This is a genomic window from Paenibacillus jamilae (assembly GCF_050482105.1).
Classification (GTDB): Bacteria; Bacillota; Bacilli; order Paenibacillales; family Paenibacillaceae; genus Paenibacillus; species Paenibacillus jamilae_B.
In genome coordinates, this window is record NZ_JBCNHI010000018.1 from 691,034 (window position 1) to 736,812 (window position 45,779).

32 protein-coding genes and 1 pseudogene are annotated in these 45,779 nt (G+C 44.1%); 28 read left to right on the top strand and 5 right to left on the bottom strand.

What is annotated here, in order from left to right:
* Positions 1–35: 35 nt before the first annotated feature.
* Positions 36–413, bottom strand: coding sequence for a TetR-like C-terminal domain-containing protein (locus ABEW32_RS18425; protein ID WP_430190294.1), 378 nt, complete (start codon positions 411–413; stop codon positions 36–38).
* 1 nt (position 414) lies between these two features.
* The gene (locus ABEW32_RS18430) at positions 415–1,326 is read right to left on the bottom strand and encodes an AraC family transcriptional regulator (RefSeq protein WP_430190297.1); all 912 of its coding nucleotides are present in this window, start codon (positions 1,324–1,326) and stop codon (positions 415–417) included.
* A gap of 406 nt (positions 1,327–1,732) precedes the next feature.
* On the opposite strand from ABEW32_RS18430, the gene ABEW32_RS18435 reads away from it, so the two are divergent.
* Positions 1,733–2,719 carry an aldo/keto reductase gene (locus ABEW32_RS18435; RefSeq protein ID WP_430190446.1) on the top strand — a complete coding sequence of 329 codons (987 nt, stop codon included), beginning with the start codon at positions 1,733–1,735 and terminating at the stop codon, positions 2,717–2,719.
* A gap of 123 nt (positions 2,720–2,842) precedes the next feature.
* On the opposite strand, the gene ABEW32_RS18440 is transcribed toward ABEW32_RS18435, so the two are convergent.
* Positions 2,843–5,077, bottom strand: a complete 2,235-nt coding sequence (locus ABEW32_RS18440; protein ID WP_430190300.1) for an alpha-galactosidase — start codon at positions 5,075–5,077, stop codon at positions 2,843–2,845.
* Between the two features lie 533 nt (positions 5,078–5,610).
* Between ABEW32_RS18440 and ABEW32_RS18445 the strand changes: the two genes are divergently transcribed.
* The 7 genes from ABEW32_RS18445 to ABEW32_RS18475 all read left to right on the top strand — a co-directional run bounded on the left by ABEW32_RS18445 (position 5,611) and on the right by ABEW32_RS18475 (position 12,868).
* Positions 5,611–6,468 (top strand): GRP family sugar transporter, encoded by an 858-nt coding sequence (locus ABEW32_RS18445; protein ID WP_430190303.1) that lies wholly within the window; start codon positions 5,611–5,613, stop codon positions 6,466–6,468.
* A gap of 186 nt (positions 6,469–6,654) precedes the next feature.
* Positions 6,655–7,710, top strand: a complete 1,056-nt coding sequence (locus tag ABEW32_RS18450; protein WP_430190305.1) for a LacI family DNA-binding transcriptional regulator — start codon at positions 6,655–6,657, stop codon at positions 7,708–7,710.
* A gap of 52 nt (positions 7,711–7,762) precedes the next feature.
* Positions 7,763–8,935, top strand: a complete 1,173-nt coding sequence (locus ABEW32_RS18455) for a Gfo/Idh/MocA family protein (RefSeq protein ID WP_430190308.1) — start codon at positions 7,763–7,765, stop codon at positions 8,933–8,935.
* Positions 8,936–8,971: 36 nt separating this feature from the next.
* A complete protein-coding gene (locus tag ABEW32_RS18460) occupies positions 8,972–9,700 on the top strand; it encodes a ThuA domain-containing protein (protein ID WP_430190311.1) in 729 nt (242 codons plus the stop codon).
* A 71-nt stretch (positions 9,701–9,771) separates the two neighbouring features.
* A complete protein-coding gene (locus ABEW32_RS18465) occupies positions 9,772–10,878 on the top strand; it encodes a Gfo/Idh/MocA family protein (protein WP_430190314.1) in 1,107 nt (368 codons plus the stop codon).
* Positions 10,879–11,254: 376 nt separating this feature from the next.
* The gene (locus ABEW32_RS18470) at positions 11,255–11,626 is read left to right on the top strand and encodes a hypothetical protein (RefSeq protein ID WP_430190317.1); all 372 of its coding nucleotides are present in this window, start codon (positions 11,255–11,257) and stop codon (positions 11,624–11,626) included.
* A 60-nt stretch (positions 11,627–11,686) separates the two neighbouring features.
* A complete protein-coding gene (locus ABEW32_RS18475) occupies positions 11,687–12,868 on the top strand; it encodes a DUF4272 domain-containing protein (RefSeq protein ID WP_430190320.1) in 1,182 nt (393 codons plus the stop codon).
* Between the two features lie 80 nt (positions 12,869–12,948).
* On the opposite strand, the gene ABEW32_RS18480 is transcribed toward ABEW32_RS18475, so the two are convergent.
* Positions 12,949–15,705, bottom strand: a complete 2,757-nt coding sequence (locus ABEW32_RS18480; protein WP_430190322.1) for a putative Ig domain-containing protein — start codon at positions 15,703–15,705, stop codon at positions 12,949–12,951.
* A 334-nt stretch (positions 15,706–16,039) separates the two neighbouring features.
* Between ABEW32_RS18480 and ABEW32_RS18485 the strand changes: the two genes are divergently transcribed.
* The 19 genes and pseudogenes from ABEW32_RS18485 to ppsA all read left to right on the top strand — a co-directional run bounded on the left by ABEW32_RS18485 (position 16,040) and on the right by ppsA (position 40,645).
* Positions 16,040–17,650, top strand: coding sequence for a response regulator (locus ABEW32_RS18485; RefSeq protein ID WP_430190325.1), 1,611 nt, complete (start codon positions 16,040–16,042; stop codon positions 17,648–17,650).
* Between the two features lie 18 nt (positions 17,651–17,668).
* The gene (locus ABEW32_RS18490) at positions 17,669–19,420 is read left to right on the top strand and encodes a cache domain-containing sensor histidine kinase (protein ID WP_430190328.1); all 1,752 of its coding nucleotides are present in this window, start codon (positions 17,669–17,671) and stop codon (positions 19,418–19,420) included.
* A 187-nt stretch (positions 19,421–19,607) separates the two neighbouring features.
* Complete coding sequence (locus ABEW32_RS18495; RefSeq protein ID WP_430190330.1) at positions 19,608–20,921, top strand: ABC transporter substrate-binding protein; 1,314 nt, start codon at positions 19,608–19,610, stop codon at positions 20,919–20,921.
* 335 nt (positions 20,922–21,256) lie between these two features.
* Complete coding sequence (locus tag ABEW32_RS18500) at positions 21,257–21,919, top strand: carbohydrate ABC transporter permease (protein ID WP_430190332.1); 663 nt, start codon at positions 21,257–21,259, stop codon at positions 21,917–21,919.
* Positions 21,920–21,926: 7 nt separating this feature from the next.
* Positions 21,927–22,757: a carbohydrate ABC transporter permease gene (locus ABEW32_RS18505; RefSeq protein ID WP_430190449.1), complete on the top strand. Its 831-nt coding sequence runs from the start codon at positions 21,927–21,929 to the stop codon at positions 22,755–22,757.
* Positions 22,758–22,812: 55 nt separating this feature from the next.
* The gene (locus ABEW32_RS18510; RefSeq protein ID WP_430190335.1) at positions 22,813–24,432 is read left to right on the top strand and encodes a glycoside hydrolase family 43 protein; all 1,620 of its coding nucleotides are present in this window, start codon (positions 22,813–22,815) and stop codon (positions 24,430–24,432) included.
* A 102-nt stretch (positions 24,433–24,534) separates the two neighbouring features.
* Positions 24,535–25,683 (top strand): glycoside hydrolase family 88 protein, encoded by a 1,149-nt coding sequence (locus ABEW32_RS18515; RefSeq protein ID WP_430190338.1) that lies wholly within the window; start codon positions 24,535–24,537, stop codon positions 25,681–25,683.
* A gap of 430 nt (positions 25,684–26,113) precedes the next feature.
* Positions 26,114–28,492, top strand: coding sequence for a cellulase family glycosylhydrolase (locus ABEW32_RS18520; protein WP_430190341.1), 2,379 nt, complete (start codon positions 26,114–26,116; stop codon positions 28,490–28,492).
* Between the two features lie 222 nt (positions 28,493–28,714).
* Positions 28,715–29,917, top strand: coding sequence for a macrolide family glycosyltransferase (locus tag ABEW32_RS18525; protein ID WP_430190452.1), 1,203 nt, complete (start codon positions 28,715–28,717; stop codon positions 29,915–29,917).
* 101 nt (positions 29,918–30,018) lie between these two features.
* Positions 30,019–30,468 carry an RrF2 family transcriptional regulator gene (locus ABEW32_RS18530; protein WP_430190344.1) on the top strand — a complete coding sequence of 150 codons (450 nt, stop codon included), beginning with the start codon at positions 30,019–30,021 and terminating at the stop codon, positions 30,466–30,468.
* A gap of 262 nt (positions 30,469–30,730) precedes the next feature.
* Complete coding sequence (locus ABEW32_RS18535) at positions 30,731–31,390, top strand: nitroreductase family protein (RefSeq protein WP_430190348.1); 660 nt, start codon at positions 30,731–30,733, stop codon at positions 31,388–31,390.
* 101 nt (positions 31,391–31,491) lie between these two features.
* Complete coding sequence (locus ABEW32_RS18540) at positions 31,492–31,602, top strand: DUF6254 family protein (protein WP_430190351.1); 111 nt, start codon at positions 31,492–31,494, stop codon at positions 31,600–31,602.
* Between the two features lie 299 nt (positions 31,603–31,901).
* A complete protein-coding gene (locus ABEW32_RS18545; RefSeq protein WP_430190354.1) occupies positions 31,902–33,431 on the top strand; it encodes a right-handed parallel beta-helix repeat-containing protein in 1,530 nt (509 codons plus the stop codon).
* Between the two features lie 286 nt (positions 33,432–33,717).
* Positions 33,718–34,191 carry a MarR family transcriptional regulator gene (locus ABEW32_RS18550; RefSeq protein ID WP_430190357.1) on the top strand — a complete coding sequence of 158 codons (474 nt, stop codon included), beginning with the start codon at positions 33,718–33,720 and terminating at the stop codon, positions 34,189–34,191.
* Between the two features lie 155 nt (positions 34,192–34,346).
* Positions 34,347–35,582, top strand: a complete 1,236-nt coding sequence (locus ABEW32_RS18555; protein WP_430190455.1) for an MFS transporter — start codon at positions 34,347–34,349, stop codon at positions 35,580–35,582.
* A 123-nt stretch (positions 35,583–35,705) separates the two neighbouring features.
* A complete protein-coding gene (locus ABEW32_RS18560; RefSeq protein WP_430190359.1) occupies positions 35,706–36,476 on the top strand; it encodes an IclR family transcriptional regulator in 771 nt (256 codons plus the stop codon).
* A gap of 395 nt (positions 36,477–36,871) precedes the next feature.
* A complete protein-coding gene (locus tag ABEW32_RS18565) occupies positions 36,872–37,564 on the top strand; it encodes a type 1 glutamine amidotransferase (protein WP_430190362.1) in 693 nt (230 codons plus the stop codon).
* 84 nt (positions 37,565–37,648) lie between these two features.
* Positions 37,649–37,782: pseudogene (locus ABEW32_RS18570) on the top strand (ammonium transporter); the annotation flags it as partial.
* Between the two features lie 244 nt (positions 37,783–38,026).
* Positions 38,027–40,645 (top strand): phosphoenolpyruvate synthase, encoded by a 2,619-nt coding sequence (gene ppsA / locus ABEW32_RS18575; RefSeq protein ID WP_430190365.1) that lies wholly within the window; start codon positions 38,027–38,029, stop codon positions 40,643–40,645.
* Positions 40,646–41,736: 1,091 nt separating this feature from the next.
* Here the strand turns inward: ppsA and ABEW32_RS18580 are convergent.
* Positions 41,737–41,886, bottom strand: coding sequence for a hypothetical protein (locus ABEW32_RS18580; protein ID WP_430190367.1), 150 nt, complete (start codon positions 41,884–41,886; stop codon positions 41,737–41,739).
* A 364-nt stretch (positions 41,887–42,250) separates the two neighbouring features.
* Here ABEW32_RS18580 and ABEW32_RS18585 point away from each other — a divergent pair.
* On the top strand, positions 42,251–45,779 hold a 3,529-nt coding region (locus ABEW32_RS18585), incomplete at its 3' end, for a non-ribosomal peptide synthetase (protein ID WP_430190369.1).

Genomic DNA, 45,779 nt, shown 5'->3' on the forward strand with positions numbered 1-45,779 from the left:
GATAGATACGTCTGCTACTCTTTTTTCGCCCAGATTCACAATTTTCGGTCTAAAAGCATGCCAATTTGCTCGGCCATCTCGACCGGTGGGAGAGGTTTTTCGTTCATAAACCACCACTCTATGATCCCCACTACAGCGGACACTGCATAACGGACAACTACTTCTTTGTTTAATCCTCGATTTCTCTCTTCATTCATGTCGACCTCTTCCCGAAGTTCATCCATCATAAATTCAAGGAATCGAGTGCGGAAGTAAGGAGCGCCCTTACTCACCAGCATTGTGGAGAAAAATAAATAGTTAGCCTCAAAATATTCAAACCAGATCATTTCGGCTTCTGTAAAGCTCAAATGGGCCGATTCATTGCACAATCTTCGGAGTTCATCAATATGTGTGGCGATCAGCTTATCCAGCAAATCATAGGACCTGGTCGTATTTTTCCCTCAATCGCTTGATGTCCGCTCTTGGGGGAGCACCGAACATGCGAGAGTATTCACGGTTAAATTGGGAAGAACTCCCGTAACCGATCCTGTAAGCAACGTCCGCCGCGTCCGCCGATTCAGCTAATAAGATGCGACGGGCTTCCTGAAGTCTCAGCTGTTTCTGAAACTGGATCGGGCTCATGGAGGTTACTTCTTTAAAATGCCGATGGAATGAGGAAATGCTCATACTGGCGGTCTCTGCAAGATCTTCGATCCGAAAAGACTGATCCCAATGTTGAACAATATAGTCGATAGCTTCCCGGATTCGATAGGTGCTGCTTCCTTCGACCGCAATCTGAGCCAATTCGGCTCCATAGGGGCCCTGAAGGAGTCTATACAGAATCTCTTTTGTGTAGAGTGGGGCGAGAAACGGGATTTCTTCTGGAGTATCCAGCAGGCGGGCAAGTCTAAGCACAGCATCCTGAATAGACGGTTCCATTCGGCCGACGAATAAGGCACGTTTGGCGTTTTCTTTTAATTTGACCTGGATTTTAGAATCGTTCAGTACCTCAAGGATCTGATTATGGGTAAATTCGAGCTTGAGACTTAGGTAAGGAGATCCTGGAGAAGCTTTTATAATTTGACCGATCACTGGCAGATTCATAGACGCGATCAGATAATCGGAAGGTCCATATTTGAAATTTTCCTGTGCCAGCAAAATTTCTTTCAAACCTTGAACAACAAAACAAAAGGAAGGTTTGTAAACCCGGTAAACAGGCTCGGTTTTGCTGGAATGCTGATAGAAAAAAAGGGAAGGAATTGCTGTTTCCCTCGGCCTATTTTGAAGTGAATGACGCTCGATCAAACTGGTGAGCTCTTTTTGTTGTTCAAGAATGTTCTCCGACATTCAAATCCTCCTTGCGAGTTTGTCTGGCTCCATTATAAAACGCAACTGCCTGTAACAAAAGTAGTGGTGATAGGATCAGGCAATCAATTAAGACAAATGAGATACCGCTTTGCTTCTTCTGTTTGGCATAATAAAACTAAACTCACAGAATCAAGCAAGGAGGTGGATAACGGAATAGGAAGTGGGTTCAAGATAACGGCATTTAACAAGAACAATTTTCAACAGAGGGAGAAGATGAATCATTTGAATCGTTGGTTTAGGAACTTATTGGTTCAAAGGCTTATCACATTAATAGAGTTTGAAGAGCATGAAGGTTTCAAACAATTATATAATAGTTCTCTTGACAGAATCGTAAGCCAATTAACTAAAGAAAGATAATTAACGTCTTAAGGAAGGATGAATTATGATGCAAAAGCGTAAATTGGGAAATAGCGGTCTGGAAGTTTCTGCGATGGGGCTTGGATGCATGGGAATGAGCTACGGTTATGGCCCAGCTTCTGATCCAAAGAAAATGATCTCAGTCATTCGGGAAGCAGTCGAGCGCGGCGTAACTTTCTTTGATACCGCCGAAGTATACGGACCTTATACGAATGAGGAACTTTTAGGCGAAGCGCTTCTTCCTGTTCGCGACCAAGTCGTGATTGCCACGAAATTCGGCTTTCATATTCAGGATGGCAAGCAGTTCGGTATGAACAGTCGCCCTGAGCTTATCAAGAAAGTTGCCGAAGCATCGCTTAAACGTCTCAAGATTGAAGCCATCGATCTGTATTATCAGCACCGGGTCGATCCAGATGTGCCAATTGAAGAGGTAGCGGGAGCCGTGCAAGATCTGATCCGAGAAGGAAAGGTGAAGCACTGGGGATTATCTGAAGCAGGAGTGCAGACGATCCGTCGAGCACACGTCGTTCAGCCGCTTACTGCAATTCAGAGTGAATATTCTCTGTGGTGGAGACGTCCCGAAGAGGAACTCCTTCCTGCGCTTGAAGAGCTCGGCATTGGCTTCGTTCCGTTCAGTCCTTTGGGCAAGGGTTACCTAACGGGGAGTTTTACCGCAGACACGACATTCAGTCATGGTGATTTGCGCAATATTCTTCCGCGTTTTACTTCAGAAGCGCTAGAGACCAATCAGGTGCTGGTGGACCTGCTTAAAGAGATGGCTGAGCAGTTAAAGGCAACACCAGCCCAAGTTGCACTCGCCTGGCTGCTTGCCCAAAAGCCGTGGATCGTTCCGATTCCGGGCACGCGGAAATTGAGTCGTTTGGAAGAAAATCTAGGTGCCGTGACCCTTCAGCTTACGTCTGAAGATGTGCGGAACATTAGCAACGCAGCCTCACAAATCACATTGATGGGCGCGAGATATACAGAGGAGTTGGAGAGAAGAACGGGTCTGTGATTTAATAGTTCAAATCTTTCGTAGCTATGCAGAATGGATTGAAGGAAACCCTTATTTTCAGAGAGTTGTACCGGGTAAAATCATCAGATTTACACGAAAATGATTTCACCCGGTACGATATGTTTAAGAGGAAGTCTCTTTAGTTAAAGTGAATAATTGAGATGAAAAATCACATTTCTCCGCAATATTAAAATCCTGGTCAGCCTGATAAGGCGGGGTGAGTATAAGTCCGATGTTCATTAACTCGCTGCCTGTAAAACGTCGGTCCAGTTCTTCCACGAAATATACTGCCTTTTCGTCCAGTCCGATGAGCTTTAACCGCGCATAAGCTGCGTTGGGTCGTGAGAGTGTCTGGTACCAGCCGATGAGAGCATGCTCTCGTTCTGTATCAATGGTCATCCAAGCTGTCTCATTTTTTTCAAAGGGACTTAGCAGACGATAAAACGTTCCCTGGGTAACTAAACGTTGGTGACGTTTATACACTTGTATTTGCTTTTTGATTATACTGCACTCATCCTCGGTCAAGGCCAAGGGATCAAGCTCATAACCGAATACACCGAAGTAGGCGACATTCGATCTGGTTTGCAGCGGTGCGGTTCTGCCTACCTGGTGGTTTGGAATGGTTGACACATGAGCACCCATGCTGCTAAGCGGGTAGGCCATGGAAGTACCATACTGAATCTTAAGACGTTCAATAGCTTCGCTATCGTCGCTTGTCCATGTTTGCGGAGCATAATAAAGCATTCCTGGATCAAAGCGTCCCCCACCGGAAGCACAGGACTCAAATAAAATCTCAGGGTGCTTGGTAATGAGCTTCTCATATAAAGCATATACGCCTAGAACGTAACGGTGAAAAAACTCGCCCTGTCTTTCCTTGCCAAGAGATAATGAATAGGCTTCTGAAATGCAGCGATTCATATCCCATTTTACATATTCGATGTGAGCAGAAGAAAGTACGTCATCCATTAACTTAAACAAGTAGTCCACAACAGGCGGTTGGGAATAATCAAGGACAAACTGGTGCCGTCCATGCTTGCGTTTACGCCCAGGTGCTCCCACAACCCAGTCCGGATGTTCCCTCATAATATGAGAGTCGGAGTTAACCATTTCCGGCTCGAACCAAAGACCGAATTTCATACCGAGCTCATTAATTTTATTTGCCAAATTCGAGATTCCGTTCGGTAGTTTTTCACGGTTTTCAAACCAGTCACCGAGCGAGGAGGTATCATTGTTTCTTTGACCGAACCAACCATCATCCAGGACAAAGAGCTCAATCCCTAGTTCACTTGCTTTTTTAGCCATATCCACTATTTTCTTCTCGGTAAAATCAAAGTAGGTTCCCTCCCAATTATTGATCAATACAGGCCGTTCCCGGTCAGCCCAGCTACTGCGAATTAAGTGTTTATTGTACAGGCGATGGAACGCCTGACTCATGCCGTTCAAACCGCTCTGTGAATAGACCATAACTGCTTCAGGCGAATAAAAACATTCTCCTGGCTTCAGAGTCCAGCAGAATTTTTCAGGATGAATACCGAGGCTCAGTCGGGTAGTTGAATAACTGTCCACTTCTGCTTGGGCAAGAAAGTTTCCGCTGTAGACGAGATTCACTGCATATACTTCTCCTTGGTGTTCCTGAGCTCCCGGTTTGGCAAGCGCCATGAATGGATTGTGAATATGACTACTAATTCCTCGTGTGCTTCCAATGGACTGAACACCTGGTCTGAGGGGTGTACGCTCCACATGTCGTTCCCTACCCCATGCCCCCGATAAATGAATAAATTCATATTCGGAGTCAGGAAGATCAAGGCTCATGCTCATTAGACGGTTGACTCTCAGAGTACTATTTCCAGAATTCGTTATGGATACGGATCTCGTGATTACAGGCAGTTCACTGAAGATGGTGTAAGCTAGTACGGCAACCGCCCCTGTAAGGGAATCGGTCAGCGTGATCAGGAGTGTCTCTGCTTCATCTGCTTCCTTACAAAACGTAGCAGGGAGATGGGGGATTTTAGGTTTCCCTGTGATAACCTCGTAACGATCAAAGATGAACTCCATGACATGAGAACCATCCTCCTGTATGATCTCAACTGCTGGTTCTCTAAAGTCACCACTTCCCGAAGAAGGAAATTCCTGTTTAATGCTTTCCAATGATGTTACCAAGTCGCCATCAAACTCACCGACAGACACAGAGCGGTAGCTTCGTTCAATAAAACGGTCATATTGTCCCAGGTACTCTATTTTTTTGCCATAATATAAATGCTCTAATTGCCCGTTCTCCATGACGCGGAAAAGATAACTGCAGTATTTGTTCGTTAAGTAAAATGTAAGTTCCTTTGGGTTAACTTGTATATTAGCCATGTACATAGCCCCTTTCAAAATATAACAGACCTGTTGAAAGCGTTATTATTGAACATAGCATAACAAAGCCAGTGATAGAAAATACATTACTTTTTTTAAGCGAATTATGGGGAAAACAAAGAATTTTTCAAAAAAGTTATAGTTAGGTTCAACCTATTTCCTGAAAATTATCATTCTTAGCTTATACAATACTAATTTGATTAATTAACAATCCCTAACATATCACTTCTGCGGCAGAACTATATGTAACTGACACTGAAGACAACACGCTTTGCAAACTATTTCATCCAGCTTATATAGGAATTCGGTTGGTTATAATGATCAGTTGATTTTTTGCGCGAGCCTTTAAAAAATGTGATGGGCCTATTTCTTAGCATACCTAGGTGAAATTTATTTGTTTTTGCTATATTAATCTATAAAAATCTTTGTTTTTGAAAGCGGTTTTTTTTGCTATTGTAAAATTGTTGGTTTTTTCTTGCATGGTATTTTTAACGAATGTAGGAAGACTACCTTTACGGGAGGAGAAACCGCACGTGGATATAATAATTGCTTATATTCCAGCCATCGGCTGGGGAGTCATGCCGATATTGGCGTATATGACTAAAGCCAGTCTCCAAGAACGGCTGACAGGGACCGCTATAGGTGCTGTGCTGTTTGCCCTGGGCTTGTATATCATTCATCCAGCCTCAATTGCACTGCTTCCTTTTGTGGTAAGTTTTATATCCGGCATTTTCTGGGCAGCTGGACAATTGCTCTATTTTTATTCTTTTCAAAAGATAAGTGCATCTATAGCTATTCCTGTCATTTGCAGTTTACAGTTGATAGGGACGACGCTATTTGCAACACTTATCTTGAGTGAATGGATAACAGGCTACCAATATGTGATGGGCGTTGGATCTCTTCTGTGTATTCTGGCGGGAGTTCTATTAACCAGCTATCAGGTCAAGTCTGCTGAGCTGTCTATGTCTTTTCCAGTACCCATTATCTTGATGCTGGTTTGCTCCGGGTTAGCGTTAAGCAGTTATATAGTTATCAATCAGCACTTTCATATATCTGCATTGTCTGTCATTTTGCCGCAATCGCTCGGAATGTTATGCTCGGCCTTGGCTATGAATCTGAAAGGCAAGCATCGGCTGGGGTTCATTCCGGTGCTTCGCAATTTGTCTACAGGATTGGTTTGGAGCATTGCTAGTCTAGCACTATTTATGTTCAGCGGTCTGAACGGCATGGCGGCTAGTTTACCGATCTCTCAAGCGAGCATCGCGATTGCTTGTGTCGGTAGCATTATAATATTTAAGGAAAAGAAAAGCCCTCAGGAATGGATAGCTATACTTGTGGGAATTACGGTGCTGATGATAGGAGTAGGAATGATCAGCCTGCTTAAGCCCTAGAGAGAATTCGAAAACAGTGGCAGTCATGGACGAGAAAGTAATGTCCAAGGACTGCCGTTGTTTTATTGAACTATCGTAACTAATGTTTTTTCAGTAGAAAAAAAGCTGATAATCCTATAAAGCACGCTTTTCGGGATTGACAGAGGTATGGTAGCATGAGAAAATGTACGCGCGTACATAAAATGATTGGAGGTGGGCAATATCGTTTCGCGCAAGGAAGTAGCAGAACTCGCTGGCGTGTCTGAAGCGACGGTGTCTCGGGTATTGAACGCGACCGGTCCTATCAAGGAAGATACGCGAAAAAGGGTCCTGGACGTTGCCAATCAACTTGGATATGTTCCCAGTGCATTGGCCCGCAACTTTGCCCGAAGCAAGAGCGGCCATCTTGGTGTGGTTATGCCTTATGTCCCGAAGGCGCACCTGTTCTCTGCCTATTTTTTTTCCGAGATGCTCAGCGGCATCGGCAACAAGGCCAGAGACAGCGGGCTCGATCTGCTATTATTGTTTCGAAAGCCGGGGGAGCGGATGGACTACAGCAGTCTTTTCCGCCAGCAAAAGGTCGACAGCTGTATCATCCTTGGAGCAAGAGATGACCACGATGAGGTGGAGGCTCTGATGAGACTTCAGGAAGAGGGACGACCATTTTGTGTCATGAATCACCATTTTGAAGGACAGTCGTTCTGTGAAGTGGATGCAGACCATGTAGAAGGAAGCCGAGCAGCTGTAACTCACCTGATTGAGCAAGGGTGCAAGCGGATAGCCTTTCTCAACGGTCCAGATATCTACTCTAACAGCAATGAGCGATTAAAGGGTTATCTCGTCGCGCTCCAGGAGGCTGGTATTGAATATGACCACGAACTGATTCTGGAAGGCAATTATAGTCGTCGAAGTGGGCTTGAAGCGTCGGCTACAATTGTAGATCAATTAGATGATATTGATGCCGTATTTGCGGCGAACGACCGGATGGCCCTCGGTGTAATGCAGGGTCTCCGTGAGCGCGGGCTGGCAGTTGACCGATTTCCAGCGTTTGTAGGCTATGACGATTCGGATGCAGCTGAGATGGCTGTTCCGCCGTTAAGCAGTGTCCGCGTTCCTTTTTATGAGATGGGGGAGCTTGCAGCCTCGAAGCTTATACCCGATTCTCAGAATCTCATTCCGGCTCTGGAACTGACGAGGGGTGACTCAATCAGAGAACTCCTGTCCACTGCACTGATTATCAGGGCGTCATCCATTCGTCAATAACACCAGTCATCAATAATTCGTTGAAACTCATACCCATAAGGAGGATAACGGCATGTCTAATCGTCTTCGTATTGGAATGGTTGGCTACAAATTTATGGGCAAGGCTCACAGCAATGCTTATCGTAGTCTGCCCATGTTCTTCCCAGACGCCCCGCTACAGCCAGAGATGTCCGTTATTTGTGGACGTAATGCGCAAGGGGTTCAAGCGGCAGCCCGCCAATTCGGCTGGAGCGAGAGTGTTACGGATTGGCGTGATCTAGTGAAACGTAACGATATTGATCTCATTGACATTAACGCCCCGAGTAATGCCCATAAGGAAATTGTCATTGAAGCTGCCCTTCACGGCAAGCATCTGTTTTGTGAGAAGCCGCTTGCGCTTACACTGGCAGATTCCCGTGACATGCTGCAGGCAGCAAAGGAAGCAGGAGTCAGCCATATGATTGGCTTCAATTATCGCTTTTCACCGGCTGTCCAACTGGCGAAACAGCTAGTCGAAAGCGGTCGTCTAGGCAAGATTTATCATTTTCGTGCCTTTTTCCTTCAGGACTGGATCATGCACCCGTCATTCCCGCTGGTATGGCGGCTGCAAAAAGAAGTGGCTGGTTCTGGCTCTCATGGCGATCTTGGCGCCCATTTAATTGATCTCGCTCGGTTTTTGGTCGGCGAGTTTCACGAAGTCATCGGCATGAGCGAGACGTTTATTAAGCAACGCCCGCTGGCTTTGGAAATGAGCGGATTAAGCTCCAAAAGGAGTACCGAGGCCAATGCACCGATGGGAGAAGTGACGGTCGATGATGCCACGCTGTTCTTAGCACGTTTCGCTGGAGGTGCGCTGGGCAGCTTCGAGGCCACACGCTTTGCTGCTGGACACCGGAGCACAAATTCATTCGAAATCAACGGGAGTCTAGGCAGTGTACGGTTTGACTTTGAGCGGATGAATGAACTGGAAGTGTATTTCACACAGGATGAGGAAGACGTTCAGGGCTTCCGCCGCGTGCTTGCCACCGATCCTGCACACAAGTATTCCGAAGCCTGGTGGCCTGCAGGACATACAATTGGATTCGAGCACACCTTTACTCATGAGGTGCTTGAGATGTTGAGTGCTATCTCCGAAGGGCGGCAGCCTTCACCGAATTTTTACGACGGGGTCGCTTGCCAGGCCGTGCTAGAAGCAGTAGAACGATCTATACAGGAACGTCGCTGGGTATCCATTGAAGAAATGTAGTATAACAACACATTCCGAAAGGTGAGTGGATTACAGATGCGCAAGGCACTGATAGTATGGGGCGGATGGAACGGACATGAGCCGGAGCAGGTGGCGACCATTTTTGAACGCATTTTAAAGGAAGAGCAGTTCGAGGTGGGGGTGTCTAATACCCTTGATGCCTACCAGGATGCGGAGAAACTGCTTGGCCTTGACCTGATCATTCCAATGTGGACTATGGGCCAGATCGAGCAGGACTTGGTCAATAATGTTTCAGCAGCAGTTCAAAGCGGCGTAGGTCTGGCAGGCTGTCACGGTGGCATGTGCGATGCCTTTCGGAACAACGTAGACTGGCAATTCATGACAGGTGGGCAATGGGTTGCACATCCCGGTAATGATGGGGTGGAATATATGGTGAACATCAAGCGTGGCTCCAGCCCGTTGCTGGACCATATTGAGGATTTTCATGTCAAAAGCGAGCAGTACTACCTCCATGTAGACCCTGCGGTTGAGGTGCTGGCAACCACGCGCTTCCCGGTCGTTCCGGGACCTCATTCGGCCAATGGGGCAGTGGATATGCCCGTTGTATGGACAAAACGGTGGGGAAACGGCCGCGTGTTCTACAATTCGCTAGGTCACCACGCAGACATCATAGATATGCCTCAAGTGACCGAGATGATGCGCAGTGGGTTCCTGTGGACTGCGGCAGGCAAACAGGCGGCGACCAGCCGCGCCAGCTCCATGGCGGACATATATACGGGTATGGCAGACAGCCAACAGCAGTAACGTGAACAGGGGTTCGAAGTAATAAAAGAATGCCGTTATCCATTTTTTCTGAAGGGGAAGGGAGTCCAGGCATGAAAAAAATGAAAGTGGGCATTATCGGTTGTGGCAAAATTAGCGGAATTTACATGGAAAATTGCCATCGTTTCGGCATTCTGGAGCTGTTCGCAGTAGCGGATTTGGATCAAGGTCGGGCAGAGGAGCAGGCGGCAGCGTTCAATGTTCCGAACGTATATTCAGTAGATGAGATTTTGGCTGATCCGCAGATCGAACTCATCATTAATTTGACCATTCCGGCTGTTCACGCCGATGTGTGTCTCAGAGCCCTTGCGGCAGGCAAGCATGTCTATGTGGAGAAGCCACTTGCCGTCACCCGTGAGCAGGGCCAGGCAGTCTTGAAGCTTGCTCATCGCAAGGGACTGCTTGTCGGATGCGCACCGGAGACCTTCTTCGGCTCCGGCATACAGACATCATTGAAGCTGATCGAAGATGGAGTCATTGGAAGTCCGGTAGCTGCAACGGCCTTCATGATGAGCCGTGGACATGAACATTGGCATCCTGATCCTGAATTTTATTATGCAGCCGGCGGTGGCCCGATGTTTGATATGGGCCCTTATTATTTGACGGCTTTGGTGCAATTACTGGGACCGATTGCCACCATTTCGGGTATGACCAGCAAGGCGATGGATCAGCGAACGATTACGAGCGAGAAAAAGAGAGGCCAGACTATCCCGGTCGATATTCCGACTCATGTAGCTGGATTGTTGCGCTTCAAGCAGGGAGCTGTCGGTTCGCTGATTACCAGCTTTGACATCTTTGGTGGAAGCACTCTGCCACCAATCGAGGTTTATGGTACGCATGGCACATTGCAGGTGCCTGACCCGAACACATTCGGAGGGCCAGTTCGCTATAGACTGTTAGGCGAGCAAGAATGGACAGAGGCACCGCTGCTGCCGGGCTACCAAGAGAATACACGGGGTATCGGTGTTGCTGATATGGCCTATGCTATCCGTGGCGGACGCCCTCACCGCGCCAGCGGGGAACTGGCCTACCATGTGCTGGAAGCGATGTGGGCGTTTCATGATTCTTCCGATCAGCAGACCTTTTATCAGATGCAGAGCACATGTCAGCCCCCGGCCGCTTTACCGGAAAACCTGCCCTTATATACGCTAGATGTGTAAACGAGTACTAACCTGAAGCTGATCCGCAGCTACAAGAATTACAAGACTGGAGGGGCTGTCCCAATAGTCGGTCTGGGATTTGCGCATTCTGCTTTGAATATTTATTACTATAAAAAAGAAGGCTCCGGATTCGCTTTGACAGCGGCTTTGGAGTCTTCTTAGTTAACTAAGGAATGCGCTTTGAATAGGCCTTTTAGCTTGATTAGTTCTATAAAGTCGTTCTAATATAAAAGAAACATCAGCTGACATCAACGTACTCTTCATACTGTGGCGCTGTGAATGTATTCTTGATAATTCATGAGAAATAGATTTATAGATTGATACAATGTGAGCGAAAAATATCAGACCAATTTCAATTTTTGAAGAGGGTGAAAATATGTGTAGATATGCAATGTATGGTCCGTACAAAGATATCTTTGCCTGCTTTGCTTGTAGAAAGGTATATAAGCAAACATCCCGCTTTGAGCTGCCAAAGGACGAATATGAAGGGATTGTCCATGTCTGTCCGCAATGCCAGACGCCCATGCATGACATGGGGCATGATTTTCAGGCCCCGAAGCACACAGATATCAAGCAATGGAAAAAGGTAGAGCTTCTGTATCGTAGTGGATACTCTTATCATTCCTGCGGTTGTGATGGTCCCGGATACAGACCTTCCCGGCTGCAAGATGTTCCAGAATTTCTGAAGGAACAGCGAAGGTTTAAGAATAAGGGAGAGGCGTTGCTGCATCGGCTTTTGCAGAGTTAGTTGAATCAAGCCCGTAATGGACACGGGCTATTCGTATCGTTGACATAAGGAGAGGGCATCATGAGAAATTGTGCGCTTTACAGCTCAACCTTCGACCTGAATCAGGTTGAGAGATTATTAAAGTCGATTTATCTCAGCAACAAGATACACGTGAATGATAGCAAAACTAGGTTTGAGATCAATAGCCGAGGTTGGTTTAGTAAGAAGGTCAAAAGTTTTAACATAATGACCAGCAAAACGAATCCAGAGGAATTTGCCTCCATGCTTCACGGAATGATAAATTTTTTTAGTCAGATTCCTGCTGAGAACGAACAGTTGCAACAAAAGCTGCTGATCAAGATGAGTACGCTAAATATGGTGATTGGTGTGGAGACCGAGGAGGATATATCTGAAGCCTTTTTTGCCGAAATGCTTGATATCATAAATTCGCTGGACGGGCTGATGTTCTGGGGTGGCGGTGAGCTGCTTGCACCTGACGGAAGTCTACTGCTGGATGTGAATGGGCGTTCGGAAGTGGAAGATTATACAGTTACTGCTCATGTTAGTTATTTGTACGGAGAGGACCGAATTAGCGAATCCGGGATAGAGCGAAAGCTGCGGTCAGAAAAGATATTGCTCGATCAAGGCTTTACGCAAATGCCGCCGATCCCAGGAAGGCTAGGAGATGAAGCCGCAGACAGCATACGCTCCCTTAAGGAAGTGGCTGGCCGAGCCGTTGCTTTGTGTATTGTTGCACTGAAAGGCGAGTGTATCGGTGCGGGTGAAAGCGTAGATGATACAGAACGGTTGATAAATCAAGTGACTAATCAGTATGGGGCAGACCGTTTCTTTTCACCGGAAGAGAGAAGGTTTCTATCCAATGATTATGTCGATGAGTCGGAAGGAATTCAGTTCTCCTGGCGTTATGAAAGCTTTTGGACTCTGTTATGGGCTTTGGGCCATCTTGAAAAGCTAGGTGACCCAACTGGGATTTGCGACGTGCCGTTGTCGGTTTCAAAGCTGCAGCAATTTGACTCATTTGAAGCTTTTCTGTCAAGCTCAAAGCTGCGCAGCAGCAAGGAGATTTTAGATGAAGCTGATTTAATATGGCGTTATGATTGGATATGTGTGAACAGCCGCATTCATAAACAGCCAGCCCCTGAAAATTTGGATGATGGTGTAGTGTATGAACGTCATCGTGTGCTAAAATGGCTCACCGGTTACATGGGACAGGCTTGGGATGATGTGCGCACAGATACATAATAGAAGCCTAAAAAACAACAATCCTCTACCGAATAAAGTAGAGGATTGATTGTTTAATTGCTTGGTATGGGGCACTTTACTTAAAATTCATGACGTTGACCGAAAATTCGTAATTCACTGATCTCAAACATTGTGCTTTGTGGCTCGATCATGGCCAGCTTGAAGAAGCGGAAAGGGGTATTTTTATATTCATCCCTTACGTAGAGCCGCTGTTTTTCCTCGGTTCGAACAGTGATCTGGTCTGTCAAACGGGTCCAATTCTCCTCATCATTCGAACCAAACACGGCAAGGCCGGAGATCCGCTCGGGAAAACTTCTTCTGCCTTGGACCTCGAAAACATGCGCATTGATTTTAAACTTGCTTCCGAAGTCAAGGGTGTGGTACTGATTCAAGGCCAATCCATAAGCGACATAACTGTTGTCATTATTATCTGTAAGACTTGATAAATAATTGCCGAAGGAAGACGTAGAGAGCATCTTCACAAAGTTGAGGCTTCCATCCGGCAAAGTGATATTTAGAAGCTCTAATCCTTCTACTGCCTCACGAGCGGTTTGCAAATTTACATAAAACGCTGCATCTGTATCCGTTGCAATATGATTGGTAACGTCTATATATGCATTTGTGTAAGTCGCAAAGGAGGCCGACACATAACTCTCAGCCAGATTATATCCGGTGGTAGCTGCAGTAACGGCAGATGGTCGGTCAGCTGTCACTTCAATCTTTACATGTTTCGTAGCTAATGAAGTTCCGTCGCTCGCTACGATGATAAAAGAGCTTGTTCCAGTTTGCGTGGGAGTCCAAGTGAAAGCTCCGGTGTGGGCATCCAAGATGGCACCTGTAGGCCCATCTGCCATCTCATAAGTGATGACATCGGAAGCGCTCGAATCCGTAGCAGAAAAATCTGCGTTGATCCTTCCACCTGTATACGTAAATAGGTTCAGCGTGGATGAACCGGAGGCAAACGCTGGCACGGACAACTGGCTACCCGCCAGGACATGGAAGTGATCCAGGTCTACCTGGGCACCGTTTCCCTTTACCTTCATGTACATAAGACTATAGTTTTCATCTATCTCCGCATATGAAACTCTGTCAATGGACATATCAAAGGTGACATATCTCCATTGTCCTTTTGTATCCGGCAGCGAAATCGTATGGAAAGGGGCAGAGTTTTTTTCTTTACTTAGTTCAAGAGTTGCGACTCCTTGGGTCCTGATTTTAAGACCGATGAGTTTGGTGGAGGTTCGCTGACCGAAGGAAAGATTCAAAGGCACAATTGTACTGCCCTCGCCTGTTGCTGTAATTTCCACATAGGAAATTGGACCTTCCTGCTTGGTTATCGAATGGCTATCAAGAGCTGTATATCGGTCTTCGATTTCTACTATAGCATCACTCGTCATTTCCTTCGGGACATTATTTGACCCCTCCAAAACGGCTGCCGGAGGAATATACAACCAGAAATCACCGCCTCCATCTGGACTCTCCCATGCTTTGGATAGTGCACCTTTATAATAATAATTTGGTGGGATACGTTTTGTGAACGCTTCATAAAAGTACGGCGCTTTCTCCGAGAGGTTGATTTTTTTGCTGTAAGTATAATAGTAGTATATGTCCCAAAACTGGGCGGTGTTCATTCTACCTCTATAAAAATCGGATATCGCCCTATAAATGCCCATCGGATGACCGCTCGCATCCATGGTATAAACAACTGGGGTCCACGGGGTATCATATCCCAACATGTATTGCCAAAAATAATTGGCTGCCGTCAGAATTCGGTGATCCAGAAAATCAAAAATATCGACCGCATTCGGAGCGGTTGATACCGTGCCTTTTATGGGGTCTATCTTGGTGTCTTGGGCAAGAAGCATACGGGAAATAATTGCTGCATTCGTAATGTCTCCCGCGCCATGAGCCTGGTCCCTGCCCATTTCCACGTGCTGGATGACCGGTTTATCCAGTTTCTCTCCCGTTACAGAATTGGTGTCTACCAGACGAAATAGTTGGTTAATTGAACCATTAATTCCTTGATCCGTTGCCGTTTTGTTCACAGTAAACCATTCTACAGCCTCTTCATATCTATTGGTGTTGTCTGTAAAAATATATCCTGCCATGGCTCCCAGTAGGGGATAGGTGTGTTGGTTCATGAAATGATTGTTATCGTGAAGAAACGTTTCCGTAACCGGGATAATAAGATTGTTGCTAAAATTGGTCGTATCCTGGTCCGTCCACTTCAAGGATTCTGTCTTGCAACTGGAGTACCGTAATATCTCTGCGGCCGTTACCATCCGGTTCAGCGGAATCCCAGTATGAATGTGAGCGTCGGTAAAATAGGCGTATTTCGCAGGGTCCATTTGTGACCAAATGCGAATAATGCGCATAGCATTAGCCCGGTAGGTTTCATCGCCTGAAATATAATATAGCAGCGCTTGTGTATACGCTTTCAAACCATCGGATATAAATCGCGAGTTAAAACTCTGGCTGTTAAAAGCATCACTGGCCGGTTTCGTTGGTTCCATAGGATTTTGGTTGCTGGATGTAATCGACTTTGAGGTGGTTGACGATACCAACATGGCCTTATAATACGAATACCAGGGTTCCTGCTTCGCCATAATTTGTGCCCGCATGTTTTCAAGAATGTCCTTGGTTACTCCGATCCCGGGATGCAGAAATCCGTTGTTGGTTGTTTCCACCATTTCTACAGCATCGGTTGCGATCGGCTGTTCCATTGTAGACAACGAAGCAGATGCAGGCGACCAAGGCATACATATGGCAGCAAAAATCAGTGCAGAAAAAACGGCTGTCATTCGCCTCCACAGACTCATTTGGTATAGTTTATACATTCTATTCAGAAAATCTCCTCCTTTACTGTTCAGTCAAGAACACAATAGCAGAATGGAGAAGGAGAGGTATGCTGTTTTTTTTAGAAAAATGTGCAGAAAAACTGGTGAATTCCACTGCACCTACAACTATTAGTTGGAGTCTGCAACTGGAGCGTATTCTCTTTGATCCTTTTGAAGTAGGAACAGCATATTCAAACAATTGGTTAAAAAAGCCACACATAAAGATGCAATAAGTTCATTGATGTACACTCATTTGCATGATATTTTATGAAGCAAAAAGACGGCTTAAGAACATACAAACAAGTAATAAGCTCAAGCAAGGAGGACCTATTCTATGAAAACTATTAAATTATTGCTTGCAGACGATGAACCTGTCATATTACGCGGCTTAAAAAAACTGATTTCTTGGGAAGAGCTTGGGATTACCATTGTAGGTGAAGCTAATGATGGGAAAGAGCTTCGCGATCTGATACGTATACATGAACCTCACCTCATTATCAGCGATATTAGCATGCCAGGTGGCAGCGGCATTGATATTATTTCAGAATTAAATGAAGAAGGGTTACATGCCAAAGTTATTTTTATCAGCGCTTTTCAAGAATTCGTCTATGCCCGTCAAGCTATTCAGTTAGGAGCGCTCGATTATCTGGTAAAACCTATCAATAAAAATCAGCTCGAAAAGGTAATAGGAAAAGCAGCCTCAATCCTCCGGGAAGAATCCAACGGTGAGCGCAATAAAGAGATGTTGACTTATTACGAAAAAAAGAATCGCTCGACAACAATAGAACAGTTGCTTGACGGGTTGCTGGATGGGGAGCAAAAAACACTCACCGTACTTACGCAAATGGGAGCCATAGCAATAAGCCGATTGACTACCGTGTGCGTGCTGGAGATTGATGAAAATATCAACAGCTCACGGTGGGAGGAGCGGGAACGTAATCTAGTAAACTTTGCCTTATCCAATATTATTAGAGAGACATTAGATCAGGAAGTGAACGCGGGCAATGGATTGCTGGTTCAGAAAGAAGGAGACTTTGTAATTCTAATCCAACATGAACAGAGAGAATATCCTCTTCAACTGGCCATTGACCTTCACCGTAAAATTAACAGCTATTTAAAAGTGAGCGTTTCGTGCGGTATAGGGCTCAGCGTAACAAGCATTGAAGAAACAACGAAGTCCTATCACTCTGCTTTGAAAGCGCTTAAATTAAATTATTTTATAGGAATGAATCAGGTCATTCGGTATGGAGATCAGCTCACAAGGACTGAGGCAGAGAACAAAACCATTACAGAGCTTCAATCTGATTTGGTAAAAGTGCTGATTATCCAGGAGAAGGAACAGCTTCAGTTATTGACAAAGCAGTTACTTGAGCAGATCAGGATTCAAGCCGGAGAGAATAAGAATCTGGCCATTTCGGGAGTTTACAACTTTATCTTGACTGTCAATCAGGAGCTTACAGAGATCGGGGGAGGAGTAGAATACATTAGTACCAATCAAGGTGCCTTGCTGGAAAAACTGATGCCCTGTCCTTCCTATGCCGATGTTGCTTATGTTGTTGAGGAGATTTTATCAGAAATGCTGCAGCAGCTTGCAAGTAAGCTGACAGGGAAAGAAAGTGCGTTGCTTATCAAGATTAAGGCCTATATCGAGGAGCATTATGCAAGTAATATAACACTGGAGTCCATGGCTGCTCTTTTTTATATGAACTCTTACTATTTCAGCAGCTTCTTCAAGAAGCATACCGGCCAAAATTTTAAAAACCACGTCACTGAGGTGCGAATGAAGCATGCTCTCAAGCTGCTTATAGAGAGTGACCTGATGGTGTATGAAATTGCCGAGCAAGTAGGATATAACAATGTGAGGCATTTTAGCGATATGTTCAAAAAAAAGTTCGGCAAGGTGCCGCAAGAGTATCGGCAATCCTTCCGCCAACCACAATCATAATGAAGTAGGTGCTCCTTCATGCGTTCATGGATACCGATACCCAAAAGCATATTCATTAAATTCTCTGCTTCTTTTATTTTGGTTGGCCTTATTCCTTTATTTGCTCTCAGCTTCTTTTCAGTGCAGATTTTCTCCGGTTATGTGGAGCGATATACAACCAGCAACTTACAGCAAATGGTGATGTACATGAGCTACAATATCAATTCAGCCTTCCAGCAGTACAATGATATTTCCAAGCTTATGTATAACGTTCGTTATGAAGGATTATCTGATAATATACGTCGGAACCAAACCTATAATGTCAATGCACTTGAGCAGATTAATTCGACTCCTATCGATTCATTTCTGAAAACCGTACTATATAGCGATCCTTATATTACAGGGGCTTATTTTGTACGGGAAGCTGACGAAAAAATCTATTATCAAGAAAGGGAGAATAGGGGACTTAGAAGCGAATTCCTCCCTTTCCGTCAGTGGAAAGAGAAAATGAGCAGCCAGCCTTCAAAGGTGGCTATCTTTCCAACACATCAGGACCAATATTTTACTGGCGCAAGACGCGATGTTTTTACCATAGCGCGAAATTTGATCGATACTTCAGGCCCGCTCAAGCATGAACATAAAGTGGTGGGTACGCTGTTTCTGGATATCGATAAGTCTATGTTTAATCGGTTTTTAAGTGAGCTTTACCTTGGAGACCAAGATGAACTGGTACTGATCGATGGCAAGGAGGATATTTACTTCGGTCATTTAGATGCCAGATTGAATGAGAAATTATTATTGAATTCTAATAAAAATGAAATGCTGGTGTTGCAGGAGGAAATCCCCTTTCTAAACGGTAGGCTGATTGCTGGCATTCATCGCGAGGGGTTGTTTGATCAGCTTTTTTCCGCGAGGGCTACCGTATATATTGCGATTCTGATCTGCTCGTTAGTGCTGATTATTATGGGTACCTGGTTCTCCCGCCGTCTCGCTTCGCCCATCCGAAATCTGATCCAGCAAATGGCAGTCGTGGAATCTGGAAAATTGAACATGAATCTCCCAGTGAACAGCAACGATGAAATGGGCAGATTGACCCAAGGTTTTAACCGGATGGTCGAACGTCTTCAAGCACACATCGATGAGGCCTATGTAGCTCAAATCAAGCAAAAGCAAACTGAGCTGAATGCACTAAAAAGCCAAATCAGACCTCATTATCTCTATAATACTTTAGAAGTTATACGGATGAATGCAGTGGATAAGGAGGCGGATGAGGTCGCTGATATGATTCATTCCCTGGCGAATCAATTGAAATACGTCATTGACTACGGTGAAGACCGTGTAATGCTCTCTAGAGAGCTTGAACACCTGCATGATTATTTCTATATCATTTCGGTCCGTTATGAGAACAGATATGCACTCCGCTGCGATATTTCTCAGGATATTCAAATGGATTGGCCGATCTTAAAATTATCCTTGCAGCCAATCGTAGAAAATGCAATCCAGCACGGGCTAAGGATGAAGAAAAGAGGCACCGTCGCGGTCACTGTAGAAAAGAGGGATACCAATCTAGCGATTACGATTTATGATGATGGTGTAGGCATGGATAAAGCGACATTGGCGCGTATAACCGAAATCCTGAATAAGCCTGCCTCTCCCGGCAAATCCGTTGGATTAAAGAATGTGCACGAGCGAATACGATCCATGTACGGAGAACCATATGGGCTATCCGTAAGCAGTCATGAAAATATTGGAACGTCTGTGCTGCTCTGCTTTCCTATCCCTGAAAAGTAAAGACTGCATCAAGAGCGGATGACTCGTCCGTTCTTTTTTCATTCTTAAATTCCCCCCATATGAGGCTTAAAAAAGTTCATACAAGTAAAAACCAGCCAATGTTATTCTAAATAACGAAAGCGCTTACCTATGCGACACAGCCGCTTTCAACAGCTTTTATTACATTAAAGAGGGGGGTTCAGTAGCTATGCTGAAAAAGGCAAAATTTACGTTAACTGCATTAGTGCTTACAACGACCATGTTCTTGGGAGCTTGTAGTGGGAGCAACAGCGATACAAATGGAACGAGGTCGGATCATGAGGGGGAGAAGGTGAGCTTTACCATCGGATATGCCTCAGGAGATCCAGCTGCTAAAAAAGCGATAGCTGATACCATCCAAAGATTCATGGAGGCCAATCCTGATATTAAAGTAAAGGATTACAGTGAAAACTCCAGCAGCTCCTACCTCGATTGGTTGAAAACGAAGGATGCGGTTGGTGAGTTTCCTGATCTGGTAGAGATGCGGGACACAGAAGTTTTTGCTGATGCGGGCAAAATCGTTGAGCTGCCTTCAGACTTAGTGCAGCTGCTAGATTCACCTCCGGAAGTAGAAGGTAAAGTGTGGAATGCACCTTTATCAATGAATGCACCCCAAGGCATTATTTACAGCAAAAAAGCATATGCAGATGCGGGGATCACTAAGCTTCCTACAACGTATGACGAGTTCATTGCCATCCAGGAAAAATTGAAAGCTTCTGGGATGACCCCGATTGTGGTTGGCGGCAAAGACATTTTTCATATGGGATTTTGGGTAAACAAGTTTCTTATTGATGATGTGTATTCAAAAGATCCGGACTGGAATTCCAAGAAAACAGCCAAGAAAGTCAGCTTTACGGATGAAAATGTCATACAGGCGATGACGGATTATAAAGCACTGTTCAAAAACTATGTGGATAAAGGTTGGCTTAGTACTCCTGACAATCAAACAGCTTCTTTTCTGATTACAGGCAAAGCTGCTCAACTGTACTCTGGAACCTGGATGTTTTCGCAAATCGAAGAAGCTGATCCGAACTTTGAATATGGCTTCTATGCGGTGCCTGACCGCAAGGGCAAAGTGAATATTATAGGGCTTCCATCGCCTGCCGGATGGTCCTTGTCCGCTGAAGTAGCCAAGGATCCTGAGAAAACAGAGGCGATCAAAAAATTTATTCGTTTTTTCTTCGAGCCAGAGCAATATTCGCAGTATCTTGCGAGCATTAATGGAATTCCGTCTACGAAAGAGAAAGTCAAGTATAAGACCGGGGAAGCCATGCAAGTGGCTCTTGATTTGATGAATGATCCGAATGTTACGAAGTCATTGGCCATTAATAACTGGTGGGGAAAAAACTTGATACAGCCTCAGTTCCGCAACTGGTTCTACAAAAAGCTGCAGGAGATGGTCGTGAACGACGGAGATGTCAAGACTTATATGCAGCAGGTGGACACGGAATATGACAATCAGGTGAAGGCGAATTCGATGTGAAATAAAACCTTTGGAGGAATCACTTCCTAAGTGGTTCCTCTTTATAGGAAGGATTGGATTGTATGAGAGCACCCACAGCTTCAACAGAAGGGCGCATTGCTACAGTGACAGCTCACCAAAAAAAGAAAAAGCAGCACCCTTTTGCCATAATATTTATACTTCCATCATTAATACTGTATACCTTGTTTGTTATCGTTCCTACCCTAGGTAGTGTTTATCTCAGCCTTACCTCTTGGAATGGAATAAGCGAGAATATCCGATTTATTGGCTTCGCAAATTTTGTTGAGATATGGAATAGCCCCCGGGTTCATAATGCGCTTAAGAACACACTCATCATGACTGTAAGTCTTGTCATTCTGGAAAACATTGCGGCAATTGCCATGGCCCTGATAGTTGATAGGATAAGGTGGTTCAAAAATTTATTTCGTAGTATTTTTTACTTTCCCACTTTGCTTAGCGGGATCGTTATGGGCTTCGTATGGGCGATGATCCTTAATTATAATTTTGGCGTTGTAAATCAAATCCTAGATACAGTCGGACTTGGAAGCTGGACTGTCGATTGGTTGGGAGATCCCAAATACGCAATGCTGTCCATCATTCTGTCCACGGTCTGGAAAGGTGCAGGTTATTACATGATCATCTATCTGGCAGGGCTACAGGGTATCCCAGCAGACCTGTCCGAAGCTGCAAGCATTGATGGGGCGAATGGCTGGCAGCTGTTCCGTTATATTACTTTTCCTTTGCTTGCTGGCTCTATGACCGTATGTATGGTGCTTTCCATGATCAGTGCACTAAAAATATTCGATCAAATTGCTGTTATGACGGATGGGGGACCCGGCTTTGCGACTGAAACGTTGACCTACATTATTTACAAGGTAGGCTTTGGCGAATTGAGACAGGGCTTCGGTACCGCGCTTGCTATGGTATTGTTTGTCATTATATTGATCATTACCGTTATCCAAGTGAAAATTCTCCGAAAAAGGGAGGTGCAATATTGATATGAGCATGCAAGCACGCCAAAAAATAGGCGAATTGATCCTGTTCGTGGTTACTTTGCTAGTAGCGATCGTGTTCTTTTTTCCAATTCTATTTAACTTGATGTCTGCCTTCAAAAGCAATGGTGAAATCATGCGCGATGCTATGTCATTTCCGACCTCGCTGTATCTGGGCAATTTCAAGTATTTGTTGACTGAGACTGAGTTCCCAAAAGCAATTGTCAATAGTTTGATCTTGACCGTTGTTTCTATCGTCATGCAAATCTTGATTATTCCGATGGCAGGGTATGCGATAGAGAGAAGAAACGCCAAATGGACCCATTTCGTGTTCCTTTACTTTCTTGCCGGGATGATGATTCCTTTTCAGGCTTACATGATTCCGTTATTCAAGGAGCTTAAAATCCTTGGCCTTTACGGAAGTCTAGCAGGACCGATTTTTATTTATATCGCAGGCGCTGTGGGATTCGGATGCTTGCTCTACACAAGCTTTGTAAAAGGGATTCCTAAGGAAATTGAAGAAGCAGCAGAGATTGACGGTTGCAGCAGGTACACTATTTTCTGGAGAATTGTATTTCCATTGTTAGGTCCGGTTACGGCTAGTATGGTCGTATTGAACGGGCTTGGCATCTGGAACGATTTTCTCTTGCCAATGCTAGTACTTCCATCTGGTGAACCCAAAACGATGGTTGTAGAAATTTATCGATATATCGGGGAGTTTTCATCAAGATGGGATATGATTTTTGCCGGAACCGCCTTGTCCGTCGTTCCTGTGCTTATTGCATTCGTTTTTATGCAAAAGTTCTTCATTAAAGGAATTTCGTCAGGGGCCACAAAAGGATGAAAAATCCTTCTTCCTTTCATTTAACAAATTACTCTACAGGAGGTTCTCCTTAGACATGAACAAAATTGTTAACCCTATTCTGGCTGGCTTTCATCCTGACCCCTCTCTTATCCGAGTCGGGGATGACTACTATATGGCCACTTCTACTTTTGAGTGGTTTCCTGGTGTGGAAATCCACCATTCTCATGACTTGATTCATTGGAGGCTGGCAGCCAGAGCTCTTACAGAATCCTCTCAAGTTAATTTAAGAGGCAATGTCGCATCCGGTTCGATCTGGGCGCCCGCAATTTCCTATCATGATGGCTTATTTTATTTGCTATTTACGGATGTAAAATCGCGCAGCAGAGTGTATAAGGACCTGCATAACTATATCATTTGTTCGAAAAGTATTGAGGGGCCTTGGAGCGAGCCAGTAAGACTGAATGGCAGCGGTTTTGACCCATTTCTGTTCCATGATGATGACGGACGTAAATGGCTGCTCAACATGCGTTGGGACTTCAGAAAAAATCACAACAACTTTTCAGGCATTATCATGCAGGAATATGATGCAATATCTCAATCCTTGATTGGCCCTATTCACGAAATTTATAAGGGCACACCGATAGGCGTTACAGAAGGACCCCAGTTGTATAAACGGGGAGCGTTCTACTATTTATTAACCGCAGAGGGCGGAACGGGTGTTCAGCACATGGTAACTCTTGCACGCAGCCGCAATCTGACCGGACCTTATGAAACGGATCCCCATTTTCCGCTCATGAGCACGTCTCATGATCCAACATCTCTATTGCAGCAGGCGGGTCATGGGACGCTGGTTGAAACGCAGCATGGGGAATGGTATATGGCCCATCTGTGTACCCGGCCTTTGCCCGGCACTTCTTTAATGAATCCGCTTGGGAGGGAAACAGCGATTCAGAAGTGTACATGGACCGAAGATGGCTGGCTATGTCTGAGCCATGGCGGCAAATTACCGGCTCTGGAGACTGAAGCTCCGAACCTGCCAAGCCATCCTTTTCCGGCAGAAGAACCTAGAGACCACTTTGACCGGGAGGACATTGGCCTTACGTATCAAAGTCTGCGTGTCCCATTCGATCCCTCATGGGCTAGCCTGACCGACAGACCCGGATTCTTGCGCTTACGCGGAAGAGAATCGCTTGCTTCTCTACATGATCAAAGCATGGTTGCCCGCCCAATCCAGCATTTCCATTGCTCGGTGGAAACTTGCATGGAATTTAAGCCGGAAAGCTTTTATGAAATGGCCGGTTTGGTTTGCTACTACGATGATGGGGATTACTACTATTTACGAGTGACTGGCGACGAAATCCGTGGAGTTACGCTAGGTGTAGTCCTTTCTAAGGCAGGCAAATATGATGAGATTTCGACAATGCAGCTTTCAGTTGTGGATTGGAAGCAGTACTATTTGAAAGCCGTGATCCATGGCCGGGATTTGATGTTCTATGCATCTCCTGACGGGCAGGAGTGGACTGCCCTATGTAATCCACAGGACTTTGGCACACTATCAGATGAATATGGAGGCAAACTCGGATTTACAGGAGCTTTTGTCGGAATCTGTGTTCAAGATCTGGATAGGCAGCGCAAGGAGGCCTGGTTTGACTATTTTGAATATCTTCCTCTGGAAAGTTTTCTAGACCATACTTCTCCGCAGAAAGGGAAATAGGGGATTACGCCCATTTGCATTAATGATTAAGCCCACGTTTGATTATTTTCGTGACAGACTGAGGTTGAATTCATATTAGAGAAAAAAGAAGGGATGAAATACATGCTTACTTTAAACAGTACGACCGTTTGGGTGAACGAGATCGTGGACCAAATCATCGCCAAGATGGATTGGCTAAGTGAAAAATCAAGACACAAAATCCCGTATACAACAATCGACGGTGAACACGATGACCGATCGGTCTGTAATCCGACCCACACGGAAGCGGATGGCATAAGCTGGTGGACCAACGGATTCTGGGGCGGAATGCTGTGGCAGATGTACTATGCAACAGGCAGTCCGAAATACAAGGACATTGCCGAAATCTCTGAGCAGAAACTGGATGCCTGCTTCCATAATTATTATGGTCTGCATCATGATGTAGGCTTCATGTGGCTGCCCACAAGTGTGGCTAACTTTAAATTAACCCAGAATCCAGAATCCCGCAAACGGGCAATGCACGCGGCAAACCTGCTCGCAGGACGCTACAATCCGGCAGGGGAATTCATCCGGGCCTGGAACGACCTAGAAGGCGAAGATACCAGAGGCTGGGCCATTATTGACTGTATGTTGAACATTCCGCTCTTGTACTGGGCTTCTGGGGAAACCGGCGATCCTCGTTTCCGGCAGATTGCAATAAAGCATGCGGACATGACTATGAATGCTTTTGTAAGAGCAGATGGGTCCGTCAACCATATTGTCGAATTGGATCCATTTGTAGGCGGAGTGGTTAAAACCTATGGCGGACAGGGGTACGAGGAAGGATCTTCATGGACGCGGGGACAAAGCTGGGCCTTGTACGGGTTCATGATGAGCTATAACCATACGAAAAAGGAGGAGTATCTGAACACGGCCAAGAGGGTTGCCCATTATTTTATTGCCAATATTCCACAAAATGGGATTATTCCAGTCGATTTCAGACAGCCCAAGGAACCCGTACTTGAGGATTCAACGGCTGCAGCTATTGCCGCCTGTGGTCTGATCGAGATTGCCAAAGTGGTAGGGCTGCATGAGAAAGATATATATTTGCGAGCAGCGATAAAACTGCTGCAGGCGCTACATGTCGACTGGACGACTGGCTGTGACTGTATCCTTAAGAACGGCTCTGCCTCATATCATGCAGCCACTCATCATCATTCCATCATTTACGGTGACTATTTTTTCATAGAAGCTATGTTCAAGCTCAAGGGCAGCGATTTATATTTCTGGTAAACAAAATTCCAATCCTGAGAATAACGAGTTTAATCGACAATTATATAAATAAAACAAAACTAGACAAGACAACTTCTAAGAGAAAGTTGTCTTGTTTTGCATTTTTAGGAACCATACCATGGAGTTAGGAAAACAGGTTTTAAAACTTTTTAATCACCAAGGCATAGTACTGGAAAACAAAAATATATATGCTTTAGGTCGCTTTGATAAATTTACATCGCTGGGAACGATACGGAGAATCTATTAAAGCGAAATATTAATGCAGTTACAAAAGAAAGCGGTTACTCAAGGGTTATTCCACGTTTGTTTTCCCAATTGTAACCGGAAGGGAGGAGACTTTACCCCTACTCAAAAATGGAGAATGGAATTGAAAGCTAGGAGAGAGGATTAACCAATTAGTTATTTATTATGTTCAATAGGAGGTTTGGGAATGAAAAAAACTATAACCTGCTTAATTTTGTTTGGACTGCTTATTAGCATGTTGCCGATCAAAAATGTGAGCGCTTCCGAAAGCTCTAAGCTTACCCAATCTGCAACCGCAAGCTCCATTGAAGATGCGAGTAAAGCGGCTGATTTTGCGATTGACGGCGACCCACTAACTAGATGGTCCTCACAATATTCAGATCCGCAGTGGATCAGTGTAGATCTCGGTAACACTACTGAAATCAATGGCGTTACGCTTAACTGGGAAGCCGCTTATGCGAAATCCTATCAAGTTCAGATATCGACGGATCATGATCATTGGACTACCGTCTATTCCACCACGACTGGAGACGGAGGAATTGATAAGATATCTTTCGAAGCAACAGACGCAAGATACGTAAGAATGAATGGAATTGAAAGGGCTACCAATTATGGATATTCTCTTTGGGAATTTGAAGTGCATTCAGCTGGCCAGCCAGAGGATAACTCGCCTCCAACAGCTCCCTCCAACCTGATTAGTTCCTCAGTATCGGATACAACAGTAAGCTTGCAGTGGACGCAATCTACAGACAATGTAGGTGTTTCCGGTTACGACATCTACAAAGGATCAGAACTTATAGGGTCCAGTGCGTCGGCATCCTTCATCGTTACTGGCCTAACAGCCAACATGGCGTACAGTTTTTACGTGAAAGCCAGAGATGCCGCAGGTAACGTCTCAGATGCAAGCAATGTGATTGATGTTACCACCAGCGCAGCTAACACGAGTATTGTTTCAGGTGAAACTTATAAACTAACGGCACAGCATAGCGGAAAAAATCTGGAAGCAGGAGACTCAACTGCCGATGGAGAGAAGGTGCAGCAGTGGACGAACAGCGGCAGCGCTCGGCAGAGATGGAAAGTCATTGACGTTGGCGACGGATATTATAAATTGATTGTACAATCCAGCGGTAAGGCATTAACAGTAGCCGGAGGCGCCTCAGAAGATGGTGCTAGTGTACAGCAATGGACAGACAGCGATTTAACTAATCAAAAATGGAAAGTGATTGACGTCGGCGGTGGATATTATAAGCTGCTTGTACAATCTAGCGGTAAAGCGCTGGATGTAATCGGGGGTTACACTAATGACGGGGCAAATGTGCAGCAATGGACGGATAACGGAAATGATCAGCAGAAGTGGAAGTTTACGCTTGTTGACTCAAGCCCGGACACGACGGCACCAACGGCACCAGCAAACCTGAAAAGCTACTCCAAAACAAGCACTTCGGTAAGTCTTGCATGGACCGCATCAACAGACGATGTAGAGGTTACCAGCTACGATGTGTATAATGGAACAACGTTGGTCGATTCAACCACCACGACAAATTATACGGTGACGGGGCTTACCGCCAATACAACGTACAGCTTCACTGTTAAAGCCAGGGATGCAGCAGGAAATATTTCAGCAGCAAGCGATATCATAAAGGTTACGACGAATTCTATTTCTGAAAATACAGGTTTTTATATTAACGGAACAACGCTCTATGATGCCAAGGGAAACCCGTTCGTGATGAGAGGAATCAATCACGCTTATACTTGGTATAAGGGGCAGGAGTCTATAGCGATTCCTGCTATTGCGAAAACTGGTGCCAACACCATTAGAATCGTACTGTCAGATGGTCAGCAATGGACGAAAGATGATCTGTCTGCGATACAAAATTTAATCACTTTATCAGAGCAAAACAAATTGGTCGTTGTTCTTGAAGTACATGATGGCACAGGGTCAGACAACGCTACTGTATTAGATAATATCGCTAATTACTGGATTCAAATGAAAAGCGCACTCATTGGAAAAGAAAGCACCGTTATCCTCAACATTGCGAACGAATGGTACGGAACATGGGATGGCGGAGGCTGGGCGCAAGGTTATAAGTCTGTTATACCTAAGCTCAGAAATGCTGGCATCAAAAACACGATCATTGTTGATGGTGCAGGCTGGGGACAGTATCCGCAATCTATTTTTGACTTCGGAAAAGACGTCTTTAATGCAGATCCGCTTAAAAATACAATGTTCTCCATTCATATGTACGAATATGCCGGAGGGAATGCAGCCACAGTAAAAAGCAATATGGACAATGTACTAAATAAAAACCTAGCGCTTGTGATTGGGGAATTCGGCATCAAGCATACAAGCGGTGATGTGGATGAGGCAACCATTATGAGTTATGCTGAGCAAAAGGGCGTAGGTTATTTAGCATGGTCTTGGAAAGGAAACAGCCCGGGGCTTGATTATCTGGATATGGCCACTGACTGGCAAGGGTCAAACCTTACGGAACAAGGACGTATTATCATTGAAGGCCCCAATGGTATTAGAGCGACATCAAAATTAAGTACAACTTTTGAGTATTAAATATTAGCCAACGGTGTCCAGTATGAAAACAAGCTTTTGCTGTATACAAAGCCGCCAAATAGGCGGCTTTTTTTGTTGCAGAGCTGCCAACCAACTTACAAACAATAAAAGAATAATAAATAAGTTATAGAGACGAAGATGACTAAAAGTATATTAAGTTGAGAAAGCAGCTACAATGTCACTAGAGATTTACTGAAAAAAATGATCAAAGGAGTGGTAGAAATGGCACGTGTTCTATTTATTAATGGTGGATCAGAGGGACATATCAATCCAACTATAGGTGTTGTGCAAGAGCTTATTTCGCGTGGGGAAGAGGTGGTATACTTTTGTATTGAAGCTTTTCGGGAACGTATTGAGAAAACGGGGGCATCAGTACGAACATTTGACGACCAAAAATTTATAAAAGCTTTTATCTCAGGTGGAAGGGATTATTTGCTGGAAAGAACCAACGGTCTGTTACTTACGGCAGACATCGTCATTCCAAGCGTTCTCGAACAGATCAAAGAAGAGCATTTTGATTATATCGTCCATGATTCCATGTTTGGTTGTGGACGTATGCTTGCTCAAATTCTTAAGCTTCCTGCAATCAGCTCGTGTACTTCTTTTGCCCAGACAAAGGAATCATTCGCTCATAATATGGAACAATTATCCAATCACATCCCTACATATATCGTTAAATCTATAAATGATAAATTTCAAAACTTGACGGCGATGGTGAAGGAAAAATATGGCGTGGAGATCCATTCACCTTACGAAGTGTTTTGTAATCCTGCCCCACTTACAATTGTATATACAACAAGGGAATTTCAACCTTATGAAGAAGCATTCGACCAAACCTATAAATTTGTAGGTCCGTCCATTTCTTCACGATTAACGCAAGAAAACTTCGATTTTACTGCAATCGAGGGGAAAAATCCAATTTACATTTCACTAGGTACAGTTTTTAATCAAGCAATTGACTTCTATAAGCTTTGTTTTGAAGCATTTGGGAACACGGAGCATACGATTGTCATGTCGATCGGGAAGAGAACCCCCATTTCCGATTTAGGGAAAGTTCCTGAAAACTTCATCGTAAAAAATGATGTCCCACAAACAGATATACTACAATACACTAAATTATTTATTACACATGGTGGGATGAACAGTGTCCATGAGGGGCTTTATTACGGCGTTCCGCTGATTGTAATCCCGCAAAGCGCGGATCAGCCGATCATTGCGGGACGAGTCGCCAATATGGGGGCAGGTATTAAGTTACAAATGGAAAGCTTGACTGCTAACCAGCTACGTGAAGCCGCAGATCATGTGTTAAGCCTCCCATCTTTCAAAAAAGCTGTTGCCCAAATTAGGGAATCCTTTCGACAAACAGGTGGATATCGCCAAGCTGTTGATGAGATTTTCTCATTTAAAAATCAATATCATATCTAAATTTATAAATTGGATATAAGCTCGTCTATTGCAGCATATTAGGGAATTCGGTACAATTTACTCATACTACTTAAGAGTAAGCTGGAAGGAGAGAGTATAGGTTGAAGCAGGAGTATTGTACACCGACTCAGCACCCAAAGTGGTTTGGACTGGCTGTTCAAGCGCTTGTTATATTATCACAGGAGGACAAAAGCATAGCTTGTCCAAGTATTGAACTCGCCAAGTATCTTCAGTCGGAGCCTTCTCTGCTGCGTCGTATACTTTCCGTTCTCGTCAAGGAAGGGTTTATCGGGACCCGGGAAGGCCGTGACGGCGGGTACCACCTTTGGAAACCAGCAGAGTCTATTCGACTGGTTGATGTGTACGATGTATTTCGTTCAGGCAGCAGACTTTCCTTCGGTATTACGGAGACAGCTGGCACGCATCCGCTCGGTAAATGTATGAAATCTACACTTGAGGATATTACCCATGAAATGGACGACAGCATACGCGGGGTACTAAGCAAGTACACGATTGCAGATCTCGCCAACCAACTGGAAGCCAAGCTTTAGATAGACCTGGAAAAAGACGGTTGACAGCGGCTTGCTTAGATTTTATACTGTGCAATATAAACCACAGTTAAACGCAAGCCGCGCGCAGCGTTAATTTTAAGGTTATCTGTGTGATATTAGACACAGTTATACGCACGTGCAAAGGCGCAATATTCTTGTTCAAGGCACTTCGTTTCAGTAGGATTCAAGCCTTGACTAATCGCTTAGTCTGAATTTAACTGTGCTTAATAAAAAACAGTATTTATTAAAAGGAGGATTCATAATGTCAACTTCAACTCATACTGGCCAGAGCGCCGCCTTGTTCGTCGATGTCATCCGCGAGCGCCGTTCTGTGCGTCATTACGACAAGTCAGTCCGTCTAACTCACGAGGAAATTAAGGATCTGTTGAAAGAAGCGACGCTTGCGCCTTCTTCGAGTAACGTTCAGCCCTGGCGCTTCTTGGTTATTGAGACAGAGGAATTGAAAGCAAAACTGCAGCCAATTGCCTATAATCAATCCCAGGTTGCTGAGGCTGCAGCGGTGATCGTTGTGCTTGGTGATATGGAAGGATATAAGAAGCTCGATGAAGTTTTCGGCGAAGCAGTAAAACATGGCTATATGGCGGAAGATACCGCTAAATCGTTCGTGGAAAGATCAATTGATGCGTATGCTTCGTTACCGGAGGAAAGACTTCACAAAGTCATTCATATCGATGGCGGTATTGTATCCCAGCAGCTCATGCTGGTCGCACGTGCTCACGGCTACGATACTGTCGCTATGGGCGGCTATGATGAGGCCGAGCTTAAGCAAGCGTTCGGTATCAAAGACCGGTACATTCCAATCATGCTGATTGCACTCGGTAAAGCAGCACAGCCGGGGCATCAGACGACTCGGCTACCGATCGACGACATCACATTCTTCAACGAGATGCCTGTTAACTAAAAATAAAACCCCACGATTTAATTTTATGAATGAACAGAGTCGAGAAATGACAACTTAAGGAAGTAGTATACATTCACCATTTCCAAAGGAGGATATCTGTTATGGCACACCAGAAGAGAAGGAAAGAAGCTGCCTGGAAATCACGAAAGCAAGAACAGCATCCCCATGGTAAAATCAAATCGCTCAAGGAATTATCCAGCGAATCAGATTGAGGAGTATACTACTTGAGAGAGAAGGGCTGCCGGCGAAATTTATCGGCAGTCTTTTCATTGTGTGTAGGTATAATGTTCCTTTATATAGATGGCTCCAAGCGTTTTATTTCAGTGAGAATTTTCAATAAATTTTCTTTGCCAAGGAAAAGTATTTCTACAATACCAACCCTTATGGAGCTTTGCCAACCCTAAAACGGAAAGCTGACGGTCGGCGAGATCGTACTTTGCTTGCAAAAATATGTAAATCGATGATAACGTTAGTTTGATAAAATCTAAATTAGGATAGGAGTGGGGAATTTTTGAAGACAATCAGTAAAATTTTGCTTGTTGGTTTAAGCTTGGGCTTGGGTCTGGCATTCGGTAGTGCGCAGCCTCCTACCGCTTCTGCAGCAGGTGCCGAATATTATGTGGCGACGAGTGGTAGCGATTCCAACGCAGGAACAAGCGACGCGCCGTGGAAAACGCTCCAGCATGCGGCCGACACAGTCCCTCCAGGCAGCAAGGTCTATGTCCGGGGCGGAGTTTACAAGGAGAAACTGAAAATCACCCGCTCTGGCTCTGCATCGCAAGGTCCCATAGTGTTCGCAAGCTATGGTAGCGAAACCGCCATTGTTGACGGAACTGGCCTATCGGTCAGCGGGAACGAAGGGTTAATCGAATTGAACGATGTCGATTACGTTACCATCCAAGGGTTTGAAATCCGCAATTTTGTCACGGCTTCCAAGAACGCAGTACCTACAGGCATTTACGTTCACGGTGCAGGGGGCTTCATCAATCTGTCCGATAACAAAATCCACGACATCAAAAACACGGCCACCCCAACTGGAAAGGATCGGCTGGGCCGGGACGCTCACGGCATCGCTGTTTATGGCACGAAAGCTCCTGCATCGATTCACAATCTTACAATCAGCGGCAATGAACTATACAATCTCGTGCTCGGCTCCAGCGAATCGCTTGTCTTAAACGGTAATGTGGATGGCTTTGCAGTGACCAGCAACCTCATTCACGATAACGACAACATTGGAATCGATCTGATCGGCTTTGAAGGTACCGCGTCGAATACTACTTACGACCAGGTGCGAAACGGGTTGGTAAAGGGCAACCGAGTGTACAATAATTCGGTTCGAAATAACCCATCCTACAAGAGCGATGACAACTCGGCCGGCGGCATTTATGTGGATGGGGGCAAGGACAGCATTATCGAGCAGAATTACAGCTACAACAATGATATTGGCGTCGAAATTGCCTCCGAGCATGCTAGTAAGGCTACCAGCAATATTATGGTCCGCAGTAACGTGATATACAACAACCGGTTAACCGGCATCGCTATGGGCGGCTACGATGACGAACGTGGCTCAACGGTAAACTGCAAGATCTTGAACAATACGTTGTACAAGAACGATACATTGGATGACGGAAGTGGCCAGCTTTTGGTTCAATACGATACACGAAACAACGTGATTAAGAACAATATTTTCGTAGCTAATTCGACTGATGTGCTGATCTACAATGGATATACCAAAAATTCCGGCAATGTTGTTGATTATAATTTATATTTTGCACCTGGTGGTAGTTCGGGGGCTAATTGGACCTGGAAAGATAAAGAATATACGGGATTTTCCACGTACAAATCGGGAACTGGCAACGATGCACATTCACTGTTTGCCGATCCTAAATTTGTGAATGCCACGAATGGTGACTTCCATTTGCAGTCTTCGTCACCAGCGATCGATTCCGGTTCAACGGATAACACCATCATCGGAACCGAGGATATCGACGGAGAACCTCGCGTGAAAGGGAAAGCCGTCAATATCGGTGCGGATGAGTGAAGCAAAACTAGGTTTTTGTCGGGTTATGCAAAAGCTGATGCTGATCAAGCCCTGTGCGTGCGATGCTCCATTTATGCAAGAGACGTAATAAAGCTGCTCAAATGAATCGCTGATTTATTTCTACAAAGCCCTCAAGATTCGAGGGCTCTGTTTTTATAACGGCAGATCTACCATCAGGAGGACTACCACTCTGTTTTTGTTTTTGATAAGGTAGAGGGTATGGAGAAGAACATAAAAAATAATTATTATAATATTGTTAATGCATCAAAAGGAAGGAGGACAGACCATGAATAAAGAAGAACAGGTCATGGTGGGTTTCAGGGATTTATTCAACAAGATGGTTTGGCTTAATAAGTATAAGATGGAAGACAGTCTTAAGGGTTATAAACCTTCCGAAGTACATTGCATTGAATACATTGAAAAAAATGTAGATTCTAACGTGACAAAACTTGCGGAGTCCCTTTATATGACTACCGGTGCCATAAGCAAAATAACGAAGAAGCTCATAAAAAAAGGAATTATCGAAAGCTACCAGAAGTCGGATAACAAGAAAGAAATCTATTTTAAGCTTACTGAGCAGGGGAAAGTGATCTATAAAATTCATGAGGAACTGCACAAAGAGTTTCAAGAGCGAGATAAAGCCATATTTGAGCAGGTAACCCAGGAACAATTTGACGGCATGCTTATCTTTATGGAAAAGTATAGTAGACATTTGGATGCAGAAATAAAGAAACAGGGATTAGATATGAAGTCGGAATAAACTTGAATAATAAAAATCAAACCACAGGCAGCCGGACTCTTTTGAGTATGGGCTGCATTTTTATTGTTATTATTTTGTTGCCAAGGAAGGAAAATAGTGATACGATGTTTTTGTTTCCTAGGAAGCTAAATAAAAATTTTGAGGAGAGAATTCAAGTGTTCAAATTAAGATCACATAATGAAGAGAACATAGAACAAGCCGTAGATAAAAAGGCATTCATATTCGGTCTGATGTCTGTGTTTCTTTGCGGGATAGGCTTCAGCATCATAACACCAGTTGTCCCTTTCTTAGTGCAGCCTTATATAAGCAATCCGGGAGAGCAAGCCATATTTGTTACGCTACTGACCTCTGTTTATGCAGTCTGTGTGTTTTTTGCAGCCCCTGGACTTGGAGCGTTGAGCGACAGATATGGCCGGCGTCCATTACTCTTAGTGTGCCTTTTGGGGTCCGCAATCGGGTACTTCGTTTTTGGCATGGGAGGAGCTTTATGGGTGCTATTTGCTGGACGCATAATAGAAGGTATAGCAGGCGGAAGTATAAGCACTCTGTTCGCATATTTTGCAGATATTACTCCTAGAGAACAGCGCACCAAATACTTTGGGTGGGTGAGTGCGGTTGCAGGTGCAGGCTCCGCCGTTGGCCCGACTCTAGGCGGGATGATTTCCAAATTTGATTATTCTGCACCTATGTATTTTGGTGCCATAATAACTTTATTAAATGTTGTTTATGGAATCTTTTTTATGCCTGAGAGCCTTAACAAGAAGAATCGACTGAAAAAAATCACTTTGGTAAGGCTGAATCCATTTTCACAGCTTGTAAACGTGCTTTCTATGAAAAACTTAAAAAGGCTACTTGTCTCAGCATTTTTGATCTGGATCCCCAACGGATCTTTACAAGCCGTTTTTTCACAATTTACAATAGATACTTTCCAGTGGGCGCCTGCGCTGATCGGTCTTATGTTTTCAATTATGGGTGTGCAAGACATCATTTCCCAAGGCTTCATCATGCCAAAGCTTTTGAAAAAACTAAGTGATGCCCAGATAGCGACGCTTGGGATGGTTTCGGAAATTATAGGTTATAGTCTTATTGCGCTATCTGCTTTGTTCACATTCTATCCTTTGATTATCGCTGGAATGTTTATATTTGGTTTTGGTGATTCGATCTTTGGGCCTTCTTTCAATGGGATGCTCTCCAAGTCTGTCGATTCTAGTGAACAAGGAAGGATTCAAGGGGGAAGCCAATCCATTCAAGCTTTAGCAAGAATAATTGGGCCTATCATTGGTGGTCAAATCTATGTATCACTTGGTCATGCCGCACCCGCTTTTATGGGTATGATTCTTATAGCAGTGGCAATACCAGTTTTGTATAAAGGTACGCATGTAAATAAGTGAATACTTACTTTATATGGAACACCAACGAAATTAGAGCAAAGAGTAAAACAATGAAGTTGGGTAAGCCTTACTCGTTAATATGATATACTTAGTTCAAAGTAGAGACGAGGAGTTGTGAAGGAATTGTCTGGCGTTATTAATAAAGTAGTTCAAATCCTAGATCTATTATTACCACAAGGCACTGAAAAAGATATGAGTGTAACGGAAATCAGCAAAGCGTTGAATATGCCAATTCAGAGCGTTCATCGCCTTCTTTCCTCTCTTGCAGAACATGGTTTTGTATCGCAAAATGAAAAAACAAAACGCTACAAACTTGGCCTATCTCTTATGAAATATGGGTTCCTGATGTGGGATAGTTTGATGTTGCGAACGATTGCAAGGCCTTTTATGGAGGAACTATCGAAATGCACCAAGGAGACTGTTTATTTATCCGTTCGTGAAAGCGCTGAAGGAATTTATATTGATTCTGTAGACTCACCCCAAGTTTTAAAAATTTCAGAGCCGATCGGGTTACGCCTACCATTGTTTATTGGAGCATCAAATAGAGTTATTCTTGCTTTCCTGAACTCATCATTGCAAAAATCACTATTAGACTCATTTAATTGGAATGACATTCCTTCTCTAAAACCGCTTACCCGCCAGTCTATTGAACAAGAACTTATAACGATTAAACAACAGGGATATGCAATTACGACCAATGAAGCTACGGAGGGAACCACCGGCATTGGAGCTCCCATTTTCTCCTATGAGAATACAGTAATTGGTTCCTTGAACGTTGCTGGCCCTTCGATCCGATTTGGGGAAGAAAACATCGAAAAATATTCGAATTTGGCCAAGAAATATGCCGATCTCATATCAAGCGAGCTGGGTTATCGAGGCCATAGTCGCCAATAATCATGTACATTTGCCCATTGAACCTAATCTAATCCAATGTTAGGGCCTCCTGTCCGTTATAACAGGGGGTTTTATTGCTGTAATCATCAAGTTACACTTTAACTCAAGATGCCGCTTAAACGGATAATTTCCCCCAATACCCATTCCCTCTACAAGTTCACCCATCGCAAGAAGATATTAAGTGACTCCTATGTAAGTGACTACTATGACATGATTTCAGCTCAAATGAAAACATTATTAATATATGTATAACTCTCTTATTTTCTCATTATTCGGGATTATAAATTAATTTCTATCATTTTATTGTGTATCTATCCCATTATTCGGGATAATCGTGTTGATATAATCTTTATTTGAGATAATATATGTTTATTCAGTCTAGTGGAGGTGTACATATGCAGATTATTGTTCTTCGTCATTTTTCATTCGACGATCCATCCGTAATCATCTCGTGGGCCGAACATGCTGGACATGAATTGGTCGTGCATGATCCTGCTGATGGAATAACGCGAGAGTGGCTTCATTCGTTAGACGTGCTTGTGGTTCTTGGTGGACCGATGAGCGTCTATCAGGAGATCGAATACCCATGGCTTATTCAAGAAAAGGCGTTTGTCAAACGGGCCATCGAGATGGGAAAAAAGGTTTTGGGAATTTGTTTGGGAGCCCAAATGATCTCAGAAATCCTAGGAGGGACAGTATTTACAAATGGTGACCAGAAGGAAATAGGTTGGCACCAAGTTCAAAGAAATGTTGAGTATCATCCGTGGCTAGCACATATTCCAGATCAATTTACGTCATTTTCATGGCACGGTGATACATTCTCATTACCTGAAGGAGCCAGAAACCTGATGTACTCCGAAGCTTGTAACCATCAAGCATTCGCTTATGGTGAACATGTTCTTGGCTTGCAGTTTCACTTAGAATCCACACCACAATGCATTCAACAAATGCTGTCCAGGTGGTCGCATGAACTTAGGGATTTACCATTTATTCAAAATGATTCTGTGATCCGGGAAGGCATGTTAGTCCATAGTGAAAATTCCAAAATGCTGTTAAGGGGAATACTGGATCAAATAGCATTAACATGATTGAAAGGGGTGGATTAATATAGAAACTGGAAACAACAGTATGTAGGCTATAGGACTGATTGCAACTCCTTGGTTAGGGGAGGCTTCGCCTTCGTGGCTTCCTTTATCATTCTTTACATTATGAAGAAGACCATAGGACTAAGAGTCACCGAGGAACAAGAAGTCGTAGGATTAGACTATAGTGAGCACGGGCGTTTGGTTATCCGGAGCAATTGAAATTAAAAAATAACAGAATAACAGCAAGATCTGGAGTGACTAATCATAAAGTGAAATCAAAAAAGAACCTGATAGTTTTTATCAGGTTCTTTCATATTGCATATATACAGACACGATGATATAATCAGATCACAACTCTGTTATTTTTAAACACATAGTTAACCTATATTATACTATTATTTTATCATGCCAGTAAAACTCTTGTCAAATATTTTTTTCAATATTAATGGTTAGGGGAGATAATGAATGAGTTCTTTGGTTCTTGGTTTTCAGGAAATGGAAAAAACGCAGCTTTTACTCGTTGGTGGAAAAGGGCTCAATTTAGGGGAGTTATCAAAAATTGAAGGAATACAAGTCCCAGAAGGATTTTGTGTTACAACAGTGGGATTTCAAAAAGCCATCAAACAAAGCGAAACATACCATACTTTGTTAAATCGTCTCACCACGCTAAAAGTAGAAGATCGAGATCAAATTAGGGAAATCAGCAGCAAGATTCGACAAATCATTATGAAAATAGAAATCCCTTCTGACGTTGTGAAAGCAGTTACTCACTATCTTGCCCAGTTTGGTGATGAACATGCTTATGCAGTGCGTTCTAGTGCGACTGTTGAAGATTTACCACATGCCTCTTTTGCAGGTCAACAAGACACCTACTTAAATATTATCGGCAAAGAAGCAATCATGCAGCATATTAGCAAATGCTGGGCTTCCCTATTTACGGACCGCGCGGTAATCTATCGTATGCAAAATGGATTTGACCACAGTCAAGTTTATTTATCCGTTATCGTTCAAAGGATGGTTTTCCCACAGGCTTCAGGGATTTTATTTACCGCTGATCCCATCAATGGTAACCGAAAGGTGCTCTCTATCGATGCTAGTTTCGGGCTCGGAGAAGCGCTAGTCTCCGGCTTGGTATCTGCCGATTGTTATCAGGTACAGGATGGGGTAATCGTCAGCAAGAGGATCGAAACTAAAAAAATGGCAATTTATGGACGGGAAGAAGGCGGAACAGAGCCCAAGCAGCTTAATCCTGATCAGCAAAAGGCGCAAACCCTTATGGATCAACAAATTTTACAACTGGAACGCATTGGAAGACAGATTGAAGAACATTTCGGATGTCCCCAAGACATCGAATGGTGTTTGGCTGATGATACATTTTATATTGTCCAGAGCCGGCCGATCACCACTTTATATCCCATTCCTGAAGCAACTGACCAGGAGAATCACGTGTATGTATCTGTTGGGCATCAGCAAATGATGACGGATCCTATTAAACCACTAGGGATATCTGTTTGGAAGTTAACAGGTTCCGCTTCTATGTTTAAAACTGGTGGTGGAAGGTTGTTTGTAGATATTACGAAGGGCCTAGCTTCATCGGATGGGAGGCAAAATTTATTGGATGTTTTAGGGCACTCCGATCCGCTCATAAAAGACGCACTTATTACCATTATCGAGCGGGGAGATTTTATAAAATTGGACCCATATGACAAAAGCGAACAGGGGCCCGTTAAAAGCCATAAGGGTATGTCGTCTGCGGATATTCTGGCAGAAGCAGGAAACGATCCAGCAATTGTTGCTGATTTGATTAAGAGTAGTGAAACATCGTTATCAGCGTTAAAACATAACATCCAAACGAAGTCAGGATTGGATGCATTGGATTGTATTCTAGAAGATATGCAGCAACGGAGGCAGCGTGCTTCAGATCTGAAAAATTTGAGTGTGATTATGTCTGCCATCCATGCTTCAGCATGGATTAATGAAAAAATGAGTGAATGGTTGGGTGAAAAAAACGTTGCAGACACACTTTCTCTATCTGTACCTAACAATGTCACTTCTGAAATGGGTATGGATCTACTGGATGTTGCAGATGTAATTCGTACCTATCCGAAAATAATCGAGTATTTACAACAGGTAAAGGTTGATAACTTTTTGGATGAACTGCTTCAGTTCGAAGGTGGGCAGAAGGTACGTGATGCTATTGCTGCTTATCTCGACAAATATGGAATGCGATGTGCCGGAGAGATCGATATTACAAGAACACGCTGGAGTGAAAAACCAAGTATACTGGTTCCTATGATCCTCAGTAACATCAAAAACCTTGAGCCTGGCGCCAGTAAACGAAAATTTGAGCAAGGGCGACAGGAAGCTTTGAAAAAAGAACAGGACTTATTAGCCCGATTGAAACAATTACCGGATGGTGAACAAAAAGCCAAAGAGACAAAACAAATTATCGCCCAGATCCGGAATTTCATCGGTTATCGTGAATATCCGAAATACGACATTGTCAGTCGTTACTTCATCTATAAACAGGCTTTATTAAAGGAAGCGGAGCGACTCGTACAAGCCAACGTTCTTCATGAAAAAGAAGATATTTACTATCTTGCTTTTGAAGAATTGCAGGAAACCATACGCACAAATAAACTGGATTACCAGGTCATCGCCAAACGAAAAGATGAGTACAGATTATATGAAAAACTAACTCCGCCACGTGTTATCACGTCTGATGGCGAAATCATTACAGGTCAGTACAAACGAGAAAATATCCCTACCGAAGCTATTGTAGGCCTTGCTGTTTCTTCGGGCGTTGTAGAGGGGCGGGCCCGTGTGATCCTGAATATAGAAGGGGCTGAGCTGGAAGATGGCGATATACTAGTCACCGCTTTTACCGACCCCAGCTGGACTCCATTGTTTTTATCTATAAAAGGCTTGGTTACGGAGGTGGGCGGACTGATGACCCATGGAGCCGTAATTGCACGTGAGTATGGCTTACCGGCAATTGTCGGGGTGGAGAATGCTACTAAGCTGATAAAAGATGGGCAACGAATTCGCGTGCACGGAACAGACGGGTATATCGAAATATTGTAAAGTCGCTATTATAGCGGCTTTTTTGTTTTAAAGGAGATCCTCTATATGAAGACTTGCTATTTTGTGTTTTGAGGTCAATAAATTTTATAAAAGAAGTAGTTCGAAAGCTATGAATTTTCCAAAAATCTAAACTTTTAAAGGAAAATCCAAACGTTTCTATTAATAAAAAAATAAAGTTTATAGCTTAAACGAGAAAAAAATAAATCTAAATCGAAGTTTTGAGAGAAAAATTAAAGAAAATGTTGCCTGTTAATTAGTTCAAAAGATCTAAAAAAATCACAATCTATTTAAAAAGTGAATCATTATTAATTCGAGATTAATTCAGCTTGAGTAAATTAGTTCCACATTTTAGGCAATTAAAGAGTATTGCTAAAAAAGTTGAAATTTGTCGGATGGTGTCAGAAACAGCTTGTTATATTTGTGTTAATGATATGTAACATAATTTTTGTTTTAATACAAGGGTTTAGGACTATCCTACAAGCCTTGATTGTTTTTATTTTATCGATAATCAAATCGAAAATTTTGTCCTAAATCACGTTTACTTGTCATGCTTAGTATTCAATTAAATAAAAAAGTGAATTTATTACATTTAATGATATAAAAATAATAGAATAATATGGGCTGATTATTAATTTTATGAAATCCATCAAGTTAGAACTTATGTCCCATGTTATTCGGTTTTAAAGTTTGTATATTTAAAATAGCTAGAAAGTATTGGGAGAAAAGAAGATATATAAGGTTTTATTGTTATATTATGGACAGTAAGAGGATTATAGAGCTTTGCCTAAAATGGCTTCATAAAGTACATAAGCTGTTTTCTTTTATAGACACTGTATGGGAGCACTGACTGTATCCAAAAATCATAGCAGTTGTATAGGCAAAACTGCAAGATTACTTGTCCATAGCAATCTCGGTAAATCCGCCCTACATCTTCGGTATTCCAAAGGCAACTCCATTTTTATTCAGTTAACCTTTCACCAAAGAACTTTGTTTTGATGCAGAAAAAACCCGAAGAAAGTAATGAAAAATGCAGGGTTAGTTCAAACGACTATGTCCATTGTGTACAGATTTTAAGGTGTTCGAAACGTTTCTTAACAGCTTGGGATTCCGTTTTCTAGTTCGATGACCGTCACTTTTTCGTCCATGTACAAAATCAGGAAGTCATAAGCGCAGTCGTGAGTATTTTTAGCTCTTTTCAGCCTAGAATTACGCTCTGTACCACGCTGCAGCAGCTCATGCATGTCATAACATCGTTACCCTCCAGTCCATCAGACAACACACATCACGATACACTTCGTTGTTAACATTGCAGCATCATTCAACAGCCCACCACCAAGATGCACTCACACATAATTCAAAGATGTTTTTATTCACTGCACACGGTTGTCGTCGCATGCCGTGGCGGTAAAAGCACGTTCATCAAACTGTTTTAACAAATATGCGCACTCAGATCTCAAGGTATATCAGAAGTGGTCGCTTTTTACTGACTTCTATTGGCAATTTAATGCCGAAAAAAAGGCTCTCGCATGACCATTCTTTGCCAAGGGACGGTCATTTAAGCAGAGTTGTTTTTATCCATATCTTATTTTGCGAGGAGAGATACGTATGACACAGCACAATGTTCAATTGTTTGCATTAAGCCAGCCACAGCAACGTATTTGGTACACGGAGCTTGTGTATCCCAATCGCAACACGTCTACAATTATTACTACTGTTAAAATCAAGGGAACGGTTCGCATAGATGCATTACAGCAGGCAATGAACCGGGTGGTTGCACAAAACGATGCTTTTCGTATCAAAATCACGGCTCGGGATGGAATTCCCTATCAATATGTAGAGCCGTTTGCTGCTCAAAACATAGAAACCCTCCAGGTTACCCAAGAGGAAGCAGAGCTATGGGTGAGTCATCATAACGCACAGCCATTCCCCTTACTGGATTCGCAGCTGTATCGGTTTGTAATTTTGCAGTTGGGGGCAGAAGATACCTGGTTTAGTTTCAAGATGCATCACATAATTTCTGACGGCGTTACGATGGAGCAGGCCATTAATGAAATTACGGGGAACTATATGAGTATTGTGCATGGTACAGGTTCAAATACGCCGGTCCCAGCGAACTCATATCTCGATTTTATTCAGACGGAGCAAAGCTACGAGCAATCAGAACGCTATCAAAAGGACAAGATGTACTGGACGGAGAAATTTGCCGACTTGCCGGAGGTTACAGGTTTAAAGTCTTACAATCCGCTCACGGTAAGCACGGCTGCACGCCGAGAGGTTTACACACTGGAGCACGAATTATATCGTGGTGTCACGACTTTTTGCGAGGAGCATAATATCAGTATTTTTACATTTTTCCTAGCTGCTCTGTATATATATTTACATAAAACGACAGGTGAACAAGATTTAACCGTTGGTACATTGTATGCTAACCGCACGTTAAAGAAGGAAAAAAATACAATGGGCATGTACGTCAGCACTGTGGCTACACGTCTGCAAGTTGAGCCGGAATCCGAGTTGCTCACTTTCCTGCACGGGGTAGGCAAGGAGCAGGCGTCCATTTTGCGGCATCAGCGTTATCCGTATAACAAAATCACGCAAGATTTGCGTGAACAGCAAAGCGGCACTGATTTTGGCCGCCTGTTTAGCGTTACCATTCAGTACCGTACGCTGAGCTTCTCTCGTTTTGATGAAGCCATTCAGCAGGTACATACTGATTTCTGCGGAGATACGGTGAGCGACTTCGATATTGCCATGATAGACATGCTGGATGACGATAAACTTGTATTGCAACTGGATTATAGGACTGAGCTGTTCAGCGAGCAGGAGATTGCCCGAATTATTCACCAATTTTTGAGTGTGGTAGAGCATATGGTGAAAGGGCCACAGAAGCGGATTCAGGAGTTGTCACTGATGAGTGACGAAGAGCGGACTCAAATTATGGATGTATTTAATGCGACAACTGTCCCTTTTCCACACGATGCGGGGATTCATGAGCTATTCGAGGAACAGGCAGAACGTTCACCGGATCAGACAGCGGTTATATTTGGAAATCAAAGTCTGACTTATCGGGAGTTGAATGAACGGTCGAATTCATTGGCACACATACTTCAGGCAGAGGGAGTAGGACCTGACAAGCTGGTCGGCCTGATGGTACAACGCTCAGTGGAAATGATCGTAGGTCTGCTGGCCGTTCTAAAAGCAGGCGGAGCTTATGTGCCGATTGATCCCGAATTTCCGTCATCTCGTATTGAATACATGCTGGAAGACAGCAAGGCCGCAGTGCTTCTGACCAGTCGTGATCTGCTTGAAGAGCACCATTGCAACGCCAATGCAATATTTCTTGAGGATGCAGAATTGTACCAGGGAGAAAGCAGCAACCTGAAGGCAATTGCTCGCCCAGAGCATTTGGCTTACGTCATCTATACCTCTGGATCGACCGGAAATCCAAAAGGAGTAATGCTCCAGCATCGCTCGGTGCTCAACTTTATTACCGGGATGCGTGAAATCATTGACTTTGAAGCTGGCAAAACCATTTTGTCACTGACGACCATTTCATTTGATATTTTCGTCTTGGAAACCATCTTGCCGCTGCTGACTGGAATGACGGTTGTGCTTGGCGACCGCCAGCATCAGGTGGATCCTCAGGCGCTGGGTGAATTGATTGCTCATCATCATATTGAGATGCTGCAAATGACACCATCCCGGCTGCAAATGCTGCTGGGTCATGAAACAGGCTCCCGCGCACTGCAAAGCGTGAAGGCAATTATGGTCGGGGGTGAAGCCCTACCGTCCAAGCTGTTGGGAGATCTGCAAGAGATAAACGGTCCTCGTATTTACAATATGTACGGACCTACAGAAACGACGGTTTGGTCGACTGTACAGGAACTGACCCATGCTCATCAAATTAATATCGGACGTCCTATCGCGAATACCCAAATATATATCCTAAATACGAGCGGGGAATTGCAGCCAGTCGGTATACCGGGAGAATTATGTATAGCAGGGGAAGGCTTAGCTCGCGGGTATTGGAATCGCGAAGATCTGACGGTCGAGAAATTTGTAAAAAATCCGTTTGCCGGAGGCAAAGCGGGCTATGAACTAATGTACCGTACAGGCGATTTGGCGAGATGGACACTGGACGGCAATATTGAATATTTAGGACGGATGGATCATCAGGTTAAAATCCGGGGCTACCGAATCGAACTGGGCGAGATTGAATCACAGCTATTGCAAGTGGAATCGCTACGAGAAGCGGTCGTCGTGGCCCGTTCGGACAAAACAGCAGGCCAAAAACAAATGGTGGCGTACTATGTCGCTGATCAAGAAATCAGTGCCAGTGAACTGAGAAGTGAGCTGGGGCGGGAGCTACCAAGCTATATGGTGCCGTCGTACTTTATTCAGCTGGATCAGATGCCGCTGACACCAAACGGCAAAATCGACCGCAAGTCTCTGCCAGCACCAGAAGGCAGTCAGCAAAGCGGATCTGATTATGAGGCGCCGCATACCGAGACGGAACGGGCACTCGTGGCGATCTGGCAGTCCGTCTTGGGCGTGCCAACCGTCGGTATTGGGGACGATTTTTTTGATCTGGGCGGCGATTCCATCAAGGCGATTCAAATCGTATCCCGTGCGTTCCAGGCAGGCTACAAACTGGATATGAAGGATCTGCTTCGGTGTTCAACCATTGCAGCACTAGCACCGCTTATGGCAAGTCGTATGGCGGATCAGGGAGAAGTGAGCGGAGAAACAACATTGCTTCCGATCCATCATTGGTTCTTTGAACAGGAGCAAGTGGACGTGCATCACTTTAATCAGGCAGTTATACTGCACCGGGAACAGGGCTTTGACGAAGCTGCTTTGCATCAGGCGCTAATTCAGTTGACGGAGCACCACGATGCACTGCGGATGGTGTTCAGGAAGACCGAGCAAGGCTATCAAGCGTGGAACCGCGGAATACAGGAAGGCGAGCTGTATCATCTGGACGTGCTGGACTTTATGGCTCTGACAGATGAAGCCACGTTGAGCACGACGATTGAGGCGAAAGCAACTGAAATCCAAAGTAGCATGAATCTGTCCGAAGGACCGCTGGTAAAGCTGGGTCTGTTCCGTTGCATCGATGGAGACCACTTGTTGG

What these genes read in the sequence shown, in the direction of transcription:
- ABEW32_RS18430 (WP_430190297.1), bottom strand. Translation starts at nt 1,326, where the DNA reads ATGTCGGAGAACATTCTTGAACAACAAAAAGAGCTCACCAGTTTGATC.
- ABEW32_RS18435 (WP_430190446.1), top strand. Translation starts at nt 1,733, where the DNA reads ATGCAAAAGCGTAAATTGGGAAATAGCGGTCTGGAAGTTTCTGCGATG.
- ABEW32_RS18440 (WP_430190300.1), bottom strand. Translation starts at nt 5,077, where the DNA reads ATGGCTAATATACAAGTTAACCCAAAGGAACTTACATTTTACTTAACG.
- ABEW32_RS18455 (WP_430190308.1), top strand. Translation starts at nt 7,763, where the DNA reads ATGTCTAATCGTCTTCGTATTGGAATGGTTGGCTACAAATTTATGGGC.
- ABEW32_RS18460 (WP_430190311.1), top strand. Translation starts at nt 8,972, where the DNA reads ATGCGCAAGGCACTGATAGTATGGGGCGGATGGAACGGACATGAGCCG.
- ABEW32_RS18465 (WP_430190314.1), top strand. Translation starts at nt 9,772, where the DNA reads ATGAAAAAAATGAAAGTGGGCATTATCGGTTGTGGCAAAATTAGCGGA.
- ABEW32_RS18470 (WP_430190317.1), top strand. Translation starts at nt 11,255, where the DNA reads ATGTGTAGATATGCAATGTATGGTCCGTACAAAGATATCTTTGCCTGC.
- ABEW32_RS18475 (WP_430190320.1), top strand. Translation starts at nt 11,687, where the DNA reads ATGAGAAATTGTGCGCTTTACAGCTCAACCTTCGACCTGAATCAGGTT.
- ABEW32_RS18480 (WP_430190322.1), bottom strand. Translation starts at nt 15,705, where the DNA reads ATGTATAAACTATACCAAATGAGTCTGTGGAGGCGAATGACAGCCGTT.
- ABEW32_RS18485 (WP_430190325.1), top strand. Translation starts at nt 16,040, where the DNA reads ATGAAAACTATTAAATTATTGCTTGCAGACGATGAACCTGTCATATTA.
- ABEW32_RS18490 (WP_430190328.1), top strand. Translation starts at nt 17,669, where the DNA reads ATGCGTTCATGGATACCGATACCCAAAAGCATATTCATTAAATTCTCT.
- ABEW32_RS18495 (WP_430190330.1), top strand. Translation starts at nt 19,608, where the DNA reads ATGCTGAAAAAGGCAAAATTTACGTTAACTGCATTAGTGCTTACAACG.
- ABEW32_RS18500 (WP_430190332.1), top strand. Translation starts at nt 21,257, where the DNA reads ATGACTGTAAGTCTTGTCATTCTGGAAAACATTGCGGCAATTGCCATG.
- ABEW32_RS18505 (WP_430190449.1), top strand. Translation starts at nt 21,927, where the DNA reads ATGCAAGCACGCCAAAAAATAGGCGAATTGATCCTGTTCGTGGTTACT.
- ABEW32_RS18510 (WP_430190335.1), top strand. Translation starts at nt 22,813, where the DNA reads ATGAACAAAATTGTTAACCCTATTCTGGCTGGCTTTCATCCTGACCCC.
- ABEW32_RS18515 (WP_430190338.1), top strand. Translation starts at nt 24,535, where the DNA reads ATGCTTACTTTAAACAGTACGACCGTTTGGGTGAACGAGATCGTGGAC.
- ABEW32_RS18520 (WP_430190341.1), top strand. Translation starts at nt 26,114, where the DNA reads ATGAAAAAAACTATAACCTGCTTAATTTTGTTTGGACTGCTTATTAGC.
- ABEW32_RS18525 (WP_430190452.1), top strand. Translation starts at nt 28,715, where the DNA reads ATGGCACGTGTTCTATTTATTAATGGTGGATCAGAGGGACATATCAAT.
- ABEW32_RS18535 (WP_430190348.1), top strand. Translation starts at nt 30,731, where the DNA reads ATGTCAACTTCAACTCATACTGGCCAGAGCGCCGCCTTGTTCGTCGAT.
- ABEW32_RS18540 (WP_430190351.1), top strand. Translation starts at nt 31,492, where the DNA reads ATGGCACACCAGAAGAGAAGGAAAGAAGCTGCCTGGAAATCACGAAAG.
- ABEW32_RS18550 (WP_430190357.1), top strand. Translation starts at nt 33,718, where the DNA reads ATGAATAAAGAAGAACAGGTCATGGTGGGTTTCAGGGATTTATTCAAC.
- ABEW32_RS18565 (WP_430190362.1), top strand. Translation starts at nt 36,872, where the DNA reads ATGCAGATTATTGTTCTTCGTCATTTTTCATTCGACGATCCATCCGTA.
- ppsA (WP_430190365.1), top strand. Translation starts at nt 38,027, where the DNA reads ATGAGTTCTTTGGTTCTTGGTTTTCAGGAAATGGAAAAAACGCAGCTT.
- ABEW32_RS18580 (WP_430190367.1), bottom strand. Translation starts at nt 41,886, where the DNA reads ATGCATGAGCTGCTGCAGCGTGGTACAGAGCGTAATTCTAGGCTGAAA.